Raw genomic sequence first — 57,671 nt, forward strand, 5'->3', positions numbered from 1 at the left:
ATTCCGCCCTAAAATTTTTTGCATAATGCATATTATAGAAAGCTAAAATCTAGCTTTCAATTCACTTCAAACAATTTGCTTCACTCAATTTAATTAAGCTTTTGCAGACTGCCCTGAACGGTAATCAATAGCTTGATGACGCCAGTATTCTCTCAGTTGAGGTGTGAGTTCAAAATTATCTTGATCGCAAACAACACCTTCAATTTCACGAGCAATTAGTCCTGCAGTACTCACCATTGTATCAAAGGCATTTTGTACATCACTATGCGGAAGTGCAAGGAATAATGCTAAACCTTTTACTTCTTCTGTAGAAAGTGTTTCCAAGTCAAAACCTTCTGTACTTGCGTCAGAATCTACAATTTTCAATGCAGAAAATAATAACTTAGTGCCATCTTCATTGTAACGGTGGAAACATTTCATTTCACCAAAACGTAAACCATATTTAAGCAATACTTTTAAAGTTTTTTCACCCGAAAGAGCTCGACCTTTTGCCAAAATATTTAATGCAATAAATGATTCTGCCGTCACTAAAGCACATTCATCATCTACCATTTTTTGTTCATATAAATGTGCATCTAAAATACTACTTTCTTCTGAAAATTCAGAAATTTCAGCTTTCTCAATATTGGTATTTAAGCTAAATGTAGGCTCTAATTTTGCATTGTTACTTACGGCATCTTCCGTTGTAGGAGCATTTTCAGTAATGGTCACATCTGCATTATTTTCAGCTTTTTTAGATGACTCTTCATCTACGTCAACCACTGTTTTTGCTTCTGTTGTAATTTCATCAGCAATAGTTTCAGGTGTTTTTTTCAGTTCTTCATTGAGTTTCGGTTCTTCTTTATCGAACTCGAACTCTGCCTGAACTTGTTGAGTATCTAAAGTTGGTTCAACACGAACTTTTTCTTCTGAATCTGTTGTTTGTAATTGATCGCGAACATGTCTTGGAATAATTGGCTTTTGACAATCTTCGTTAAATTGCAATTCACTTTCTAAAGATGGCGCTGTATCTCTTGGTTTTTTAAAAATAAGTTTTAAGCCGAACGCCATAATAACAACGGCAATTGCAATTCCGACAAGTGTTGTAATTTCCATTCTATGCCTCCGCGACTAAGCCGTATTCAGCTGCTTCTTCTAAATTTACGGTCACTAATTTTGATGTTCCTGGCTCTGGCATGGTTACCCCGAGTAAATCTGTTGCCATGGTCATTGCCAGTTTATTATGTGTAATGTAAATGAACTGAACCTGTTCGGATAGTTCTTTTACAAGATTACAAAAACGTCCTACATTTGCATCATCTAAAGGTGCATCTACTTCATCTAGCACGCAAAATGGCGCAGGATTTAATCTGAAAATTGCAAAAACCAATGCAAGTGCTGTTAACGCCTTTTCACCACCTGAAAGCAAGGCAAGCGAACTGTTCTTTTTACCTGGTGGGCGCGCCATCAATTTAACACCCGATTGCCAGTCATCTTCTAGACTTAAACTCGCTTCCCCACCATCAAATACTTTTGGAAATAAACTTTGAAGCTCCACATTCACTTGATCAAAAGTGGTCATAAATAATTTACGCGTTTCTTGATCAATACTTTTCATTGCTGCTTGTAACTGATCGACCGTTTTATTCAAATCATCAATTTGATGACTCAGTTCTGCATAACGCGCTGAAACTTCTTCATATTCTTCAGAAGCAGCTAAATTCACCGCACCAATTTTTTCAAATTGCTGTTGGGCTTTTTCAAGCTTCTGCTGATGTGAAACCAAGTCGATATTTAAGCCTGTTATTACTTCACTATTCAACTCTTTTAACTGATCTGAATAATGCTGTAAATCAGATTTTGCAGATTGCCAAGCCAAGCGCTTTGCTTCTAATTCTGTGCGTAACTTTTCATCTTGCTGTTGATGCTGATGACGTTGCTCAGTCAAACTTTGTTGTTTTTCTTGTACATTATTGAGTTCAACCTGCCACTCCCCCCAAGTTTTTTGCAGTTTCTCCGTTTGTTCGAGCTGTTCTGCATACTGATCTTGCAAAGCTGGGAGTTCTAACTGCACAGGATCTACAAACTTTTTCGCTTGTTCCATTTGCGCCAAAATTTGTTGATATTGAGCTTTTAAGAATGATGCATCTTTTTCTAACAGCTCAACTTGTTGTGTCGTTTGCACAGATTGACGGCGTACAAGCTCTAATTCTTGCTGAGATTGTTGTAAATTTTGTTGCGAATTTTCAACTCTTTCACTTAATTCATCCACTTGAAACTGCATGGTTTTATAATTTGGTAAAACCTGTTCAAGCTTTAAATTCAATGAATGCAAATCGATTTCCAAATCATCTTTTTGCATTGCATCTTCTTCCAACTGCTCATCGAGCTGTTGTAGCTGACTTTGCAATTGTTGTTTTTGAACACTAAATGCCTGTGCAGCACTTTGAATTTTCACCAAACTCAAATCTGCATTTTGCAATGATTTTTGTACTTGCTTAAGCTGTTCTTGCTGATCTTGAATACTTTTTTGCAAAACTTGAGCTTGCTGTAAAATTTCAGGCAATGCAGCTTCTGCTTGTTGAAGCAAATTTATTTTTTCAGTCAAAATCTGTTCAATTTCATCTAAACGGATACGATGACTTAATGCGCCTTGCCCCGCCTGAGATGCATCATCATAAAACAGACCAATTACCCAATCTAAACCAACATGATAACCATCTAAAGTCAAAATACTTTGACCATTTAAAAGTTGAGATTGAAGCTTCAAGGCTTGTTCTAAATTTTCTGAAACAGCAACCTGTTGCCACAATGAATGCTGAGGTGTTTCAATCCAATCAGCTAAACAAGGTAAATCATCTAACTGAATTTTTCCTTGTTTAGAAGATGGTTTTAACTGACGTGCAATGCTTTCTTGGAACGACGTTGATGTTTCCAAAACCTGTGCAGACAACCATTTAGATAAGAATTTTTCAACTAAATTGGCTTGCGCTTTACCACCTTCATTCAGCTTTAAACGCTGCATGAGTTGCTCGCCCTGCACATTTGTCTTAGGGCTATTTTTAATCATGAGCTGATTTAAATTTTTTTGCTCTGACTGTAAAACTTGAACTTCAGACTTCAACTGATTCACCGCATTTTTTTGCTGTGAATACAGTTCTTGTACTGTGTCTAATTCAGTTTTTTTGCTTTGTAACGCCAACTCTAAAACGTCTATTTCTTGGCTAAATTGCGCTTTGTCCTTTTCCAATTGATCAACATCATCTTGCTGATATTGATTTTGAATTTGCTGAGCTTGTTGTTGCAACGTCTCTTTTTGCTGTTCAATTCGAGCAATATTTTTCGTCAGCTGTTCACTTTGCGCAATCATCTGCATTTTTTGCTGTTGTTGCTTTTCGACTTGCGCTTTCACTTGCTCAAATTGTTGTACAGCCTGTTGCTGCTGTACTTTTAAATCATTAAAACCTTGCGATTGATTTTGACTTTGGCCTTCTTGTACTTGCAATTGCTCAGCTTGGCTTTCTTGCTGCTCTTGCAAAGTTTCCAATTGCAATTCAATTAGCTGCAAGCGCTCTTTGGTCTGAACTTTTTGTTCTTCTAATTGAGATAAAGTCGATGTATTTTGTTGCAATAAACTTTGCTTTTGCTCCAAAGTCATTTTCAACTCAGCCAGTTTTTTTTCTGCCTGTTGCCATTCATTTTGTAATGGTGTCGATTGCTGAATGAGACGTTGGAACAATTCACTTGTAGCTGTTAAATCATGTTCAAGCGTATTTAACTCAGAACGCACCAATTTAAAGGTATCACCCAAACCATTTAAATGAACCGTATATTCTTCCTGCAAACGTGTACTGTGTTCGCACTGGAAAGATAAAACCTCAATTTTAATGGTCCGAATTTGCGTTTCTAATTCTTTGTACTGAACCGCTGCTTCAGACTGACGTTTTAAAGTTTTTAATTGTGAGCGAAGTTCAGAAGCAATATCATCTAAACGAGATAAATTTTGCGTGGTATGTTCTAAATGCAACATCGTTTCACGACGACGTGCTTGATAACGCGAAACACCTGCCGCTTCTTCAATAAATACCCGCATTTCTTCGGGTTTTGCATCAATTAAACGGTTAATCATGCCCTGTTCAATAACCGCATAAGAACGAGGTCCTAAACCTGTTCCCAAGAAAATATCGGTAATATCCCGACGACGACACTTTGTGCCATTTATAAAATATTCAGACTTACCATCTCGGTTCACCTGACGGCGCACAGCAAGTTCATTATATGCGTTATACGTTCCACCTAATTTTCCATAAGTGTTATCAAAACGAAGCTCTACACTTGCCACCCCAACAGGTTTACGCTTTGCCGTTCCTGTAAAAATAACGTCTTGCATACTACCGCCACGTAATTGACGAGCGCTAGACTCTCCCATTACCCAACGAATGGCATCAATTACATTCGATTTACCACAGCCATTAGGCCCCACAACTGCAGTACGATTCGCTTTAAAGTTTAGTGTTGTGCTATCGGCAAATGATTTAAAGCCGGAAAGTTTTAAGCTGCTTAAACGCATAATGTCCTAATTAACGGCGCGAGCGTCTTGCCCACGCAAGTTCTATTTGTTTCATTCGTGTTAGAGATTCCAACACTAAATCACGTAAGTGTCGACAAAAATCTTCCATATTTATTGCTGCTTGTTGCGAATTTCTACTCACTATTGCAGCTACCACAAGTTTAAACAATTCTAGCGACTCTTGTAGCTCTCTTTTTGAAGTATTTAAAGTTAAAAAATAACTTCTACGTAACGATGGTAACAGCTCTTTATAATATTTCATTAAATACGGATTATTCACCTTGTCTTGATGCTTCCATAAACCTTGAAAAATTAAATCGTAAAATTTTTCTGTATGCCCCAAACGGCATTCTTCACTTAATTGTTCTAATAAACATTTTAAATGTTCAGCATCATGAGTAAAAAATACATCTGTAATTCGCTGAACAACCTGCCCCAACAGTAATCCAGTAATATCAAATAAAGCTGCGACTTGTTGCGCCGACATTTCCGACACAACAGCACCACGACGTGGATAAATTACAATTAAATGTGTACGTTCCAATATAAGTAAAGCTTCACGTATAGAACCACGGCTTACATCTAGTTCTTGTGCAAAGCGGATTTCTTGAATACGCTCACCTTCAACCAATTCACCATTAATAATTTGCTCAGCAATATGCTGAGCAATCTGCTCCGACAGGCTATCTGTGTCATGTTGTTGCATATTGTTCCTATTTTTTATATGGATACAAACGCTCGTTTTAATTTACCCTTCATTTATATTTAAAGATAAAAACAACTTTTAACTATGACATTGTTAGACAATTTCTTGTCTATACAGCCAATTTAAACTTTCCTCAAAAGAAACTTGTTAAGCCTTTCACAACAAAATATAGCCCAACTGTTGTAAGCAAACCTGCGAAGCATTTTTTTAGCATCGCTGGCGAAAGTAAATGTGCAACTTTTGCCCCAATTTTTGCAGTCATAAAACTCATTACACTAATACCAATAAAGGCATAAATATGGATATAGCCAATAGTGTTTGGCACATCTACTTTTGCTTCATGACCAAACCACATAAATCCTAAAGCACCAGCAAATGCGATAGGTAAACCACATGCTGCGGAAGTCGCAACAGATTTTTGCATCACCACACCACATTTATTTAAAAATGGAACAGTTAAACTTCCTCCCCCAATACCAAATATTGCAGATGCAACACCAATACCACCGCCTGCTAAAACCTGCATACCTGTCGATGGTAATTGTTTAGAAGGATCAATCACCGCATTGGCGCCTCTAAACATTTTAAATGCAACCCAAAGTGCAAAAAAACCAATCAAAAGTTGTAACCCTTGCCCTGAAAGTAAGTCTGCAATTCCTGCACCTAAAAAAGCTCCAACAACTAAACCAGGTGCCAAATTACGAACAACATTCCACAATACTGCACCTTTTTTATGATGTGCAGATACAGAACTAATTGAAGTCACAATAATGGTAGCAAGTGAAGTTCCTACAGCCATATGCATCACAACATTCAGATCATAATTTAAATGCGTAAATACGACATAGAGAATAGGTACAATAATTAATCCACCACCCACGCCAAACAAGCCTGCGGTAAATCCTGCAATTGCACCAATCAACAAATATATGATTAACTCCATGTCTTACTTTCCCATATTTAAAAATTCTGATGGATTTAGATACTCGCCTACTGCAACAAAAACTCACAGAAGTAAATCAACTTCCTGAAGTTTTAGTCCTAAAACCAATTACAGCATCGACCAATGACGATGTTCGAGAGGTTGCTTTAAAAGGAATTAGCAGTATTTTAATTTGCAGTCGAAAACAAACTCAAGGTCGTGGACAAAACCAACGATCATGGGTTTCGCCCGAAGGTAATATCTACCTAAGCACACTACTTAATGTTCAAACACCAATAGATGGACGTTTGGCTTTGGAAGTTGCACTTAATATTACTCAAATGCCAAGTTTAGAAAGGTTGAATCTTAACGTAAAATGGCCAAATGACTTATATTTTAATCATAAAAAATTAGGTGGAATTCTAATAGAACCCATTTCTGCGACCCAAGCTGTTGTTGGTATCGGTATTAATCTTGCGCCAATACAAGATGATGTAATTAAACATAACACCACATCTTTAGAAGAAATTGGCTTACATCATATTGATCGTATTTCTTTAATTGCGGAATTGTATGTCGCCATTCAACAAGCAGGACAATGGTTCGATCATCATTGTTATAATTTAGGCGCACGTTTTAATCATCATGCTGCTTTTATGAACCAACAGGTTATTCTTGAACATCAAAATGGGCAAATTAATGGTTTATTCTTGGGTATTCAAGACGATGGCTCAATTCAAATACAAACTAAAAATGGTTTAGAAATTTTTTATCAAGGTCGCTTACGCCTCAGTCAGTCAAGTGAAGAGTAAATACAATGAAAAATTTATGGTTAGATATTGGTAATACTCGCCTTAAATACTGGGTCACGAAAAATAATCAAATCATTGAACATGCAGCTGAATTGCATTTGCAGTCTCCTGCCGATTTACTATTAGGGCTTATTCAACATTTTAAAAACTTAGGTATTCATCAAGTCGGTGTATCTTCTGTTCAAGATCAACAAAGCAATGAACGTATTCGTAAAATTTTAAAACAACTAAATGTTCCTATCATTTGTGCCAAAGTTCATGCTGAATATGCAGGCTTAAGTTGTGGTTATGATGATACAACCCAGCTAGGTATTGACCGATGGCTACAAGTTCTTGCCGTTGCCAATAACACCAATGAAAAATACTGTGTAATTAGTTGTGGCACAGCATTAACCATAGATTTAGCAGATGGATTAAATCATTTAGGTGGTTATATTCTGCCAAACTTATATTTACAACGTGACTCACTGATTCAAAACACCAAAGGCATTAAAATTCCAGATGGAGCTTTTGATGAGCTTAGTCCTGGAAGAAACACCATAGATGCTGTTCATCATGGTATTTTATTAGGATTGGTCAGTATTATTAAAAATGTGCTTGAGCAAAGCCCAAGAAAACTGATTTTAACGGGGGGCGATGCACCGCTTTTTGCTAAATTTTTAGCAGAATATAACCCGATTATAGAAGCAGATTTACTCTTATGCGGGCTACAGCGTTATATTGAACACAATGCTTAATCATAAAAATCATGTATAAAAAAAGGCGCATTAAGCGCCTTTTTTTATAATATGAGTTTGATCATTATTTCTTATTACCAAATAATGGTCCCATACCACCACCACCACCGAATTGCTTTTGTAAGCCACCCAATGAACGCATCATTTTTGCCATACCAGATGGATTAGCAAATTTCTTCATCATTTTCGCCATTTGCGCATGTTGTTTAATCAGTTTGTTCACTTCAACAACATCCATACCACAACCTGCGGCAATACGCTTTTTACGGCTTGGATTCATAAGATCAGGGTTACGACGTTCTTTCAGTGTCATCGACTGAATAATCGCTTCCATTTTCTTCACTTGTTTTTCTGGGTTAGCTTGTGCAAGTGCGTCTTGTAGACCTGCATTGCTCATGCCAGGCAACTTATCTAAGAAGCCCATCATGCCACCCATTTTATTCATTTGTTCAAATTGCATGAGCATATCTTCAAAGTTGAAGCTTCCGCCTTTTTGCAATTTTTTCGCCATTTTTTCGGCTTTTTCTTTATCGACTTTACGTTCAAGCTCTTCGACTAAAGAAAGTACGTCACCCATACCCAAAATACGTTGTGCAACACGTTCAGGATGGAATGGCTCTAAGGCATCAAGCTTTTCGCCCATACCTAAGAATTTGATTGGCTTACCTGTGATTGCACGAACAGAAAGAGCAGCACCACCACGTGCATCACCATCTGTTTTCGTTAAAATTACACCTGTAAGTGGTAATGCATCATTAAAGGCTTTCGCTGTATTTGCAGCATCCTGACCTGTCATTGCATCGACTACAAACAATGTTTCAGTTGGATTAATTGCAGCATGAAGCTCTTTAATTTCGTCCATCATGTCATCATCGACATGTAAACGACCTGCTGTATCGACAATTAATACATCAGCAAATTGAATTTTTGCTTGTGCAATTGCACGATTCGCAATATCAATTGGTTTTTCATTGGCATCAGATTCAAAGAAAATTGCGCCAACTTCACCCGCAACTGTTTGAAGCTGTTTAATTGCCGCAGGACGGTATACATCGGCAGATACCATTGCGACTTTTTTCTTTTGACGTTCTTGTAAAAAACGTGCAAGTTTCGCAGCAGTTGTGGTTTTACCTGCACCTTGTAAACCCGCTAGTAGGATTACAACAGGTGGTTTTGCTGCTAGGTCTAGGCTTTCATTTGCCTCACCCATCATTTTAGTCAATTCGTTATGTACAATTTTAACGAAAGCTTGACCTGGTGATAACTGTGTCATCACCTCTTGACCCAACGCTTCTTCCTTAACTTTCGCGATGAATTCACGAGTTACAGGTAATGCAACATCGGCTTCAAGAAGTGCCATACGTACTTCACGTAACGTATCTTTAATATTATCTTCTGTTAGCTGTCCTGAGCCAGTAACATTTCTTAAACTCTGCGTGAGTCGTTCCGTTAAGGTATCAAACATTGCAAAATCCGCTTAAAATGGTTGTTGCAAAAAAATGTTTCTTTAAAATAGAAAATTTATGCATAGAATGCTATAGGATACTGTAGTTCGAGTAGAATTTATATAAATGAATATCCATCATCCTGAAAAAGGTTCGTCATGATTAGCCTGCCTCTGGTTTATACAGTCTTAGCTTTAGTCGCTTATGTGACAGCATTTTGGTATCTATTTAGTCACTTAATATCAAAAAATGATACAAACCAATGGTTTTTTGGTGTTGTTCTAGGTTTAGGCTTAGTTCTGCATGGTGCTGTTATATATAGCGATATGTTAACGCCTATTGGTATTAATTATGATGTATTTAATTTGGTTTCATTTACTTCGGGGTTAATGTTGTTGTTAAGTGCCCTTTTTAGCACTTATCGTCCTGTATCGGCTATGAATTTATTAGGAATTCCTGTCGCTGCTGGCGGTTTAATCTTAGGTTTTGTTTTTAGCAAACCAAAACAGTTTATTGAACAACACTCTCTAGCTTTAGATATTCATATTATTCTTTCTCTTTGTGCTTATGCCATTCTACTTATGGCAACGATTCAAGCCGTAATTTTATGGTTCCAAAACCGTGAATTAAAAAACAAGCAAAAACGTCGTATTTGGGTAGGTTTACTACCATCCTTCCAAGCAATGGAAACCCTACTATTTGATATGCTAATGGCTGGTTTTACTTTATTAACAGTCGCGCTAGCTTTTGGTTTTCTCACTATAGAAAACTTCTTTGGTCAGCATTTGGCACATAAAACGGCATTTAGTATTGTATCTTGGTTTATTTATGGCTCTTTACTCATTGGTCATTATAAATTTGGTTGGCGTGGTCAAAAAGCCATTCGCTTTACCATTATGGGTTTCTTCTTATTGGCTTTAGGTTTTATTGGTTCTAAATTTGTGTTGGAAATGATTTTAGGTAAATAATGCTGAGAGCCTATTATTAAAAATAAGGCTTCATTTTCAACATCCTTTTCTTGTGATTATTCAATTACACAAAAACTACACTGCATGCTAATTATTTTATTTCATTGCGTAACATAAAGCTGTTAAAGTCTATTGAAAAAATAGAGTAAGTACTTATGAACACACACAAAAAAATTATCTTCACGATGCTGACCTTGTGTAGTCCAACAATATTTGCAGAAAATAGCTTTACAAAATCATTTGAGGGAAAGCCGCAAATTAATGCGAATTTTTATGTTTTTGCAGCAGATGTAAACGGAACTTTAAGTGAAAAAAATATTAAATATGATGTAGACCAGCCCTTCAGTGATACGATAAAGCATCTCGATCAAGTCTATATGAGTTATCTTGATTTTAGTAAAGGTGATTGGGGATTTTATATCGATAAACAACTCGTCAAAACATCTAAAGATGAACAAGTTCTGAATATACCATTAGCATTAAAAACAAAATTAGATCAGACAAGCTATGGTATTTACTATCAAGCATATAAATCACCCACTGAAACCAAGCTCAAGAAACCCAAAGTTATTTTTGAACCAACTATTGGCGTGCATCACACTGAAGCAAAAGCCACATTAGCTGCCCTCGGACTTACGAAACAAGCAGATATACATTGGAATGAACTTTTCTGGGGCGCACGTTTTAGATATAACTTTGACTCTCCATGGAATTTCGCATCTGAAGTGACAATTGGTGCTGAAAATACACTCTCAACGCATGCCTATATTGGCTATAACATTCCTGTATTTAGTCGCACGATTAACCTCCGAGCTGGTTACCGCTACTTTAAGCAGGACTATCAATCTGGTGATTTCCACTGGGATATTAATCAAAAAGGCCCTGTGATTGGCTTCAATGTACCAATTTTCTAAAAAAGGAATCTAGCGAAATGAGACATAAGTTTAAAAAAACACTTTGCGCCATCTCTCTTTTATTAGCAGCTGATATCGCTATGGCTTGTACACGTGTTGTGTATCAAGGTGATAACAATAATATTATGACTGCCAGATCTATGGACTGGAAATCTGATGTACAAACAAATTTGTGGATTTTACCTAAAAATGTAAGCCGCACAGGTATGGCTGGACCACAATCTATAAAATGGACCTCTAAATACGGTAGTGTTGTCGCAACGGGTTATGATATTTCAACAACAGATGGCATGAATGAAAAAGGCTTGGTTGCAAACTTATTATGGTTAGTTGAATCAGAATATCCAGATCCGAAAACCTCAAAAAAACCACCTATAAGCATTTCTCTATGGGCACAATATGTACTAGATAATTTTGCTACGGTTGATGAAGCTATTAAAGCACTTGAAAAAGAACCGTTTATTGTTGTATCCGACTCTGTTCCTGGTGAGGAGCGTTTAACGACACTTCACCTTGCAATCTCTGATGCTAAAGGTGATAGCGCTGTTATTGAATATATTGCGGGCAAACAAGTTATTCACCATAACCGTAAATACCAAGTAGTCACTAACTCACCTACTTTTGATAAACAATTAGCGCTCAATAGTTATTGGCAGCAGATTGGCGGTACTGTCATGCTTCCAGGTACAAACCGTGCATCTGACCGTTTTGCTCGCGCATCTTTCTACATTAATGCCGTTCCTCAACATGGAAATCAAAAAGATACGCTAGCGAGTGTTTTTAGTGTTATTCGCAATACATCTGTACCATTTGGTCTAAACACAGAAGAAGAACCGAATATCTCTTCTACACGCTGGCGCACAGTATCCGATCAAAAAAATAGCTTATATTTCTTTGAATCTGCTGTTTCACCAAGTATCTTCTGGGTCGATTTAAAAGAAATTAACTTTAATGATGGTCAAACTAAAAAGTTAGATTTAGGTAAAGATCAATCGAATATTTACTCAGGAAAAGTAAATACATCTTTCAAAGTAACAAAACCTTTTCATTTCTTAGGTATTTCTTAATTTTTAATTAAGTAAAAATCTTTAAAGAATGGCTATACGTTGATATAGCCATTTTTTATTTTAAATCGACTTATTATTTCAACTAGACAAGCTTTCCAATTAGACGTATAACACCCTTTTTCATCATCAGGTAAAACACTTTGAAACTTGTGCTTGCACCCATGGAAGGCTTAACTGACCCAATTATGCGCGATGTACTGACATCCGTAGGCAGTTTCGATTGGTGTGTAACCGAATTCATTCGTGTCACCAACTCGGTTTTACCCGACCATATTTTTTATCAATACTGCCCAGAATTACTCAACGATGGTAAAACGGCAGCAGGAACACCTGTACATATCCAGTTTTTAGGCAATGATCCTGAAATGCTTGCAGCCAATGCAATTCGTGCAGCCAAGCTTGGCGCACCTGCTATTGATATGAACTTTGGTTGTCCCGCAAAAACAGTCAACAAACACCGTGGAGGTTCTGTTCTACTCGATGAACCTGACGTTGTATATGAGCTTGTAAAAGCCGTTCGTGATGCTGTTCCAAACCATATTCCGGTATCGGCAAAAATGCGCTTGGGCTATATGGATAGAAATTTCACACTAGAAAATGCACATGCAATTGAAGATGCTGGTGCAGCTTGGGTCACAGTCCATGCTCGAACAAAAGCAGATGGCTACACACCTCCTGCATTTTGGGATCAGTTAATCCCTATTCGTGAAGCATTAAAAATTAATGTCATTGCAAACGGTGAAATTTGGACAAATGCAGATGCTAAACAATGCCAATTAGAATCGGGCTGTGAAGATTTAATGATTGGTCGTGGTGCAGTAACAACACCCGATTTAACGCAATGTATCCGTCAAAACATAGATACTCCGCTTATCACTTGGAATGAATTACTTACTCTCCAAATTCGTTTTTTAAATGGTACATATAAAAAAGAAATGAATATGGTCGGACGTTATAAACAATGGTTAGGCATGATGTCTAAACACTATCCTGAAGCAAAAGCATTATGGGACGAAGTAAAGCGTATCAAAGCTCTTGACGAAGTTATTGAAAAATTGAAATCTTATTAAAACAAAAGCCGAATTCAACATTCGGCTTTTTACTTTTAAAAATTAACTTGGAGTATTTAAATCAAATAATCAATAAATAAAAAACCCACAGCGGTACCAATACATGAATAAAGCACAAGAATAAAAAACACAAAACTTGCTTTGTTTTTCTTTTTTAAAAAATTCATTGCCCCCTCCAAATAAAGACTCACTGTGCTTTATCATAGCGCATTACTACTCTAAGTAATTAATTTTAAATTATTAATATCAGTACCATAAATTCTGTTGAATATTTAAACTTAGCTATAATTTACATGCCAAATCTTATCGAGTGACATACACGACAACAGCACTAAGTGCAGTAAATAATTAATTTTTAGATCAAGATGCACATGCAATCTACAAAAAATAAAAAAACTGATATATTTAAAGAATAAATGATTAAAAACAATCAAAACATCAAGAAAAATGATATGAATCTAATCCACAACTTAATAAACTTAAATGTTTTGCATTAGATCTTAAAAGCAGCGCAGATTAGGAGGTAAATTCAGTACAAATAACTTTTTAACTTCGTACTCATTAAACACTTATATGTATAACCAGCAAAATTTTAGACTTACATCTATGCTAATCTTATTATTCTTGCTATAAAAAATTCTCTGTATGCGTATCCATGCTGACTTCTCAAAACCAGTAATCATCACACCTCAAGATTATCGATGGGTCAAATCCCCTAGTGGTGAAGTCAATCGTATGATGCTTGATCGAATAGGTAAGGAAAAAGCACGAGCAACAAGCCTCGTGAAATTTGCACCAAAATCTCAGTTTCCTAAACATCATCATCCTCTAGGCGAAGAAGTATTGGTGCTATCGGGTGTTTTCACTGAGGATGCAAAACATCATTATCCTGCTGGCTGGTACATGCGTAATCCACACCAATCAGCACACCAAGTATCTAGTGAAAGTGGTTGTAAAATTTTCGTTAAACTCATGCAAATGACAGAGAATGAATTAGAACCGACTCGCATCAATACATCCAATCCAAATAACTGGATATTGAACCAAGGTCGGCATATTTGTCCTTTGTTTGAGTCAAAATTTGAAAAAACTTTTTTAGAAAAGTTGGAGGCGCATCAGAAGTTTGCTGAGAGAAAAGAAAAAGGCATCGAAATATTAATTATTGATGGTGAATTATTTTCCGATTCAAATATCTATCCAACAGGAACATGGATACGCTTGCCACAAAACTGTGATTTACAATTATCTGCAACTACTGCCGCAACAATTTATGTCAAGTCGAAGCATTTACAACATGCTATTGATGTTTGGGAAAATAATGAGTCTCAAGAATAATTCTATCGAATTTGTACACATCAAGATATTCATATTGATGGTTAAAATAAAATAGCACTAACCCATTAAAATAGGTTTAGCGCTATTTCACTGTTATTATTGATTAAAATAATTTAATGGTAATTTCAAATAAGAAACTCCATTTTCCTCAGGTTCAGGAAATTGACCTGCTTTCATATTAATCTGAATTGATGGCAAAATTAGTTTTGGCATACTTAAAGTCGCATCACGTTGATTGCGCATTTGCACAAATTCAGCTTTTTTTGTGCCATTATGAATATGAATATTGAATGTTTTTTGATGCTGAATATCAGTTTGGCAGATATATTCATCACGCGTTTCAGGCAAATAATCATGACACAAAAATACACGGGTGTTTTCAGGCAATTTATACAACGTTTGTACCGAGTCAAATAATATGTCTGCACTACCACGAGGGAAATCACAACGTGCCGTACCATAATCTGGCATAAACAAAGTATCCCCCACAAACACTGCATCACCCACCACATAGCTTAAACATGCAGGTGTATGCCCCGGTGTTGGAATGTTATAGGCATCTAACGCACCAATTTTAAAATACTCATGATCATCAAATAAATAATCAAAAGGTTGTTGAGCATTAAATTGTTTAATGTCTAAGTTATAAATCGCACTAAAGGTTTCTTGTACCAAGGCAATTTTATGACTCATAGCAATTTTGCCACCGAGTTCTAACTTCAAATACTGCGCAGCAGTGAGATGATCTGCATGCACATGGGTTTCTAAAATCCACTCAACACTTAAACCTTGTGCTTTAACATAGGCAATAATCTGATCTGCATGTGTGGTCGATGTAGTTGCAGATGCCGAATCATAATCCAAAACACTGTCGATAATGGCGCAGTATTTCGTTACAGGATCACTCACCACATAACTAAAAGTATTGGTCGCTTGATCAAAAAAATCCTGAACTATTGCTTGTTGCATGATTTATGCTCCAGACCATTTACGATGAATCAAAACACCTGCAAGCATTGCCACAATAAAATACAACACTTGATAATGACCTAAGCCAATAAGAGTAAAACTTGGCGCTGGACAAATTCCTGCAATGCCCCAACCTACACCAAACATTAACGCACCTATGATGAGCTTTGGATCAATTTTATTGTTGCTTGGTAACTCAATCGGTTCATCAAATACTGTTTTGGGTGCGGCACTACGCACCGCTTTTTGGAATGGAATAAATGCCACCGCAATTGCACCCATCATCACAAAAGCAAGACTGGCATCCCAATTGCCAAACAAGTCTAAAAAGTCGATTACTTTTTGTGGATTCGACATGCCTGATACCATTAAGCCCACAGAAAAGAGCGAACCAAAAATAAAGGCTAAAATATTTTTCATCTTAGAATGCTCCGATCAAGTGACGAACCACATATACCGTGACAAAACCAGCAAACATAAAGGTCATAGTGGCAACAATTGAACGCTTTGATAAACGGCTGATGCCACAAATACCGTGACCACTGGTACAGCCTGAACCTAAACGTGTACCAAAACCAACCAAGAGACCAGCAATAATCATCATTAGTGGGCTTGCCGCTAATACAATTTCAGGTTGTACAAATAGACCGTAAACAAAAGGCGTAATGATTAAACCTGACAAAAACCAAACTGCAGGGGTTTTAAAGACGGTTTGAATATTTAGTACCTGACCAATTAAACCACTAATACCCGCAATGCGACCATGAACATAAAGATAGCCCACCACTGAAATTCCCAGTAGAGCACCGCCAATAAACGCAATCAAAAAATCATTCATGGGAAAATGCCATTAACAATATTCAAACTTATATTATATAATTAAATATATTAATCAAGTGATTTTATGTTATTATGCGTGAAATTTCACAGTTTTGCCTTTTAGGAATTCAGGACACTGTCTATGAACATCTCTATCGACAACTTAAAAATTGAATTTACCCAGGTAGATACCGTTTCAAATTGTTTAAAAGTTCTCTCAAACCCTGACCGTTTAAAAATTTTATGTGTGTTAATCAATGGTGAATTAAATGTCCAGCAAATAGAAGATTGTACAGACATTCATCAACCCTCTTTATCACAGCAACTTACGGTGCTTCGCAAAAATGAAATCGTCTCGACACGTCGTGAAGGTAAGCAAATTTTTTACCAATTAAGCGATCCAAAAGTACTGGGAATTATGCAAACCTTGTATCAATTGTACTGTCAGACCTAGATCTTTTACAGTCAATGACATTTTTAGAATGTCCTACAACAAAATAGCCAATAGGGAGACCAGCAGCTACGGTAAAAAAACATGAAGATAATTTACGAGTAATACTCTGAACTGAACAATTACTCGTCCTTTGATATTTGATATTATTTTTTTCATGATTCTAAGTCATAATGGCCTGCGCGAGCGCTGACCATTATTAAAGTTAAATTAAGATTTTTGCTTCTTAATAAACATATATTTACGCACAATCGGTAAAATCAGCAGTAAGGCAGACATGACCCAAAGTCCCATGCTGATATTACTGTGCCACAAAATACTAAGTTCACCCTGAGAAATAGATAAGGCACGACGTAAGTTCGATTCCATTAACTCACCCAATACAAAACCTAATATTAAAGGCGCAAGTGGGAAATCAAATTTCCTTAAAATATAACCAATGACTCCAAGCCCCATACACAATAGCAAATCAAATATGGTACTGTGGATTGCATATACACCAACAAAGCTCACTGTAGCAATGATTGGAATCAAGATATAACTTGGTATCGATAACATTCGTGCAAAAAAACCCACTAACGGTAAGTTAAGCACTAATAAGATAATGTTTCCGATCATTAAAGAAGCAATCAATGCCCAAACTAATGTTGGTTGCTCTGCAAACAGTTGTGGCCCTGGCGTAATGTTATACATGGTTAATGCACCCATCATCACCGCTGTTGTACCAGACCCAGGTACACCAAGTGTTAGCATTGGTACAAATGATCCGCAGGCAGCCGCATTATTTGCACTTTCAGGTGCTGCTAATCCACGTAAATCACCCTTACCAAATTTACTACTGTCACTCGCCATTTTACGCTCAGTAGTATAGGCCATCGCACTTGCAACACTTGCTCCTGCTCCAGGTAAAATCCCAGAAAAGAAACCAATCAACGAACCACGAATGATTGTTGCCAATGCACTGAAAAACTCTTTAAAGTTAAATAGTGATCTCTTACCTTGTTCAAGTACGACTTTACCGATCGTCGTACGTTCAAGTAATAATAAAATTTCACTAATACTGAATAAACCAATAACTATAGTTGTAAATGCAACTCCATCACTTAAACCTACACTATCAAAGGTAAAACGATATACACCTGTAATTGCATCCATACCTACAGTCGATAAACCTAAACCCATAAGCGCCATAATTAATGTTTTAAAAGGCTGCGTACTAACTAAACCAGTCAAACAAACTATCGCAAAAACCATTAAAGCAAAGTATTCTGCTGGCCCAAATGCCACAGCCCATTTCGCTAATAATGGCGCAAATAGAACGATACCAATAAATGCAATCGTACTACCGATAAAGGAGCTGATAGATGAAAGCGATAAGGCAATACCTGCTTTACCTTGTTGTGCTAATGGATAACCATCTAATGTAGTCATAATTGCACCAGCATCACCTGGTACATTCAACAAAATTGCAGAAATACGGCCACCATATTCACAACCTAAATAAACAGCAGCCAATAAAATCAATGCACTATCTACTGGTAAACCTAATGCATAAGCAAAAGGTAATAATATTGCTACACCATTAATCGGCCCTAATCCCGGTAACAATCCAACAATAGTCCCAATGAATGCACCAATAAAAGCAATCAACAAATTTTGTGGTTGTAAAGCAACCTCAAAACCAGCCATTAAAAAATTTAAAATGTCCATTTCATCGTTGTCCTTAACCAAAGAGCCCAAGAGGTAATGGCACGTCTAATACACGATCAAACATGTAATAAGTGCTTATACTCAATACCAACCCTGTAATCACAATTGGTATTGTTTTTCCGTTGAAAAGCTTCCCAAGTGCAACAGTCATCAATAACGTTGCAAGAATAAATCCAAGAAACTCAAAAGCTGCCGCATAAAATGTCAATGCAATCGTACAAAGTACGAGTTTGATTAAAAGTGGCTTTGTCCATCCTAATTCGACTGGCTCAAACATAATGGCTGGTCGTACAGTAAGATATATCGCACTGAAAGTAATCAAGCCCATTAATAAAATTGGAAATGCTTTCGGACCAACAGGATCGTACGAAATTGGTGCCTCAAAATTACATGCATAGATCAATAAAAATAATCCACAAGCTGCAATAATTCCTGTAAGAATACGTTCATACTTCATCATCTACCCTCAAAAAAAGCAGAATTAAATAACCTTAACTCTGCACTTTTATTATTTTGATAATTTATATTCTTCAGATAACTGACGTAGTTCAGCAGTTTGCTTAAATACATAATCCGTTAGTTCTTCACCAGTCATTTCAAAAGGAAGTAAATCCTGATTTTCTCGGATTACATCGAACTTTTTATTAGCCATCATTTTATCAAAAGCACTTTTCCACCAATTGTAAGCCTCATCACTTACTTTTGGTCCCATATAAAACCCTCGGATCACAGGCCATTCAAGATCGTACCCCTGCTCTTTTGCAGTCGGAAGATTTGCAAACTTACCCTCCAATCGTTTACCTGAAAACACAGCTAATACCCGAATATTTCCAGCCTTTAAATGAGACCCAACTTCACTGACATTACCAACCCCAACCTGAATGTGTTGACCGAGGAGAGAAGTCAACACCTCCCCCCCACCTTCAAGCGCCACAAAACTCATATCAGATGGGTTCACACCTGCTTTTTTAGCTAAAATTGCCGTTTGCATCCAATCTTGACCGCCTACACTCCCTGCACCACCAAAACTCACCTCTTTAGGATTCGCTTTTAGTTTTTTCATCAAATCATCTAAATTTTTTAGTGGAGAGTCTTTATGAACTGCGACTAGACCATAATCAACAGCCACTCCAGATAACCAACGCACATCTTTTACAGTAAAATTACCAAATTTACCTTGCGCAAGATTGAGTAAAGAACCTGTTGAAAATGCAACAACTGCATTATTATTTGATGGATCGTTATTTACAATTTTGTTGTAAGCAACAGCACCAACCCCACCAGGCATATAGGTTACACGCATTGGATCTGTCAAAACTTTCGTTTCTTTAAATCCAGACTGAATAAGCTTGCATGTCATATCAAAACCACCACCTGGTTTTGCAGGGGCAATACATTCTGCTCGTTTAGGTTGGCCTGCTTCACGTGATGCATTTCCTGAACCACAACCGACCATAACAGCACTCGCACAGGCAAGTACCAATAGATTATATTTATTCATTTTTAGAGTTCCTTTCCTTTAACTATCCATGCTTTGAGTATAAAAATTACCTAGTTCCATCATCGACCTCCTTGGTCTTAACTGTGGTTTGGGTGTTTATTTTGTCTTTTGTTTGGCAATACGCTCCTCCACCGAAAATTTCAGCAAGGCTGCGCTACGATAAAATCCGTGGGCGAACTTACCAAAAGGAATTGTGAGAAAGAAAGTCATGACTGTTGCTAAATGAATGATCAGTAGCAGTGCCATTGCAGATGAATCTCGATAGGCCAAAAGAACCAAACCAGTTACACTAATCAAGAGAAGCAAAAAGATAAAACCACGGTCCATTGGTTTTTGATTTACATCACCATGTAGAGGATGACGTTTATAATTTAAATACAGCAAGCCAATTGGACCAATAATTAGGCCTATCCCACCTAAAGTTCCTAAGATAACGGGCAAACTGGTATAAGCATAAGGTGCTTGTAAACCTAAAAAATAGTGGTACATGGTCGCAACACTGGTTGCCAAAAAGCACAGAAGAAAACCGTACATTGTAAAATGATGAAATACACGACGAATCTTCGTATATCGATCATCATCTTCATTGCAACCTTTTCCATGGCCACCATCAAGATATTTTAAAGTCAGAACATTTTTTGATGCTTGTAAAATATCAGGCTGAGCGACACCTTCTGGAATAATTTTTGAAGTTTGTTTCCAAAATTTTGCTATTCCTAGACCAAGTAAAACAAAAGATAGTATGAAAACAGATCCAAATAACCCTGCTAAAAAGTTATGAGGAAAAATGGCATAAAAATCGCCCTGATACTGACCGAATAAGTTAGTTCCATTTAACCAAACACCAATTAACATGATCACAAAGAATAAAACTGACATTCCACTCACTAAAGGAATCCCAGTTTTCTTATAAATTGCACCGAATGATGCTGGCACTGCGAATTGTTGATATGTTTCTAAACGAACTTGAGCCATTGCCTGCGGAATGTTCACTCCAAATTCATGTGGTGGTGCATATTGACAAGCATGTAAACAAGCACCACAGTTATGGCATAGATTCGCCATATAATGGATATCAGCTTGCGTAAATTCTAAGCGTTTTGTCATTGCAGGGAAGACAGCACAATATGTTTCACAATACCGACATGCATTACAAATTTGCAGTGCCTGTTTAACTTGTTGCTCGTTGTCTGTCAGCTGTACAACAGGAATCATTTTTTTTACTTCAGCATTCATTATCAAACTCCCTGCTTAAACCCAGCTTTCGCTGCATTTTTCCCTGCTATACGACCAAATGTTGTCCCTATCGACATCCCAACACCTGCTGTATAACCCTGACCCAATACGTTTCCTGCCATCATTTCACCTGCCACAAATAAATTTGGGCTTGCTTGATCGTTGAAACGAACGGCAGCATCATCTTCAACTTTTAATCCCAAATAAGTAAAAGTAATGCCAGGTCTAAGCGCATAAGCAAAAAAAGGAGGGTGATCTAATGGCACAGCCCAATGTGTTTTAGCTGGAGTAAGATTTTCAGTATGACAATTATCCAAAATAGTATGGTTGAATTCACCTTTTACACAGGCATTATTATAGTTTTGGACGGTCTGTTTTAAAGTTTCTACATCTAGCTTTAGTTTAAGTGCTAATTCCTCAATCGTATTTGCTTGAGTTCCTTCAAACACAGGAGGCATAAATTTACCCACTGACTTTGAGTCAATAATAGAATACGCAATTTGATTTGGTTGCTTAGCAACTAAACGCCCCCAAATGGCATAGCGCTTCGGCCAAAAATCCTCACCCTCATCATAAAAACGTTCGGCATTTTTATTAACAACAATGCCTAAAGATACACAGTCAATACGTGTACAAATACCTCCGTCATACAATGGCGCACGCGCATCAACAGCAACACAATGTGATTGAGATGGATCTCCAACAATATCGGCACCTTGATCAATCATGAGTTTTAAAAGATTACCTTGATTGAACCGCGTACCACGAATAATAAAGTTATCTGCAGGCCATTCACCATTTTCATTTTGGCCCCAAGCCTCTTTAAGCCATTCCAGATTAGACTCAAATCCACCAGCAGCCAAAACACAAGCCTCTCCCTCAAAGCGTGTTCCATCTTCAGCGATCGCAGCTTTAAAAGTATTATTTTGAATATCAAGATCAATAATTTTAGTGTTATAAAGAATTTCAATACCAAGATTTTTTGCGCTTCGAAAATAAGCATTTACTAATGCTTTACCGCCACCCATAAAAAAAGCATTTGTTCTTGCAACGTGAAGTGCACCTGAAAGTGGTGGTTGAAAATTGACACCGTGTGAGCGCATCCAATCACGACATGTTGCTGTCGTACGAATAACCAATCGTGCTAAATGTTCATTGGTTTTGCCAGCAGTAACTTTTAATAGGTCTTGCCAATATTCTTCTTCTGAATAAGCATCAACCAATACATCTTGAGGTTCATTATGCATACATCTCAAATTACGAGTATGTTGCGAATTTCCTCCACGCCATTCTTTTGGAGCTGCCTCAATCAATAAAACCGATGCTCCTGCTTCACTCGCTGTTAAAGCAGCACATAAGGCAGCATTACCACCGCCTATTACAATTACATCATGCATTCGATGTCATCCCTTTCGAATTTGATGCAATTTAAGACCAAAAACTAAGACACCGTAATGGCTTATTTATAAATAGGTATTTACTTTTACTAAATAGGCTAAAAGTCTAATAATTCAGCACTAGGCCATAATCCTTGATTAATTAAATCTTTAACACATGCTTTAATTGCAACTTTCGTGGCTAAACTTGCAGGTGAAAGTTCTTCTTCTGAAATACTAATTAAATAATTTATTCGATCTAATTCAGGCTCAATTACTTTTAATAAGCATAGCTCTGATTTGATATAGTCAAAAAAAGCACTGCCAGGTTGAATAGTCGCCATATTCAATTGGCTAACACAATGCATCAATAAATGAAGTCCATCTATTTCATAATCAACATTCAAAATTTCCACTTTTTGATCTAAAAACTTTCTCAGACCATGTCTCTGACTAGGCAATACCAAGGGAAGTTTATTGATTTTTTCTAGGTCAATTCTTCCATTTTCTATGCTCTCTGCTAATCCTTTTTCTAACAGTAGCTCTTTATTCGCCATTAAAAACATTTGTTCTTTTAATAGTGGCTGTACAGCCCAATTCGGATCAACGTCTTGTGTAAAAATAATGGCAATATCAAGTTGTCTCGCATTGATCAAATTCGCAAGATTCCCCGATAAACTTTCAACTAAATGTATTTTTATATCTGGATATCTTTCAAACATCAGCTTCATCAGTGGTACACCAAGTACTGAAGCAATGCTAGGTGAAAATCCAACACTGACATGACCTGTTAAACGTGAAGAGTGTGCTGCTTCAATAGCATACTGTACATGACGTAATGATAATTGTGCCTGTTTAAAAAAAGCTAAACCTGCTGGAGTAGGTGTAACCCCTGTAGAAGTCCGGCTTAAAAGGCGGGTAGATAGTTCATCTTCTAACTTTGCAATTTGTTGGCTTAAAGCAGACGTACCTACATCTAATTTTTGTGCAGCTTTACCTAGACTTCCAGATTCTACAATTGTGATAAAGTATTTTAGCTGTTTTAATTCCACTCATTTCTCTTGATATAATACGTTTTAATACAATATGTTAAATTTATACAATATGTAAAGATAATCAAGAAAATGATAACTAAAGGGGGAATTTTTGGATATATATTTTTGAGGTAGTGGCAGATTAATTGAGATCAAAAACCCATGATTAATAGAAAATATTTCGTATAACCTGATTATGTTTATTATAGAAAAATTATCCAATCACTATTTATAAACTTCAAACAAGACAAAATCTATACTAAAAAAGATCACATATGTGATCTTTTACTTTTCAAGAAAAATAAATATGTTTCTTTACCATTCAAAGTTTACACCAACATTAGGCTTTGTTGCATAAAGGTTTGAAAGGCTGAGTTTCCACCAAACTTCGACAGTGATAACCAGACCACTTTTTCCAAAGCGATCTGCCTAGACGTTTAACTGTCTTTTTTACAGAATTAGGGCGTCCTCACACCCAAGTTACCACTTAAATTTTAGTTACTTCGAGAAGTATTAACTTTTAAATCTGTGTGCAACAAAGCCTAACGTAACTACCAAGACTTATTACCATCAGCTTTGATAAAAATATAAGCCATTTCCATCAAGCTCTCGATATTCTTTTTATTCAGCCTCAAGGTTAGCAAGCACCGTATCAGACAAAGGACGGCGTTTTATTTCAGTTTTTTTTGATTAGCCTTGTATCCCTCGGATTCAATTTTTATTCAAGAATACACGGAGGGATACACGAAACCCAATACTATATGCTTTTATGTTTAGGCAATAAAAAAGGCTTAACCCCTTTAGGATCAAGCCTTTCCACTTTATGTTTCGTCATATTGAGTCATATAAAGTTAAGTATTTGGTGGGGATGGCGTCGATTGAACTCAGAACCTAACTCAATAATTTTAAATATTAATTTATATAATAGATAAATTTTGTACCCAATTTTTACCCAAATTAGATCTAGTGCATTGAATACTAAAACTAATTTTTGTTCAAATCCACCTTCAGGATTTGAACTTGGGTAAAAGTTTAACATGTGTGAATTCAATATAAAATGAAATGTTATATCATTACTCCTATATGTTTCTTTTTTTCATGTATCATTCAATAGTACAATTTCAGGGACAAAGTTATGTTTGAAAATATTGATACTTTAAAACAAAATTAGATCAGCATCGTCCTCTTTCCCCTGCAATTGTAAAAAATTTACAAGAAGATCTTATTGTACGTTGGACATATCACTCAAATGCAATTGAAGGCAATACACTCACATTGCTAAAGACTAAAGTCGGTTTAGAAGGCATAACTGTTGGTGGAAAAGCATTACAAGAACATTTCGAGGCAATCAACCATAGAAATGCTATTTACTACGTTGAAGATATTATTCGAAAAGAAGAACCGTTTTCTGAATGGCAGATTCGCAATATCCACCAACTTATTCTAAAAAATATTGATGATGACAATGCAGGACGTTATCGCCAGCAAAATGTATTAATTTCAGGTGCTACGACTAACCCACCCGACTATACATTATTGAATGACAAGATGACTCAATTAGTTGATTGGTATAATTCGGAGGCACACAAGCTTCATCCTATTGAGCGTGCTGCTAAAGTACATGCGGACTTTTAGGCATGGCAATGGACGTACATCTCGTCTCTTGATGAACCTTGAGTTGCTCAAAGTGGTTACCCACCTTGCGTTATTACAGTTGAAAATCGCTTAGCCTACTATGAAGCATTAGATCAATGGATGGCTTATGGAAAAACTGAGCCTTTCATTCAGTTGGTTGCCGAAGCTGTTCTAGAGGGGTTTAAACCATATCAGGTTGTATTAGGTATTTAGTAGCTTGTACAAAAATATAAAAAAATTGGGTTTAAACAAGTTCTCATCTAAATTTAATCCAAAAACTTTTTTAGATGCTTATGGCTTTGTTGCATAAAGCAATAAGTCTCTTATTCTATTGATTTTAAATCTAGATTAAAGAAGATAAATAAAACCCTTAAAATCAAATTGTTATTGAATGTTCATACAACAAAGCTACTCATATTCATAATGAAAAATTTAACTTTTAATCAACAAATTTTCGTTACTATCATCCAACGAATGTAATAAATCGCCCATTAAACGATTTTTAAGTTTTCAGGTGAAGTGATATCTACAACACGATCAACTGACATCATTCCTACACTGCCATGGTGATACTACCCTATCTCGGTATGGGAAATTTTAATTTTTATGCAACAAAGCCTTCTTTCCAACACATGCCTCTGAATTACTGAAATATTCGAGTTTTTATCTATTTTTATAATAAGTAAATAATTTTTACAAATAAAACTTACTAAAAAATTATTAAACCTTTCCACCGTATAAATTTTATATGGTTAATTTTTCCATCACACAGCCTATAAAATCAATTTATTCATAAATAGCATATAAATTTCTTCTTTCTTCATATAAGTAACTTCTCTTTTAGGTATATAAAATCCACTTTTTCATATTTTGCTTTATAAAAAACTCTCACTACTATCATCCAAAATTCAATAAAACTGGATATAGAAATGTCTGTTCAATCATTATTTACTATTAAAAATTTAGCATTGTCTTTAGGGATTTTGGGCTCAACACTTTTAGTAGGTTGTGGCAATAGTGAACAAAAAAACAATGAAAATAAAGCCGAATCATCAGCACCTGTAACAGCAGCAGAATTACCCAAAGAAGTTCGCTTCGCTTGGGGTGGTGGACCACGTGTTTGGGTATTAGGTAAAGCAGATGGTGACTTTGAAAAAGCACTCGGTACAAAAATTAAATGGGTTGAGTTTGCATCTGGTTCAGATGTTTTAAGCTACTTTGCTGCTAATGAAATTGATATTGCACGTTTTGGTTCAAGCCCTGCTGTTGCAGGTATTACACGTGGCTTACCTATTGAGATAATTGGCTTAGAAGGCCTTATTTCTACTGCTGAGCGCCTAATTGTAAAACCTGAAATTAAGTCAGTAAAAGACTTAGTCGGTAAACGTGTAGCTTTCCCACCAAATTCAACAGCACAATATGCTTTAGAACAAGTATTGGCTTTAGAAAATGTTGATAAATCAAAAATCAAACTTTTACCTTTAAAGCCTGCTGAAATTATATCTGCATGGACACGTGGTGATATTGATGCTGCTTATGTTTGGGGGCCATTTACACAGCAGATTGAACAGCAAGGTGGTCAAGAAATTTTTGCAACATCACAGCTAAATAATCAAGGAATCTTGGTTTATAACAACTTTGCTGTACGTAAAGAATTTGCAGAGAAACACCCTGACCTTGTTGTGAAATTCTTAAAAGAATACCAAGTTCAAGTAGATGAATATCAAAAAAATCCTAAAGCAGCTTCTGAAAAAGTGGCGAAATATTTAAGCCTCCCATATGAGCAAGTTTCAGCAACTTTAGCAGGTATTCAATACGTTCCATTGAAAGAACAAGGTACTGAAAAATACTTAGGTACAAAACCTGATGATGAAAATTCAGGTATTGCGAAAGCAGCACTCGATATCTCTAAATTCTTAGTGGGTATAGGTGAGTTAAAACAATCTGACTTACCAAAAAGCTATGCTCCAAATATTAATAGCACATACGTTATTGAGGCAGCTCAATAAGGTTTTATGATGGTTCAGCTCAGTTCGCTTAAAAGCAAGGCAATCAGCGTAATTTCGCTGATTGTTTTCATCTTCCTTTGGCAGTTAACCAGTACATTAAAACTGGTTTCTCCCATTCTTCTTCCATCTCCTTTACAGATTCTCGATACCGTTATTGATCTATTCAAAAATGGCTACCGAGATGCACCCTTCTACTTACATATTTTTGTCAGTACAGCACGTGCCGTATTTGCATTTTTGATTGCTACACTTATTGGAATTCCGCTTGGTTTACTGATGGGTCGTAGTCCAGTGTTGAATGCAATTTTAGATCCTTTTATTCAATTTCTTAGACCAATTCCAAAAATTGCCCTCATTCCACTTGTGGTTGTTTGGCTTGGTATTGGTGAAGAATCTAAATTCTTTCTTATTTTCATTGCTACTTTCCTCAGCATGATTGTAGGTGCAAGCTCTGCAAGCCATAACGTTCCAAACGGTTTAATTCAAGCTGGTCAAACAATGGGTTTAAGCAGTACAGCCATTTTATTCCGCATTATTTTGCCTTCGTCTTTACCTGAAATTTTTACCAGCATTCGTTTATCTATTGGTATTGGTTGGACTGCACTGATTGCAGCAGAAATGGTTGCAGCAACTTCAGGCTTAGGTTGGATGATCATTAATGCAGGCTCTTATTTAAGAACTGATGTGGTAATCGTCGGAATTATTTTACTTGGCAGTATTGGCTACATTTTGGATTGGCTGATTGTTAAAGCACAACAAAAATGGGCACCTTGGACAGGAAAAGCATAATGACTCAATCATTTATTCAGCTCAACAATGTTAAAAAAACATTTAAACAAAATAAAACTGAAAATACCGTTCTTGAAGATATCAATTTACAGATTTTTGAAGGTCAATTCGTTTGCTTACTTGGGCCATCTGGTTGCGGTAAATCGACTATTTTGAATTTACTGGCAGGTTTTGAACAACCGACAGAAGGCAATATTTTAGTCGATGGACAAGGAATTTCAGGACCCGGTATAGACCGTGCGGTGGTCTTCCAACAAGCACAACTTTTCCCTTGGTTAACGGTAAAAGAAAATATTCAATTCCCATTAAAACAATCCAAAGCCAATGCGCAATACATTGCGGAACAAACTGAATATTACCTTGAAAAAACAGGTTTAAAAAAGTTTGAAAATCATCGTATTTGGCAAATTTCAGGTGGTATGAAACAGCGTGTAGCACTTGCCCGCGCATGGATTACTAAACCTAAAATTTTACTCATGGATGAACCTTTTGGTGCACTAGATGCTCAAACGCGAATTTTGATGCAAGAAACCCTCACTAAACTTTGGCAAGACAATAAAACTACGGTTCTATTTGTTACTCACGATATTGATGAATCATTACTTTTGGCAGATCGCATTGTGCTCATGGCAGGACATCCGGGACGTATTGCAGAAGATATTGCTGTGCATTTACCACGTCATAGAACTATTGAAAACATTACGCCACAGCAAGAATTCATCGACACCAAAAAACATATTTTAGAAGTCATGCGCACAGAAGTAAGCCGCATGATCGATTTCGTACACTAAGACCACAGGACACAGCTATGTTATTAAGTCATTTACCGCGCGTTAAACTTGTTCACGCGCCAACTCCCCTTGAATTTTTACCTAACCTTACTAAAGCGTTAAACGGCCCTGAAATTTATATTAAACGTGATGATGCAACAGGTCTTGCGACAGGTGGTAACAAAACACGTAAATTAGAATTCTTAATTGGTGATGCAATTGCAAAAGGTGCAACACACGTACTGACTCAGGGTGCGACTCAGTCAAACCACGTACGTCAAACTATTGCTGCAGCAAACAAATTTGGCTTAAAAGCCTCTGTTATTTTAGAGCAACGTGTGGGCGATGGTGCAGTTGAATATTACAACAATGGTAACTTACTTCTTGATGAAATTTTAGGTGCAACATCAATTGAAGTTGTTCCGGGTAGCACAGATATGGCTGCTGCTTTAGAAGCCAAAGCCAAGGAGTTAGAAGCTCAAGGTGAACGCCCTTATATCATTCCGGGTGGTGGTTCAAATGCAATTGGTGCTTTAGGTTATGTATCAACTGCAATCGAGTTAATTAACCAACTTAACCAAATTCAATTAGCGCCTTCACATCTTGTTCATGCAACTGGCAGTACAGGTACTCAAGCTGGTTTATTAGCAGGTTTTGCTGCAACAAACTCAAACCTTCCCGTTTTAGGTATTTCAGTTCGTGCTGAAAAATCTAAACAAGAAGAAAATGTTTATAAACTTGCTCGTGCGACTTTAGAACACCTTGGTTTAAGAGCAGATTTAATCGCACGTGAAAAAGTTATTGCGAACAGCGACTACGTTGGTGATGGCTATGGTATTCCAACAGATAGTATGGTTGAGGCAGTTGAATTACTTGCACGTACTGAAGGTATTTTGCTTGACCCTGTTTACTCAGGTAAAGGCTTTGCAGGCTTAGTCGGTCTTATACGTCAAGGTCATTTCACTAAAGATGACAAAGTGATTTTCCTTCACACAGGTGGTTCTGTAGGTCTATTCGGCTACCGCTCTACATTCTCTGAAAAAGATGCATACCGTTTGTAAGATGACTAATTTTTCAGAACTTCCAACACTCGGAATTTTAGGAGGCATGGGACCAGGTGCTGCGGTTGATTTTCAACAGCGCCTGCTCGATGCAAGCCCTTCAAGTAAAGATCAGGAACATATTCCAACCATTGTATGGAATCACGGTGGAATTCCTGATAGACAACTTGCCCTTAAAAACCAAGGGGAAAGTCCCTTACATGCAATGTTACATGGCTTAAAAATTCTAGAATACAGTGGCGTTTCTAAAGTGGCTATTCCATGTAATACAGCGCATTTTTGGCATGCAAATTTACAGCAACACAGCTCGATTGAAATTTTAAATATGGTTGACGTTACCGTACAGCAGATTTTTAACCTCCATAAAACGGGCGATAAAGTTGGTATTTTAGCCACTAAAGGTGCACTTTCAACTGAGCTATATCAACGTGAACTTAGCAAATATGACATTCCTTTTGTCATCAACTCTGATCAAGAGATTGAAGAAGAATTTATGCCTGCTGTCTATGCGGTAAAACGCAATAAAATAGAAAAAGCAGGTGTAGTTTTTCAAGATTTAAGTCAGCGTTTAATTGACTCAGGTGCAGCTTCGATTATTTTAGCTTGTACAGAAATTCCTTTGGGCTTACATGCAATTCAATCGCCAATTTTAGATGTGAGTTTTGATACGACACAAATTTTGGCGAATGCCTGTGTTAACTGGTATTACTCTCAATAAATAGATCTCTTTTCATAATATTGTATGTTAATAAAATGAAAATTTTTCTTGGTAAACCGCTTTGTTGCATAAGGATTTTAAAGGTAAAGCTTACCCACATTGCTCAAATTTAAGTGGCAACTCGGGTATGAGGTCGGCCTAATTCTGTAGATTTATTTAATGTGGCTATACGTGCAGGGATTTCATTGACCTGACTGTCAAAATTCCTTGCACTGAGTTTATCGCCTAATAATTTGATGCAATGCATCTTAGTTTCAACCAAACTGCGCCAATGATAGCCAGACTACTTTTTCCAAAACGTTCCTCCTAGACATTTGACTGTTTTCAATAATTCATTTTTCTCTAAAGCTCCCAATTTCTTATTTTTCTATGGCCTTGCATTTTTTCTTGGAGAAATTACGGCATGTGCATCACGATCTAAAATGACTTGTCTACAGTACTTAGTATCATAAGCACCGTCGGTATAGACCGAATCAAATCGTTCATCTAACGGAATTTGAGCAAGTAAATCACCGAGTACTTGCGAATCACTCACATTATTTGTCGTGAGTTGTGCACGTATTTGAAGGGTTTCAGCATCGATCCCAATATGAAGTTTACGCCATTGGCGACGATATTCAGCCCCATGTTTCTTGCGTTTCCATTCACCTTCACCTAGAAACTTCATGCCTGTAGAGTCCATGAGTAGATGGAGCCCATCGCTACTTTTTTGGTATCTGATTGCAATATCAATATGCTTTTGTCTTCTACAAAGCGTACTGTACGAATATCGCTGATATTCGGAGCTGTCCAATTTAATCCGCAAAGTTTAATCAGACTTTGCACAAAGCCAGTGACCATACGTAAAGACAGACGGAATAGAGATTTGATCATTAAACAGCACTGAATAGCTGCATCAGAATAGGTTTGATTTCTTCCGTGTTTACCCTGTTGTTGAGCATACCATTGAGTAGAGGGATCAAACCAAATGGAAATATTTCCACGATTTATTAGAGCACGGTTATATGAGGACCAATTTGTTGTACGATAGTTTTTTGGAGCAGGCTTATTCATTTTGAAATGATATTACTAAATAAGCGTCTAAGGCTAGGTTTGTGCAACAAAGCCCTTCTTGGATTTGAATTTGGGTACTTAATTGTAGCACACGTGAATCCAATACAAAATGCAACATCATAACATTACAAATTGTTCGCCTTAATGCTCATTTTTTCAATTTATATTTCTGTTTTGGACTCTTTGGTTTATCAGGGAGCGTTCTTTCCAGTAAACCCGCCTCCAATGCAGGATTTAAATAGTTTTTTTGGAATGTTGCACGGTGTGATAAATTTAATAACGACATAAGTTCACTCAAGCTATATTCCTTATGCTCCATCTTTTCAATGAGACGCTTAACTTGATCGCTAGCTTGTACGGTATCTTGATCGCTAACTTGCTCGGTGTCTTGATCGCTTGAACTAGATGCTACGATAGCATCTAGAATCATTTGCAAAATAAACTCTATAAATGGTGCAGAGTCAGCACGATCTGTACTTGCCCGAAGGGCATCATAGTACGCTTTTTGGTTTTGATAGATTAAGCTCTCAACAGGAATATTTAGGAAAATAGGATTCCATTGACTCAAAATTAAAGTTTGCCATAAACGCCCCATACGCCCATTGCCATCTGCAAATGGATGTATGAACTCAAATTCATAATGAAAAATTGAGCTTTTAATCAAAGGGTGTTCATTCCCTTCAGCCAACCAATGTAATAAATCACCCATTAAACGATTAACTTGATTTGCAGGTGGAGCCATATGTACAACTCGATCACCTGACATCACACCTACACCACCATGGCGATACTGCCCTACCTCATCAATTAAGCCTGCCATTAAGGTTTGATGTGCTTGGAGTAAATCATGCTTAAACTCAGGATGCCAATTGTGAATTTCTTCATATGCTTTTAGTGCATTACGTACTTCTTGTACTTCTTTAGGCGGAGCAATTACAGGCTTACCATTTAGAATAGCGGTGATTTGTTCCGTACTAAGGGTATTTCCCTCAATCGCCAAAGAGCCTTGAATGGTTTGAATACGATTTGCTTTACGCAACTTCAGACTGTCTTCAATCTGAATTAATGCAGTCAAACGCCCTATTGATTCACTGATCTGTGATACCAAGTGAATAATTTTTGAAGTAATGGTATAAGGCGGTTGATATCGCATTAGATCCCTAAATAGCGTATAAAGTTTTGTTTAATTAAACTCTAAAAATACAAATTTTCAAAGTCGTGATGAATACACCGAGATTTTATATTTGTTTACCCTTATAGATGACCTTAAATATAGGCTAGATCAACGCAGACCTTTGTCAAGCTTTACATCAAGTAATATTGAAGAAGATCTTTTTCTACGCTTGATCTATAACTCGAATGCCATCTCAGGCAATAAACTCAGTCTACTTGAAACTAAAGTAGTTTTAGAGGGAATTGCTGTAGGGGGTAAAACCCTAGAGGATCATTTACATGTAATTAATCAAAAAAAAGCGATTAATTACATTCGAAGCATCATTCGTAAAAAAGAAAACTTTTCAACAGAACAAATTTTTAACATTCATCTAATCACTTCAAATAATCTCAACGATTTATACTATCAGAGTACTCTGTCTGACTATACATCTTTAAGTAACAAACTTGCACCGCTATTCGATTGGTACAACACAGAAGCACATAAACGTCATCCTGTTGAACGTGCAGCTAAAGTGCATGCAGATTTTGTTGGTATTCATCCATTTATTGATGGCAATGGATGTACATCGCGTCTCTTGATGAACCTTGAATTACTTAAAGCTGGTTATCCACCCTGTGTTATCACAGTTGAAAATAGGTTGGCTTATTATGAGGCTTTGGATCAATGGATGGCTTATGGAAAAACTGAAGCCTTTATTCAATTGGTTTCCGAGGCTGTACTAGAGGGATTTAAACCATATCGAGTTGTATTGAGTATATAAGATCAACTGTTTTTTCAGCATACATCAGATTTCGACCTTGCTTGCCTTCTGATTGTGCATACCATTGAGTCTTTGGATCAAACCAAATGGAAATATTACCTCGATTAATAAGAGCATGATTATAGGAAGACCTGTTAGTTGAGCCATAGATTTTAGGAGTAGGCTTATTCATTCTAAAATTATATTGCTGAATAAACCTTCTAAGCTAGGTTTGTGTAACAAAGCCTAATCAAAGTAGAAGTCAAAAAGGTCTGAATTTTAAGACACCGAATCAAATAGCAGATGACTTTTATCAGTTAGCTGCTTAGAAGCTCCTAAGTGAAAACCTCCTGTTATTAGCACACATAAACATTTTTATTGGTGAGAATATAGACACTTTAAATGGGTTATAACACTAAATTTAGACAATAAAAAGCCAGATATTCTGTCTGGCTTTTTCGTATAGGGTATATAGGTATAATGACAGCCATACCTCATATTCTAGTGCGTAAATTTACTATTGATATTTTTAGCAACAGAAGCCTTTAATTTTGTATAGCTTATTTGTTCCCAAGAAAAAAGAACGGCCATCTAAATTGATATGAAATTTCTCTCCCGATTCGATTTGAACCTGTTTCGATACTTCTACAAGAATTTTACCTAAAACTGTACTTTGTTCTTTTTCAAAAGGAATAATATTAATTCGAATGGTATCTCCATTCACTGCTTTTGCCGTAGTCCAACCATTAGACATATTCATTTTCATTCACTCATATTTGAGCTCATGTAAAAGTAGAAATAATATAAATATTTAAAAATCAGAGAGGATCTATACTGATATCAAAGAGGCATATGCCTACAATTCAAATTACAATTTTACATTAGCATTAATTTTTTAAAATAATTAAAAAAAGTCCACGGATAGCTGTGGACTTAGTCGATCGGTATGGTGCGAATTCATACTCTGCGTTAACTGTTTAGGACGAATCAACTATTAAAATATTTGATTCTAGAGAATACGCAATTCCGTTAACAACCTAAACACTTCCGTACCGCTCACGGATTCGATCTAGTGTAGATTAACAGCTTTTAAGATACATTAAACATTTGTTTTTGATATATTTTAAATTAGTTTAAAGATTTTACCAGAATCTATACTATGGAAATGTAAATCAAAACTAGGTTTGATTTCTTCATCATTTACAGTAATAAACTTAATATTTTCTTTAGACTTTGTTGCCTCTGTTATCTGGTGATGAAAAGTACCCTTTACAGAATACTTCTTATTAAATTGATCTTTAACTTCAACCAAAAAGGTATTCATTAGATAGCAACAATATTGCTAGCTTGCATGCCTTTTTGGCCTTGCTGCATATTAAACTCTACACGTTGACCTTCAGCTAAATTTTTGAAACCTGTTGCGCGAATCTCACTGAAATGTGCGAATACATCTTGGCCACTATCTGCAGCAATAAAACCAAAACCTTTAGTTTCGTTAAACCACTTTACAGTACCAGTTGTTAAATTAGACATAGTTTATTTCCTATATTATGTAATTAATAATTAGAAAATAATTTTGAAGCTAGACTTTGTAATAAAATGAAAGATTTGATTTAGATCTAAACAAAATAAAATTAGTAAACAATAAAATTATAATTCTAGGGTGAGTATAACAGATATTATTTAAATTAATATCAATTAAATAAAAAAGCCTAATCTGTATGTGTAGATTAGGCTGTAAACTCTGAATCTATTAGTGGTAGCGGGAGCTGGATTTGAACCAACGACCTTCGGGTTATGAGCCCGACGAGCTACCAGACTGCTCCATCCCGCATCAATGTATGTTGTTATACGCTTGCTTAAGCTATATAGCAAACTTTATTAAAAATAAGTTGATTTATTAAATAAATCGATTAATAAAGTAGCAAATTAATATTAAATGCACTGTTACCCACAGATATTGTGGATGTTTTTAACACATGGTTTATTGATAATTAACAGTAAAGCTTGATTTTGATTAAACTTTAATCATTGTTTCTGTTTGATTAAATATCCTTAGATTTTTAGAGAGCGACTTTCTTTAATTTTATTAAGAGCCTCTTCATGTGGAATATTGTAAAGATCATACAGTTTAGGATTGGCTTTAAAGCGTTTATAACTCCAATGATAATGTGCAGGATGGCGTTTAATAAGACTTTCTAGTTTTTGATGAATAATGGTAGTGCCATTATTAGCTGAATTTGTATATATGGCTTCATTTATCGTTTCGATATGTATATCAAATCCCCCCTCTTTGTTACGCATTGCATATAAAAACAATGCTTTGGCTTTTGTTTTTTGAATAAGCTTTGAACTAAGATTACTAGATGAAAGTGGTATGCCAAAATAAGGAATCAAAGTACTTAGATGGTGTGGACTATGATCTGGAAGAATTATAGTTGCACCATTATTTTTTAAAGCTTTAAAAATTTGTCGAACACCATTTTCATCTGTTGGAACTAAGTTTGCAGGTTCTCTGCTACGTGCTTGACGTAAAAAATGATCTGCTGTTTGATTTTTTACAGGTTGATACATGATTGTTAATTCAGTAAATTGAGAAATATAAGTGGTTAGAATTTCCCAAGTACCAAAGTGAGGTAGAAGAAGTACAAGCCCTTGTTTCTTTTTTAAAGCTTGTATTAGCAAGTTTTCTCCATATATATTTGAAATACGAGCTAGGTTTTTTTTAGAGTTGGCTCCCCAAATACTAAAAAACTCAAAATAAGAAGTTATTTCATTATGAATAGCTTTCTGAATAATTTTTTCACGTTCTGTTTTACTTAGTTCAGGAAAAGCAATATTTACATTTAATCTAATGGTTTGTGATGTTTTACTTATTTTTAATAAGTTAACTAATCTTGCTAAAAAATTAGAAAAAATACGTAAAACATAGATTGATTGGCTACTTATAAAAATTAATAAATAATAAAAAAGGCTTTTGCTTGGTGAGATTTTCATAAAAACCCATGTATATTTGTTATATAAATGATGACATATATGTCAGTCAGTTGTACATATGGCTCTACCTGCAAATCAGGTCAATCGTTTAATGAACGATTTATTGCATTGGTTGGCTGCTGATTACGAACACCCTTTGATTAAAAGTTCAATTTTTCATTATGAATTTGAGTTCATACATACATTTGCTGATGGAAATGGACGTATGGAGTGTTTATGGCAAACTTTGATTTTGAGTCAATGGAATCCTATTTTTCTGAATATTCCTATTGAAAGCTTAATCTACCAAAATTAAAAAGCGTACTATGATGCACTTCAAGCAAGCACAGACCGTACTGATTCTGCACCATTTATCGAATTTATTTTACAAATGATTCTAGATGCTATTGTGGCATCTAGTGCAAGCGACCAAGACACCGCTCAAGTTAGCGATTCAGTTAAGCGTCTTTTGAAAAGATGGAGCATAAAGAATATAGCTTGAGTGAACTCATGTCGTTATTAGATTTATCACACCGTGCAACATTTCAAAAAAATTATTTAAATCCCGCATTGGAAGCTGGTTTACTTGAACGGACTCTCCCTGATAAACCAAAGAGTCCAAAACAGAAATATAAATTGAAAAAATGAGCATTACGGTGAATAAAATATAATGTTATAATATTGCATTTTATATTTGATTCATGCGTGTTAAAAACAGTACCCAAGTTCAAATCCTAACGTTGGATGGCTGGCTTTGTTGCACAAAGACTTAAAAGACAGCACTCTGCTCATTTGAACAGAACTCAGGTGACAATTGGGTATGAGAGGACAACCTAATTCTGTAAATCTATTCAATACAGCTATGCGTGCATGAATCTCACTTGCCTGACTAGGAAAACTCCTTGCTATTAATTTATCGCCTAATAATTTGATGCAATGCATCTTAGTTTCAACCAAACTTCGACGATGATAACCAGACCATTTTTCCAAAACGTTCTTCCTAAACGTTTCACTGTTTTTAGTAATTCATTCCGCTCTATAGACCTTACTTGTTGATCTTTCCATGGTTTTGCATTTTTTCTTGGCGGAATGATCGCATGTGCATCTCGATCTAAAATGACTTGTTTACAGTACTTCGTATCATAAGCACCGTCGGTATAGACCGAATCAATTCGTTCATCTAACGGAATTTGAGCAAGTAAATCACCGAGTACTTGCGAATCACTCACATTATTTGTCGTGAGTTGTGCACGTATTTGAAGGGTTTCAGCATCGATCCCAATATGAAGCTTACGCCATTGACGACGATATTCAGGTCCATATTTCTTACGTTTCCATTCACCTTCATCTAGAAACTTCAAGCCAGTTGAGTCTACGAGTAGATGTAATCCATCACTATTTTTTTGATAGCTAATCGCGATATCAATATGTTTTTGTCTTCGACAAAGCCTACTGTACGAATATCGCTGATATTCGGAGTTGTCCAATTTAATCCACACAGTTTAATTAGACTTTGAACAAAACCTGTGACCATACGTAAAGAGAGTCTGAATAAAGATTTAATCATTAAACAGCATTGAATAGCAGTATCAGAGTAAGTTTGATTTCGACCTTGCTTGCCTTGTGGTTGTACATACCATTGATTGTTTGGATCAAACCAAATGGAAATATTACCTCGGTTAATGAGGGCACGATTATAGGAAGACCTGTTAGTTGAGCCATAGATTTTAGGAGTAGGTTTATTCATATTGAAATTATATGGCTAAATAAACCTTCTAGGCTTGGCTTGTGCAATAAAGCCTTCAATTTCTCATCTATAACTTCTATTTTCACATTCTTTTCACGGCATGCTGCCTAAAGTATAAACATAATCTTAATACGGACAGTAATCATGAGACTTGTAAAAACAATAATGGCAACAGCCTTATTCTTACCGCTCTTATTTTTAGCAGGATGTCAAAGTATTCCGAGTTACTCATCTGAGTATGCAAAAGCTAGAGCCAATATCCAAGGTGTAATGTTAAATGAAGCAAGCACATTAAATATAGGCACCCAATTTACTTCGACTTTTAATACTCTGGGTACGCCAGAATTTGTAGAAAAAGCCAGTCGTTTGTATTCAGAGCAACTCTTTATCAATGATACTTTGTCACAATTTTCATCGCGTAGTGACTTAGTTGAGCACTTCAAAGGCATGAATAAACGCGTTAGTAATGTAACGGTTAAGCTTCTTAACACTTCATATTATCAAGATTCAGCATACGTACATTGGTCTATGGTGTATGACTTCAATTTTTTTGGTACAACTCGCACTATGGCATCTCATGGTATTAGTGAAATGAAAATTAATGAAAATAATAAAATTATTTTCCAGCAAGATTTCTGGGATCCAGCTGATGGCTTATACCGTTCATTACCGTATGTAGGAGGTACTTACTCATGGCTACTCCCTTTCAAAAAATCACCTTAATTTCTAGCATACTGATAGCCTCCGCTATCAGTATGCCTAGCTTTGCAAAAACTGAAAAACAGTGTGGTAATGGTGAATTACTTGTGAGTAAAAAAATTGTAGGTACAGCAACTTACGCAGCTGAAAATTGCAATAAGCCTTGGTTAGGACAAAATATTCAGATGGAATTTAACTATACTGAAAATATTCCTGAATGGGCTTTTAAGCGTGCTGCAACGCATTTTCTGAAAAAAAATATGAATAACTTAAAAGATGATTCAGTACTTCACCAAGTTACGGCACTTTATCGTCCAGTAAAAAAAGGTGATGTATATAAATTATCTTACGTTCATACAAATCAAACATTAATATTATCTTTAAATAATCGTGTTTTGGGTAAAATTAAAGATCAACAAATCCAACAATATTTCGTAATTTGGCTCGGCAAAGCGCCATTTAGTGCTAAATTAAAACAACAATTGTTAAATTAAGTGCAGAAGCAAAATTTATGTCAAAGCATTTTATTCTTATGGTCGAAGATCATCACGAATTAGCATCTACATTATGTGAATTTTTAGAAGAACATGATTTTGTGGTCGATCATGCACGTAATTTAGATGCAGCACGTAATTTACTAAAACAACGTCCCTATCACATGCTCCTTCTAGACATTAACCTACCTGATGGTTCTGGCTATGATTTGTGTGAATGGTTGCGTAATCAAGAAAGTATGGATATTCCTGTATTAATGCTCACAGCACGTGACACTTTAGATGACAAACTGAAAGGTTTTAAATCTGGTACAGATGATTACTTAGTTAAGCCTTTTGACTTTAATGAATTAGTGATGCGTGTTAAAGCTTTAATTAAACGCTCATTAGGTGAAGTTTCAAATCGTGAACTTAGAATTTCAGATTTAATTTTAGACCCTGCGCGCCAATATGTAAATCGAGCTGGGCAAGTGATTGAGTTGCCACCTATTCAGTTCAAATTGCTTAAACTTCTTGTACGAAATGCACCAAATATCTTAACTAAACAAGAAATAATGATGGAACTTTGGGGCGATGAAGAACCTGAAAGTGATGCTTTACGAAGTCATATTTATAACCTTCGTAAAATGATTGATAAACCTTTTGAGCAAAAACTAATTCAGACAGTTTCAGGTGTTGGACTAAAAATTTCTACAGAAACTTAAATCTATAGCTGATTAAAACTGTAGATCACTTCAAATACTATCTTCTATTGATTCAAATACACAACCACAATTAAACCTGTGGTGTTTTCTAAATCTAAATCATGATGTGTATGTAAATAATATTGACGATCAAACAATTCAACACGCCAGCCTAATTGTTTACAAAGCTTTTGCACCAACTGTAAACCAATTCCATGACCTTTAACCTCTAATTGCAATTGAAGTCCAGACAACTCCTGCACTTTTGCATCATTTGGTAATGGAATACCAATGCCATTATCTGCAATAAGAACTTTATTCTTTTGTAAAATAAGGTCTATTTGTGAACCTTGAGAATAATTTAAGGCATTACGCAAAATATTTCCAAACACCATTTTGCTCATAGATGGATAAATTTTACGTAGCTTTTCATCTTCATCAATTTTCAAATTAATTTTAATGCCTTTTAGCTGACTTGAAGAATTTAAATCTTGAACTAGGTCATTTAAAAAGTCTGAAAGTCTTGCTTCTTCAGCCACCAATGTATTTGTTGTATTTCGTGCAATTGCTAAAAGTGTATCTACCAACAATTGCATATCTTCAATTGTATTATGCAACCGTGTAAACGATTTGCTTTCGCCATAACGCGTCTGACACAACTGCACATTACCTTTTAAAATTGTCAGTGGTGTTCTTAGCTCGTGACTTACATCTCCCGTAAATTCACGTTCACGGTTAATAAACTCACTTAAAACTTGATGATATTTTTCCAAAGCTTGTTTTAAATATTCAGCTTCCATATTGGAATCTGTACTAATGCCTTGAAATGGAGATGCTTCTTTATTTTGATGTTCCCAATCAATATTATCTAAAGCATTGGCTAAACGTGTAATTGGAGAAAAATAGCGTCTTGCTCTACGGTTCCACCACCAAAGCAAGCTATATAAAACAAATAAGCTAACCATAAGTGGTGCAAGACCAAATAACCAAACAAGCTTATTAACGTTGCTTTCACCAAAGACTAAAAAAACATGCTGACCATTACGCTCTCCATACACAGTCATACGGTCTTTACCATCAATAAAATAACGACTTACACCATAATTTAAATGCATGTTTTGAAACTTAGCGGGTACGTCTTTTTCCCAACGATACCCGTATAAGTTTTTCGTATCGGGTAAATCTGCATTCGGATTCCGCTCCAAACGCTCCCAATAATGCGCCATTTCCTGTTCTAAGGCAGTTTTTAGCAATGTTCCTTTAATCACCCACGCACTACACGCAATACCAATCACAACTGAAAGTGCAATAAATCCTATTTGTAACCAGTAATATCTATTAAAAACCTCACCTAAGGGATGAGCACGTTTTTTGCGAAATAGCTTCAACATAAACTCATCTCTCCATTGATTTTTAATAAAAATATTTAATGATTATACCGCTTTATTCTTAAACAAGAAGTGACCAATTACCCATTCGCGACCTTGATCTAAACCGAATAATTCAGCACATGCCATAAAGAAAATACGCCAACGCTGCCACCAAGCTTGAGCATCTTTACCGTAAGTCTTTTCAAATAGCGGTTTAAGACTTTGTTCTTGCTTATCCATATTATCTAACCAAGCATTTGCTGTTCGCTCATATGCCTGACCTGACCATTGCCAGTGCTGTTCAAGCTGTAAATGATTTTGAAAATGCAAGAAGGTAGATGTTGATGGCATTAGACCTCCACTAAAGAAGTACTTAGACATCCAATCATATTCATTTTTAATTTCAAATGGATAATGTAAAAAACGATGACAGAAAATATGACACCAAAGTAAACCATCGGGTTTTAGCCAAGTGCTAATCTTTTCAAATAACTTTTGATAATTACGCACATGCTCAAACATTTCAACCGATACAACACGATCAAAAGATGCTTTTTCAAGTTCTAAAACATTTACATCGCAAGTAATTACCATCAAATTATTAAAGTTCTTCAGGCGTGCCTGTTCTTGAATATGAGTACGCTGTGTTGAAGAGTTTGAAACGACGGTGATCTTCGCATTAGGATAATGCTCCGCCATCCATAAACTGAGCGAACCCCATCCACAACCAATTTCTAAAATCGCTTGTCCATCTTGTAATTGTGCACGTTCACAATACGTTGCTAAAGCAAACTCTTCTGCTTCATCTAAGGTCGTAGATGCCTTATTAAATAAACTTGCGCTATATTTTAAACGCTTACCCAGAACTGCTTGGAAAAATTCAGTTGGCAATTCGTAGTGCTGTTCATTGGCTTTATCTGTTTCTATGGCAATTTCACTGCTTTCAAGCATGTGTAAAACTTCCATATATCGCTTTGCAGCCAGTTCAGGATCATAACGACCTTCTTGAGTAAGACGCTTTTTACTTAATGTACGAATTGCAGCACGAATTGCTTGATCTGGAATTTTTCCACTTTCAATTAGCTTTAAAATTTGTTGAATCATAAAATCCATTTGTTTACCTACTCTTTGGGTTGCCACGGAATAAAAATAGAAGTGCGTCTTTGATAATCTTTGTAATTGTCACCACGATGTTTCAAGGCTTGTTGTTCACTAAATGGAATGCCTGTCAAATAATATAAAAACAACAACATTAGAATTGGATAGATCCAAAGACTATATACACCAGCCGCTAAACCAATAACTGGATAAGCAAACCAATGTAACCATTCAAAAAAATAATTAGGATGACGCGAATAATGCCATAATCCTTGATCCATTGTTTTCGCTTTATTTTCAGGATTTTGTTTAAAGCGATACAATTGTTCATCTGCCAAACTTTCACCCCAAAATGCCACCGACATAATGATTGCAGCAATTACAAGGTAAATTGTGGTTGATGAATTCCACTGCTCTATTGGTATATTTAACAATGCCAACATTGGATAAGAAAAAAGAACAATTAGCCCTGCTTGGAATAAAAAGAAAGCTAAAAAACCAAGATGTTGATATTTACCCATTGCACGGCGCATGTTGGCATAACGGGTGTCTTCTTCAGCTTCATAAAAATAACGACGTAATAAATGCCAAGCTAATCGAAGAAACCATATTCCGCTTGCAACAGCTAAAAATACTCGAACAATAAGCGGTGCTGTTTCAAATATTAGCGATGCTAAAATTACATTAAGTGCAATACCAAATGCCCAAATTACATCAACTAAACCTGCACGTTTGTTATAGCTCACCCATAACCAAGCACAAAGCATCAGAAAAATATTGAGCCATATAAAATTAATGAACATGCGCTACTCCCGATTCATCTGATTTAGCCAATGCATTAATAAGAACTTGCCTCAAACAGCAAGTGAACATCACTAATCACACCTTCTTTAAAACCACCTTCGCAGTAACACAGGTAAAAATCCCACATGCGAATAAAGTCTTCATCAAAACCGAGAGCTAAAACTTGTTCACGTTGTGCAAGGAATGCATCACGCCAATAATGCAATGTTTGTGCATAACTTTGACCAATATCTTCTAAATGTTTTAAACGTAATTTTTGTTCAGATGCTGCTTGAGTCATCATGCTAATGCATGGAATAAAACTACCTGGAAAAATATAACGCTTAATATAATCAATGGTTTTTAGCGCTTTTTCATAACGGGCATCTTCAATGGTAATAGCTTGAATAAGTGCAAGACCATTTGGTTTGAGCAGTTGACGACACTGTTTGAAATAGATTGATAAATACTGTTCTCCAACGGCTTCAATCATTTCAATTGAAACTAGTTTGTCGTATTTACCTTCTAACAAACGATAATCTTTAAGCTGAATTTCAACACGATGTGAAAGACCTGCTTCTTCTACACGTTTAACAGCTTCGTCGTATTGTGCTTGCGAAATTGTAATAGTCGTCACTTTGCAGCCATAATGCTGTGCCGCATAAATTGCAAAGCCGCCCCAACCACTACCAATTTCAACTAAATGATCGAGTGGTTTTAGTTGAAGTTTCTGACAAATAAGTTCTTTTTTATAATCTGAAGCCTGCTCTAAAGTCATCTCTGGATCTTTAAAAACAGCGCTTGAATACATCATGCTTGGATCTAAAAATAATTTGAAAAATTCATTACTTAAATCATAATGATCTGCGATATTTTTACGACTTCCCTCAATTGAGTTTTTACGACTGCTGTACCAAGCCTTCAAAAACAATTGGCTTGCTTTAGAAAATACATTTTGATTCATTCGATCAAGCACATCTCTATTGCGTGCCAAAATCTGAACCACTTCAACTAAGTTTTCGCTTGTCCAATATCCCGAAATAAAACCTTCTGTTGCACCTAACACACCATTACGAAACAACAATTCAATCAATTTTTTATCGTGAACATGAATAACAGCCTTTAAATCACTTTGTTCACCAACCTTGCCATTCCAAACCCCTTTAAATATGATTTGACCATGACGTAATTTAAGTAAATGACGTAAAACAACTGGTAGTGAATCTGATTCACTCATAACAAGTGTCTTCATAGTTTAATCTTTCCATTGTCTTTTTTAGGGTGCCGATAAAAAGGAATTTTCTTCTTCCATAAACGAAAGGCATTTGTATAAATTCCTATCACCATTTTGAATGGCTCCAGCACACTTGAAATAGCATAATGCGTCTGTTGTGAAGGAAGTGTGATGGGCTGTAATGAAAACTGCATGGTTGCGTCAAACTGTAAAACACCCGTTTGAAACAACTGCATATGAATGATGGTCTGCTCTTCAGAAAAGCTAAATTGCCAGCGGTAATCTAAATCCATCGGCATAAATGGTGAAACATGAAACTCTTTTTTAAATTCGAATTGATGACTTTGATATGAGGAATTCTGCACTGCATTTTCACGACAGTCATGAATATAAACTTTGCGTTCATTCCAAGGTGTATTGGTAATTTCACTTAATACAAAGCAAGGTGTTTTGGCATTATCAAAGACCACATAAAACACAACAGAATTAAAGCGAAAACCGAGTGTTCGAGGTAACGCTACAACTCGAATTTCCATATCTGGCTTAACAATAAAATCATTGTTTTTAAGTAAAATTCGTTGAACTTTCTGACGAATATTCCCCGATTCAATATTTAAAAAATCATGTTCATTTATGGTCAAAACATTCCATCGCTTTATTGACCATAACCATGATTTTTGACTAAATTCCTCAATTTTATCTGGGTCAAAGCATAGATATTTGAGCTGCGCAGAAAACTCATGTGACTTTGGCAAATAACGTCTATGCCGAATATGACTTTGTGCAATTGCCAGACTATATCTATGCATGTGATGCTACTACTTGTGTAGTTTTAAGAATGTCATCTACCACCCAAGAAGCACTACGTGCACCATCTTCATGAAAACCCCAACCCCAATATGCACCACAAAATGAACTTCGATTTTGCCCATTAATTTCCATCCAACGTGACTGAGCATCAATAGCTTTTGCATCAAATACAGGATGTCGATAATGTCTTTCTACAAAAATATATTTCGTATCTATATCGAAGTTTGGGTTTAGCGTTGAGAAGATTTGTGTTTTGCACTTTAAATTCTGCAACTTATTCATCCAATAACTAAAACCGTAATGGATATTCGAGTTTTGGAATGGCGTTTGCTCTGACGACTTACTTTGAGTCACATGAACATGCCAACTTGCCCACTGTCGCTTCGATTTCGGCATAATATTCGTATCACAATGCACAACCATGCGATTATTCTGATATTTGAAATGCCTAAGCACATCTTGTTCTAGTTCTGTCGCATCTTGCATTAAAGCAAGCGTGTCATCTGCATGACTGGCAAAAACAACCCAATCAAATTGTTCCGTTGCATCATCTGTTTGTATTAACACTTCATCTTTTAAACGTGTAACAGAAGTCACACCAACTTGTTTAAATTGAATATTTTTACATTGTGCTTGTATTGCACGAACATAGGTCGCAGAACCACCTTTCACAGTTTGCCATAATGGTCGATCTTTAAGTTGAAGCATTCTATGGTGCTGAAAAAAGCTCACAACAAATTTATATGGAATTTCTCCTGCTTGCTCTGGCGGGCAAGACCAAAGCGCACCACACATTGGATACAGATGTTCTTGACGAAATGCTTCGCTATAAGCATTTTTATTTAAATATTCTTCAATGCTTAAATCTGCATCGCAACTACTTAAATCAAGGTCTTTATTCGCTGCATAAAATTTAAATAAATCCGACAGCATATTGCGGAAATTGGCATTGAGAAAATTTTGTGGACGACACAATAAAGAAAACTTTTTTGAAGGATTATATTGCAAACCCGTCACTTGATTATTTACAGAAAATCCCATATTACTGCTTTGGGCTTCTACGCCAAGCTCCGCAATCATTTGGCTAAACAGCGGATAATTATGATCATTAAAAACAATAAATCCGCTATCTACGGAAACTTTTTCACCGTTAATATTGAGTTTATGCGTATCTGTATGCCCACCAAAATATGAGTTTTTTTCAAACACCGTGACTTTATGAGTTTTGCTTAATTTCAAAGCGGCATACAATCCAGAAATTCCTGAACCAATAATGGCAATTTTCATCATACTTCCCCAGATTCATTGTTTTTGATGCTTGTCGTGTCTTTGTTAAGTATTCTCTTTTGAGAAATCTTACTTACTTCGTAAATTCGTACAGGAATTGGTTTCATTCCCCAAACTAGACCAAACCAAGACATAATTTTTAAAATGTAATAAGTCACATCAATTTGCCACCAATAAAAACCTTGGCGTGTACTTCCAGCATAAAAATGATGATTGTTATGCCAACCTTCACCTAAAGTAATAATGGATAAAAATAAATTGTTTCTGCTCTGATCTTGAGTATCAAAATCACGGCGACCATAAAGATGTGCCAAAGAATTAATACATAAAGTTGCATGAATTAGCAAAACTGTAGATACAACAAAACCCCAAACCAGAAGTTGTAAGCCCGATGTTCCAAGATGAGGATGTGCAATAGCCAACCACTCACCCAATAGATAAATTGAGCCCGCAGTCAGTAACACCACAAGCATACTAAACCGATCTAGCCAAATAAGTTCTGGATATTTCAACCAATCTTTAATTACTTCTTTACGCGTGGCAAAGTTATAGTCATTTAAGAACCACCCCACATGGCTGTACCAAAAACCATATGTCGATGAGTGTGGATCCTGCTCTGTGTCTGTAAAACGATGATGATAGCGATGATGTGCTGCCCACCACAAAGGTCCACGCTGTGCGCTCATTGTTCCAATTAAGACAAATATAAATTGAATAACTCGAGAAGTTTGAAATGTTTTATGCGATAAATATCGGTGGAAAAATGCAGTAATTGAAAACATGCGAATGATGTAAAACGCTAGCATAAAACACAGCGCAAACCACGACACACCCACCCAAAACACAGCCAAACAAGCTAAATGCAGTAAAATAAATGGAATAATTCGAACCCATTGAATTTTTGCATTTCCAGCTGAAATGGTTTGTATAGATGTAGGCATCGACCAACTATCTATCCATCGCATCAGACTATTCAACATGAATCATTCCTAGTTCAAATTGTTGTGTTCATTTTCATAAGTTTAGTGATGAAAAGATGAATTTTATGTGAAGCGAAAGTCTGAAATAAAAAAACCGAACTAAAAAAACATGAGTTCGGCCTATAAAAGAGAAAATTATACAAATTAAGGTTGTTGTGGAGTTTTAATCAATTTCTCAACATCATAACCATATTGCTTTGCAGTATTTAAATAAGACTGATATGTCACATCATCAATTTGAGCATCACGCGACAAAATCCATAAATATTTATCGCTTGGTCCACCTACAAGTGCAACTTTATATTCAGGGTCTATACGAAGAACCCAGTAATGACCTTTCGTAAATGGCATCCATCTTAAGCCTTTAGGTAAAAAACTCACTTTCAGTTTGCTATTCCCTTCATTTTGAGAATAAGCCACACCTTCCGAGTTAATTTTTCCACCATCTTTAGTACTACAACTGTTTAATACAGTCATAGTTTTGTCAGGATTAACTGTATATTGTGCTTTGGTGTTTGCAACACATTTACGTTGAAAATACATAGGTAAATGGGCAATTTCATGCCATTGACCTGCATAACGCTGAATATCAACTTTGTTTACTGCTTGGGGCGCACTTGTTTCTGCTTGAGCAGCAGTTGATAGACTTAAGCTAATCCCTAATGCTGTACCCGCAATTACCTTTGATAGAATATTCATTTTAAAGCCTTCTTTAATTATGTATCTAAGATAACGTAGGTAGATGTGAACAAAACGTGAAGATTACATAATTTGATTCAGTAGTATTGGATTAGAAATACGCTAGGCTGACTTCTCGCTTAAAATCACCTTATGCATCATTTACAACTGTTATTCCATACGTCGCTGACTAAATAATAAAATCTGAATACTGTATTCAATGAATTGAACAACTTTAAAGTAAGCAATATCCACCTTCCATCATCAGTATCATCTCAGTTGGGTTAACAAGTGATAAATGATGAAGCAATAACGTCTATCAAAAAATATCTGAATGAGCTACTTTCGCACATTGAGCTGTTGAAACAAATGGCTATGCTGCTGCAAGGAAGTGGGATATTTTCCTTAACGATGTAATAACCAAACTCAACAACACTTAAAATCAAATATTTAAAACCGTTTATACTGTCTTGAGCAATAAGCCCGAATTACATCTGGCGAACGTAACTGCAAATGTTTAGTTTTACGTCCAGCAACCCTTTTACGCCATATTATAAAACTCGACGTTTTCAAGTTTTTCCGCATTAAGCTGATTACTGTCGTTTCATTTAAACCATATTCACGGTGGATGGCTTCAAAAGGGGTTCTATCTTCCCAAGCCATTTCTATAATTCTTGATAAGTCTTGTTCAGAAAATTGATTCACTTCATTCTCATCTTTAGTCACAAAAATAGTAAAAGCTGATTTTATGCGCCCCTTAAGCTGCAATAAATTTCATCAACTCACTTATAAAATTTGAATCGATTTAGATTCGCTGAAAGCATACAAATATCGGCATGAATTTTTTGTGATTATTTTTAATATTTACTTATTTTAAACGGCTTTGTTGCACAAAGATTTGAAAGGCAATACTCCACTAATTGAGCCAAACTCAAGTGACAACTTAGGTATAAGAACGACCTAATTCTGTAAATTTGTTCAATACGGCTATACGTGCATGGATCTCATTCACCTGACTCGGAAAGCTCCTTGCTGCTCATTTATCGCCTAATAATTTGATGCAATGCATCTTGATTTTCACTAAATTTCGACATTTAAGTTAATTTATTTGAAATTTTTACATATCACTTAACTTAAGTTTATCTTATATTTTTTGAGGTGGTGACAATTGAACTCACCCAAATTCTTTAATGAAATCTAGTTGTTAAAAAAATTTAAACTTTAGAATATTACCCAATATTACCCACACAATAGAGAAGACTATGGCATTAGCCATAGTCTTCTCTATTTATTTTTAATTCGCCGATAATTTACTAGCTTAGACTGCTCAGGATCAAAAAATACTGTTTTAATTACTTATCCCTTTACATGTTCCATAACTTCATTAATTAAATCAATTAAAAGTAACAGCCATTCTTTTGTCTAACCGGTTTTTCAAATCAGTGAATATTCGACACAATTAAAATCATACTAAAAATAACTATGCGAAATTTTAGTAACCTATTCCTGTAAAAATTATTCCGAATACCATACTACCCATTTAAGTAAAAGATATTGAAAATTAATCTGCTTTGAAATTAATTATTCCATTTGCTTTACATTTGTCTCAATAAAATCAATTTCATCTTGCGAAAGACCATATTTCACATAAAGCTGTTGATCAATTTCAGGAATAGACTGATTCCAATCAATATCAGAACTTTCAGTAAAATCTTGCAATGGAATATGAGCCCATTTTAAGGGAGGATTATCTTGTGTGATCTTTAAAATACTAAGCAGTGCTCTTAAAAACTTAGACTTTAAATATTTAATTAAATTAATAGCTTCGATTTCTGTATCAAATGCCCCAATAGAAATAAAGGTCGGAGTTGCCGATTCGGATGGTTTTCCAACCACAGGAGTACTTAGTGTCTCACCTATCACACCACTTCCATTTGCTTTAGGTACAAAAACTTTAAACTTTTCTAAATTATTTTCTAATGGATATCTAGCTGTCATATATTTTTTAAGAATCCAACGATAAGTCCTTTCCCCTTTATATAAACCTAGTATTTTCCAGTAACTTTGCGACTGAATAGGTTCCTTCTCTAAAAAAACGTAATCTAAAGAATCGAAAGTTGATGACTTTAATTCATATTCTTCATTTGCACCTAAAACCAATACTTCAGGATGTTTACGTTGTATTTGTAGAAGACGTCTTTTAGGTGAGTCTGGATAGTCCTTTAGAAACAACACATTAAATTTTAAATCCGAACGACCACCAAACATAATTGAGGGTAAGTTTTTTTCCGGACTAGCTTCAAATTTAGAAGCTAATTTCCTTAAATTTTCATTAGGAATAAAATGTTTTATCGCTCCAAATTCATAAGCTATATCCCTATAAAGAACAACTACACCGCCTTTAATATCAGTGCTAGGGAATACTTTGGCCGAATCTTGTTCGTAATATACAACTTTAAGATGCATATCAGAAAGCATTTTCTGATTCCACTCTTTTGCTGTTAAACCAGCATTAAATAAAAAACGAGCTGGTGAAATTAAACAATATTTTGAGCTTACTTTTGCAGCTAAATCATAAAAGTAATTATAAACAGCATCCTGTTTATTATTAACGGATGATAATGCTTGATATGGAGGATTTCCCACAACAACATCAAATTTCATTATTTTTTCTCTCCAAACAATTCATCACATTTAGCTGCAAAATCACCTTCCCCTTTTGCAAAAGGCGTCGTGTCTAAACAAACAATATGTGAATCACTGATATTTTTAGCCTGTTCATCAAAACCAAAGATAAAGTTACGGGCAATACGATAAATAATTTCTGTTGGGGCAAAACCATAAATTTGGTTTTCCAAGATATGCTTTAAACGTTGCTCTGAATTTGGAATTTCATTTTCCAACCCCACATATAACCGTTTTACAATTTCTGTTAAATATAAACCTGATTTCACATACAAATCAGCAAAGGTTTTATCAGAACTTTTAAATAAATCTGGAGATTCTGCCTGCAATTGATCCACCATCATTTTCACCACCTTTTTAGGCGTAAAAATTTGGTTGTTCTTTTGTGGTGGGATATAGTCAAAAATATCTTCATCTTGCGTTTCATCAAAATAATTTGCCAATTCACAACGTTTCTTCAAAAACTCTTGCACCGACTGATTAAACACCATAGCATCAAAGAACTGATATGTATCCCTTAAGGTTCTAAATTGCTCTAAGGTAATTCCTGTTACTTCTTTAAATACATTGTCTTTGATAGTACTATCAAAGTTTTCTAAGGTAGTGTCCTCCTCTCCATACGCCATTAAAAATGAAGGAATTGTTCGAGCAAATCCACGTAAACGAGCACGAACATCATCTTCAACATAGTTTTTCTTTTTCTCTTCCGCTTTTTCAAGAATTACCTGTGTTGTTTGTTGTGCTAATTCCTGTGTCTTGGTTGCAACAGTTTGTTGAATCTCCTGTTTAAATGTCTCTTCGATTTTTTGTTTCTTCTCTTCATATTTAGCTTTTGCAGCTTCAACTTGAGAAAAATTATTTTGAGATTGAGACACTACTTTTGTGTACTCAACTTCAGCTTCTTTCAGCTTAATCTCTGCATGTTTTTGTACAACTTCAACTTCACGAGCAATAGCATTGGCTGATTGTTGAACCACTGCTTCAGCAACTTTTGCAGATAATCCCTGTTCTTTGGCAAGTTCTTTGACAGCATCTTGTGCATTATCTTTAAAAGAATTTGCGACTGCACTAGCTAAATTCGGACTTGCTGTATTAGTAATATTTTCGACACTCGCTGTAACGTCAGCATAAACTTTTTCACCAAAATGTGCTTCCGTTTTTGCAACCACGATCTCATGTGAAACAACAACATCACCTTCTTCATCTACTTGAACATTTTGTGTATTAATAGGTTCATCAGTTTGACGTGGCATAACCTTGCCTGTATCTACAGGATTGAGTTGCTCTAAAATTTCTCGTACTTCATGTGAAGCAAAAATACCCGACACATTTTGGAATAAGAGATTAGACATAAAGCCACGTTTAACGACCTCTTGTGCTTTTAGAGTTTCAGGTATCGTTAAAACTTGCTCAACATCTAACTCAACCATTTTCCCTTCATGATCTTCTGCGATAACAGGGAAGAAGTTTAGTAAAATTTTGATGTTATTCTTACGATCATCACTTGTACCACCACCGTTCGTGGTTTGATTCGATAAATTATTTGCAAACTCATCGTAAATAATCAAAGTACGTTCAGGTGCAAAGTCAAATACATAAGCATTTTCTTTTTGTCTTACTTCTCCATCTACTGTATATGTCCATGGATTTTGTGCCCGAAATGCAGCTTGCATATATAAGCTAGGTGATTTCATATTGGATAACATAAGCACAGCTGTCCACTCCGGAACAGTTACGCCTGTGGTTAATTGCCCAACAGATAAGGTAATCGTTTTTTCTTTAGTCTTGATTGCTTCACGCACACGGTGAAGTGAATTTTGGTTGATGGTTTGGTCATCTTCATCACTAGTACGCCCATCACCAGCAGCCAATATAATTTCGTAGTTCTCAAAGACTGGATGTTGCTTAAGTAACTTTTGTAAAGCTTTAGCACTTGCAACTCGATTTAACAACCAAAAGGTATGTTTTAATTCATCTCTTAATGCTTTAGTTGAAAATGGATACTTTTCATTGCGGGTAAGTGAATCTAACCATTTATTCACATCAGCTTCATGAACAAATTTACCTTTTTCATCCGTTTCAAAGAACTCTTTAAGATCAAATGCAAAATCTATATTCTGACCATCGATATCAGCGCCTTTATTGACTGTATCGCTAATCATTTGACTCATTTGGTATGAGAACAAATTTAAACGAGGTAATTTTTCGTAAGGGTTATTTTCTTCAGGATCATCCCATAGAGCCTTAGCTTGCTGCTCGTCACTATATGTCCAGTTATAGATTTCCTCCTCGATAAATTTACCCGAGGCAACCGCTTTAAATGGTGTGCCTGAAAGATGCAATGTAAAATTACGATTGATGTTGTCAAATGCGATATCCGTTTTAAATGTATCAACACCTTCATGTGATTCATCAATAACCAATATATTCCACTCGTAATCTTTTACCCATGATAATTTATCGTAACACCCACCAAATGAGATCGCCCCTTTTAAATCTTGCAAAGAAATAAAAGCAATAATACGTTTCTTGCCACTAGCTGTTTGGGCAAGAAATTCTTCACGAGTCAATACAGGTCTATCTTTCAAAGAATCACTTGTTGAGACAAAAGCAAAATCAGTTTGCCATTCAATAAAAGCTTCAAAATCATCAAACCATGAATTGGCAATTGTAGGACGATTCGTAACGATTAATACTTTATGAGCATCGAATTGACGCACAAAATCATACGTAGTTAGCGTCTTGCCAAAACGAGGCTTCGCATTCCAAAGAAATTTTCCTTGTGGATTATTTTTAGCATAAGCAAGGGTGTGCTCAACGGCTGCCTGCTGCTCTGCTCGCAATTTATACGTTAATTTTTGATGACTTTGATCATATTTTCTACTTTTAAAGCCTTTAAGATCTTCAAGTGCTTTTCCTGGTGAACCATTATAAAAAAACCATTCAGTAGACTCACGCTGTTCAATCTTTTTAAATGTACGCAGATAAGCATGAAATTGCTTATCTTTAAACCATTCATCTGAAATATTAAATTTTGCAGCTTCACTCCATAAAACTTCGTAATCTAGACTAGCTGTTTGAGTTTGTTGTTTAATACGGTCATCTACATTTTGTTTTTCCGTATAACCAATTTTTATCCACCCGTCATTTTTAGCGTAGTTAGGGGTGATATAAGCATAAATTTGCGGATAAACTGTTTTAGTTGTTTTAATTTCCACTGATAGATTTGATTTCATTTTAACCCCTTATCAAAAAATTCCATCTTTTGTTTATCCCAATTCATAATCTTTACACGCTTACCTGAATGCTTAATCCATTCTTCTTGTTCTCCTCCAAGAGGGAGATTCAATTGCTTAATTAGCTCAAATTTCTCTGATAAAGGAACAATATATTTTAGACCATCCATTTGAAATATATTATAACTGATTATTTCTGCGACATTTTTTAATAACCCTAAAGTCGGTTCATACCCCCATTTAGAAAAATAGTAATCTTTATAAGTATAAAGTAAATTTTCACGTGCTAATAACAGTGAGTCTCCATTCCACTCAAACCCATAACTCGATTTATAAGCTTCTTCAACAAGTCTCTGCCATTCTGCTTTATCATCTATTTCCCTATTAATTCGTTGCAATTTACGATCAACAAAACCTACACGCTCATGAAGTGAAATTTCTCTCCCTGTTTCCATGTCATAACGTGTAGCTATATAAGGGGCTTCACCGCAAGCGATTTCTAACCATTTGCGCTTCACATACGTTTCAATATCATCGTTTAAGTAATTTTGCTCAACCACATCATTTTGCTTTTTAACAACCCATAAAGGCGTAAAAACTTCTGCTTTTGACTTAGTACGCAACTTCTGAAGCTCACGTGTTTTTAAAGCACGTGGTTTAATAATACCTCCCTTTTCACCCGTAATGAGTTCTGGTTTAATTTGGGCAGAAGGAACATAATTTTGACCATAGCTATTGTAATTTTCATTCGCCCAAATAATATTTTTCTTCGATCTAAGCGTTGATAATGTTCGATCAATTAAGAGTATATCGAGAATTTCAGGGAGCTGGCGGCTCATTTCATTTTCTGAAATATCAGCCATGAACTTGTAATTATGATTGGAATTATCTGGACTTAATTTTTGCATAGAAATCAATCAAACGGGGGCAACTTAAAATATTGAATTGCATCACATTTTTTAATAATATGAAAAGCAATCTAAACGAATTGTATCAGCAAATAAGGGATAAATTATTGAGCTACTCTTCTATCCCTGTGCTTTTCGACATACTACCATAACGCGAATGATCCGCTATCTTAAAATCATGGTCAGCTGTTTTAAACTAATGGCGGCCTCAAATCAAACCAAAACTCTGAGAACTGTTCAATTTCTTGCTAATCATCCTGAAATCTTACTATCAGATCTCCTTGTCGAGGCTGACCAAATGCTATGCTAAAAATCAAACTTTGTTTACTAAAAAACAAAAAAAATAAGGGAGCGAAAGCTCCCCCTTATCCTTCCCTATTCTTTAACTTATCTTCAATCCACTGATGGATTTCCCAAGCTGACCAACCAATGCGGTTTTGTGTGATTTTAACTTTCTTCGGAAAAGTCGGATCATAATACGGGGAATTTTCATCCATCATCTCGTAGATTGTAGAACGTGCTACGCCTACAATTTCTACAACCTGCTTAATATTGATGAGTTGATTCATTTGAAATGTTTGACCGATAAGCGCATTCATGAGCTTTTCTCCTAATCATTGATGCGAGCGGTTGTTCGCTCAAATGAATAGGAACTTCCGTAAAAAATTAGTGCCCTTAACTCACCTGCTGAACCGATTGTTTCAGTTGTTGTGATAAACCTACATGTACGGTTTCAGTTGTGGATTGATCCTGTTGTTCAGCTGGATAAAACTCATCAAATACCTCCATCGACTCTTGTATAAATTGTGCATTGGCCAATCCTTCTCGTGCCACCTGATCTAAGGCAAGTTGGTTAAAGCCAGCTTGTTGACTTTGTTTATTGATCTCTTGTGCTGTGTGAATCGCAGACTGTAAGTCTGTTCCATCCCGTAAAGTCAGATCGACGTAATACACAGGTTGGCGATAACTTTGTGTGGTACTTTTGCCTCGTAATGTGAGTTGCAGTGGCAAGCATGAAAGAAGACCATTTGAAGCTGCATGGTAGTAACGTAGGCGTGCTGCCAAAGTGCGAATACTGTTAAATCCAGTCGTCCTAAAAATAAAGCTCCCCATCTCATCCGACTCATCTAAATTGGCATATAAACGTCCATAAGGTTTGCAATGCCCACCTTGTGCTAAAGCACACAGATCAGGAGATGGACATGGATGTTGCTCTGTTCCTTGATTTGTTAAACGTTGGCAAGTTTCTCCATTTCCCACACAGACAGGACGCCCTGTCTGACGGTCAAACATTGTGTACGCTGCTCGCAAGTTCAAATCAGGATCATTAAATAGCATTCGCACTGGGATACTGCGAAGTTTTTGATTCGGTGCTTGTACACGAAGTTGTTCATCTAAGGGATGTTTCACCCAGCCCTCTTTATTTTGGATCTGACTGGTAATGGTAAATTGATCATCCTTTTCAGGGAGTCGTTTTCCATTTTTCTCGACTACTCGACCAATACTGATACGCCCTAAAATTGGTGGTGTAATGGCTAGACCTTTAATCATGAATATGTCCTCGTATTAATTTTTTATTCATTTCAGATATGTTTTGACAACATGACTCTTTTGCCTTGCAACCAGATCGTTTCTTTTGGGATGTCACATCCTAAAAGACGAAAAAGTTCTGCATTTCTTTCTTTTTGAGGCATGTTGAAGAAGCAAAGCTGTTCCTCGTCCTTCCTCCGTGATGGAGGAAGGACACAACGGGATGGCTTTGCTGTGTGTTTAAGGTTGGCGAGCTCTTGAGCTGAATCAATCAAGATAGATATTGAAGCGACGACTACCTGTCTTATGCAGTGGGTACTGGGTTAATAATTCAGGCTGTGCTTTGAGGAGTGCTTTACTGTCTAAACGTGTACTGTCTTTGGCACGTTTCCACACCACAGAACCAGCTTGAAACACAGCTCGCTCGGCATCTTTCATCAGCATTTGAATCTGATGTTTACTTTGCTCAAAGATCTCTTGTTGAGCGTCAATCTGTTGCTTACTTTGAAGCAACTGTTCAAATAGTTGATTGGCTTCAGATTGTGCAGATAGATCTTCTACTGAAAGTGGGATATGCACGGGATACAGATGTTGAATGGCTTTGGCAGCAGAGGTACTTGCATCCACAGCAGGTGGAGTATCCCATTCAACACATTCCCAGAAATAACGCTCTGCTTGAATGATCTGTTCAATCACCGCTTCATCACGTGAGACTTTAAAGATTTTGGTTTCATGACCACACAGCAGTACACAGACATGTGCGGCTTGTTTTCCTGTGACAGCCAATTGATGTTGTACCTGACACAATACATATAAGGGAACACCATCTCGCCAGAGTTTAGCCCCGTGTTCTCCTGCGGTTTTACATTCTAGGATTTGTACCTCATCACTGCCCACCACA

52 protein-coding genes, 1 tRNA gene and 7 pseudogenes (1 of these 60 cut by a window edge) are annotated in these 57,671 nt (G+C 36.0%); 19 read left to right on the plus strand and 41 right to left on the minus strand.

Translation table 11 applies throughout. From position 1 onward, the window contains the following. Window positions 1-93: 93 nt before the first annotated feature. The 4 genes from AC5YC8_RS05530 to AC5YC8_RS05545 all read right to left on the minus strand — a co-directional run bounded on the left by AC5YC8_RS05530 (window position 94) and on the right by AC5YC8_RS05545 (window position 6,198). Window positions 94-1,095 (minus strand): cell division protein ZipA C-terminal FtsZ-binding domain-containing protein, encoded by a 1,002-nt coding sequence (locus tag AC5YC8_RS05530; protein WP_496163823.1) that lies wholly within the window; start codon window positions 1,093-1,095, stop codon window positions 94-96. Window position 1,096: 1 nt separating this feature from the next. Next, window positions 1,097-4,549 carry a chromosome segregation protein SMC gene (gene smc, locus AC5YC8_RS05535; RefSeq protein ID WP_496163824.1) on the minus strand — a complete coding sequence of 1,151 codons (3,453 nt, stop codon included), beginning with the start codon at window positions 4,547-4,549 and terminating at the stop codon, window positions 1,097-1,099. 10 nt (window positions 4,550-4,559) lie between these two features. Continuing rightward, complete coding sequence (locus AC5YC8_RS05540) at window positions 4,560-5,255, minus strand: GntR family transcriptional regulator (RefSeq protein ID WP_496116578.1); 696 nt, start codon at window positions 5,253-5,255, stop codon at window positions 4,560-4,562. Between the two features lie 133 nt (window positions 5,256-5,388). Further along, entirely contained in the window at window positions 5,389-6,198 is an 810-nt protein-coding gene (locus tag AC5YC8_RS05545; RefSeq protein WP_496163825.1) for a sulfite exporter TauE/SafE family protein, read from the minus strand. Between the two features lie 29 nt (window positions 6,199-6,227). Between AC5YC8_RS05545 and AC5YC8_RS05550 the strand changes: the two genes are divergently transcribed. Both AC5YC8_RS05550 and AC5YC8_RS05555 read left to right on the plus strand, forming a co-directional pair. Beyond that, entirely contained in the window at window positions 6,228-6,989 is a 762-nt protein-coding gene (locus tag AC5YC8_RS05550) for a biotin--[acetyl-CoA-carboxylase] ligase (protein WP_496163826.1), read from the plus strand. 5 nt (window positions 6,990-6,994) lie between these two features. After that, window positions 6,995-7,726 carry a type III pantothenate kinase gene (locus AC5YC8_RS05555; RefSeq protein WP_496163827.1) on the plus strand — a complete coding sequence of 244 codons (732 nt, stop codon included), beginning with the start codon at window positions 6,995-6,997 and terminating at the stop codon, window positions 7,724-7,726. Between the two features lie 64 nt (window positions 7,727-7,790). Here the strand turns inward: AC5YC8_RS05555 and ffh are convergent, their stop codons facing one another. Beyond that, window positions 7,791-9,191: a signal recognition particle protein gene (gene ffh / locus AC5YC8_RS05560; RefSeq protein ID WP_496116582.1), complete on the minus strand. Its 1,401-nt coding sequence runs from the start codon at window positions 9,189-9,191 to the stop codon at window positions 7,791-7,793. 138 nt (window positions 9,192-9,329) lie between these two features. On the opposite strand from ffh, the gene AC5YC8_RS05565 reads away from it, so the two are divergent. From AC5YC8_RS05565 to AC5YC8_RS05580, 4 genes are all read left to right on the plus strand, one after another. Continuing rightward, window positions 9,330-10,139, plus strand: a complete 810-nt coding sequence (locus AC5YC8_RS05565; protein WP_496163828.1) for a cytochrome C assembly family protein — start codon at window positions 9,330-9,332, stop codon at window positions 10,137-10,139. 155 nt (window positions 10,140-10,294) lie between these two features. Further along, window positions 10,295-11,053, plus strand: a complete 759-nt coding sequence (locus AC5YC8_RS05570; protein ID WP_496163829.1) for a hypothetical protein — start codon at window positions 10,295-10,297, stop codon at window positions 11,051-11,053. A gap of 17 nt (window positions 11,054-11,070) precedes the next feature. After that, on the plus strand, window positions 11,071-12,120 hold the full coding sequence (locus tag AC5YC8_RS05575) for a linear amide C-N hydrolase (protein ID WP_496163830.1): 1,050 nt from the start codon (window positions 11,071-11,073) through the stop codon (window positions 12,118-12,120). A 140-nt stretch (window positions 12,121-12,260) separates the two neighbouring features. Beyond that, window positions 12,261-13,190 (plus strand): tRNA dihydrouridine synthase, encoded by a 930-nt coding sequence (locus AC5YC8_RS05580; protein WP_496163831.1) that lies wholly within the window; start codon window positions 12,261-12,263, stop codon window positions 13,188-13,190. A gap of 56 nt (window positions 13,191-13,246) precedes the next feature. Here AC5YC8_RS05580 and AC5YC8_RS05585 read toward each other — a convergent pair whose 3' ends face one another. Beyond that, window positions 13,247-13,357 (minus strand): hypothetical protein, encoded by a 111-nt coding sequence (locus AC5YC8_RS05585; RefSeq protein WP_496116588.1) that lies wholly within the window; start codon window positions 13,355-13,357, stop codon window positions 13,247-13,249. 478 nt (window positions 13,358-13,835) lie between these two features. Between AC5YC8_RS05585 and AC5YC8_RS05590 the strand changes: the two genes are divergently transcribed. Next, a complete protein-coding gene (locus AC5YC8_RS05590; protein ID WP_496163832.1) occupies window positions 13,836-14,525 on the plus strand; it encodes a cupin domain-containing protein in 690 nt (229 codons plus the stop codon). A gap of 96 nt (window positions 14,526-14,621) precedes the next feature. Here AC5YC8_RS05590 and AC5YC8_RS05595 read toward each other — a convergent pair whose 3' ends face one another. Genes AC5YC8_RS05595 through AC5YC8_RS05605 form a run of 3 tightly spaced genes read right to left on the minus strand, consistent with a single transcriptional unit; the run spans window position 14,622 to window position 16,332 of the window. Further along, window positions 14,622-15,494, minus strand: a complete 873-nt coding sequence (locus tag AC5YC8_RS05595; protein ID WP_496163833.1) for an MBL fold metallo-hydrolase — start codon at window positions 15,492-15,494, stop codon at window positions 14,622-14,624. Window positions 15,495-15,497: 3 nt separating this feature from the next. After that, window positions 15,498-15,914 carry a DUF6691 family protein gene (locus AC5YC8_RS05600; RefSeq protein WP_496120469.1) on the minus strand — a complete coding sequence of 139 codons (417 nt, stop codon included), beginning with the start codon at window positions 15,912-15,914 and terminating at the stop codon, window positions 15,498-15,500. Between the two features lies 1 nt (window position 15,915). Further along, on the minus strand, window positions 15,916-16,332 hold the full coding sequence (locus AC5YC8_RS05605) for a YeeE/YedE family protein (protein WP_496163834.1): 417 nt from the start codon (window positions 16,330-16,332) through the stop codon (window positions 15,916-15,918). Between the two features lie 123 nt (window positions 16,333-16,455). On the opposite strand from AC5YC8_RS05605, the gene AC5YC8_RS05610 reads away from it, so the two are divergent. Further along, on the plus strand, window positions 16,456-16,767 hold the full coding sequence (locus AC5YC8_RS05610; protein ID WP_496163835.1) for a metalloregulator ArsR/SmtB family transcription factor: 312 nt from the start codon (window positions 16,456-16,458) through the stop codon (window positions 16,765-16,767). Between the two features lie 207 nt (window positions 16,768-16,974). Here AC5YC8_RS05610 and AC5YC8_RS05615 read toward each other — a convergent pair whose 3' ends face one another. The 7 genes and pseudogenes from AC5YC8_RS05615 to AC5YC8_RS05645 form a co-directional block, all read right to left on the minus strand. Continuing rightward, entirely contained in the window at window positions 16,975-18,474 is a 1,500-nt protein-coding gene (locus AC5YC8_RS05615) for a tripartite tricarboxylate transporter permease (RefSeq protein WP_496163836.1), read from the minus strand. Window positions 18,475-18,487: 13 nt separating this feature from the next. Beyond that, window positions 18,488-18,934: a tripartite tricarboxylate transporter TctB family protein gene (locus AC5YC8_RS05620; RefSeq protein WP_496163837.1), complete on the minus strand. Its 447-nt coding sequence runs from the start codon at window positions 18,932-18,934 to the stop codon at window positions 18,488-18,490. 48 nt (window positions 18,935-18,982) lie between these two features. Next, window positions 18,983-19,975, minus strand: a complete 993-nt coding sequence (locus AC5YC8_RS05625; protein ID WP_496163838.1) for a Bug family tripartite tricarboxylate transporter substrate binding protein — start codon at window positions 19,973-19,975, stop codon at window positions 18,983-18,985. A gap of 96 nt (window positions 19,976-20,071) precedes the next feature. After that, a complete protein-coding gene (gene tcuB, locus AC5YC8_RS05630; RefSeq protein WP_496163839.1) occupies window positions 20,072-21,211 on the minus strand; it encodes a tricarballylate utilization 4Fe-4S protein TcuB in 1,140 nt (379 codons plus the stop codon). A 2-nt stretch (window positions 21,212-21,213) separates the two neighbouring features. Next, window positions 21,214-22,608: an FAD-dependent tricarballylate dehydrogenase TcuA gene (gene tcuA / locus AC5YC8_RS05635; protein ID WP_496163840.1), complete on the minus strand. Its 1,395-nt coding sequence runs from the start codon at window positions 22,606-22,608 to the stop codon at window positions 21,214-21,216. 98 nt (window positions 22,609-22,706) lie between these two features. Then, a complete protein-coding gene (locus AC5YC8_RS05640; RefSeq protein WP_496163841.1) occupies window positions 22,707-23,639 on the minus strand; it encodes a LysR family transcriptional regulator in 933 nt (310 codons plus the stop codon). Window positions 23,640-24,175: 536 nt separating this feature from the next. Beyond that, window positions 24,176-24,296, minus strand: a pseudogene (locus AC5YC8_RS05645) (tyrosine-type recombinase/integrase); the annotation flags it as partial. Window positions 24,297-24,756: 460 nt separating this feature from the next. Here AC5YC8_RS05645 and AC5YC8_RS05650 point away from each other — a divergent pair. The 6 genes and pseudogenes from AC5YC8_RS05650 (at window position 24,757) to cuyB (ending at window position 30,603) form a co-directional block, all read left to right on the plus strand. After that, window positions 24,757-25,469: pseudogene (locus AC5YC8_RS05650) on the plus strand (Fic family protein). 716 nt (window positions 25,470-26,185) lie between these two features. After that, window positions 26,186-27,265, plus strand: coding sequence for a taurine ABC transporter substrate-binding protein (locus AC5YC8_RS05655; RefSeq protein ID WP_496163842.1), 1,080 nt, complete (start codon window positions 26,186-26,188; stop codon window positions 27,263-27,265). Between the two features lie 9 nt (window positions 27,266-27,274). After that, a complete protein-coding gene (locus tag AC5YC8_RS05660) occupies window positions 27,275-28,054 on the plus strand; it encodes an ABC transporter permease (RefSeq protein WP_496163915.1) in 780 nt (259 codons plus the stop codon). After that, window positions 28,054-28,845 (plus strand): ABC transporter ATP-binding protein, encoded by a 792-nt coding sequence (locus AC5YC8_RS05665; RefSeq protein ID WP_496163843.1) that lies wholly within the window; start codon window positions 28,054-28,056, stop codon window positions 28,843-28,845. The genes AC5YC8_RS05660 and AC5YC8_RS05665 overlap by 1 nt, the downstream gene beginning before the upstream one ends. A gap of 17 nt (window positions 28,846-28,862) precedes the next feature. After that, window positions 28,863-29,885, plus strand: coding sequence for a D-cysteate sulfo-lyase (cuyA, locus tag AC5YC8_RS05670; RefSeq protein WP_496163844.1), 1,023 nt, complete (start codon window positions 28,863-28,865; stop codon window positions 29,883-29,885). Window position 29,886: 1 nt separating this feature from the next. After that, a complete protein-coding gene (gene cuyB / locus AC5YC8_RS05675) occupies window positions 29,887-30,603 on the plus strand; it encodes a cysteate racemase (protein WP_496163845.1) in 717 nt (238 codons plus the stop codon). Window positions 30,604-30,712: 109 nt separating this feature from the next. Here cuyB and AC5YC8_RS05680 read toward each other — a convergent pair. Together AC5YC8_RS05680 and AC5YC8_RS05685 are read right to left on the minus strand one after the other, a co-directional pair. Next, window positions 30,713-31,656: pseudogene (locus tag AC5YC8_RS05680) on the minus strand (IS5 family transposase). Window positions 31,657-31,804: 148 nt separating this feature from the next. Next, window positions 31,805-32,809, minus strand: coding sequence for a Fic family protein (locus AC5YC8_RS05685; protein WP_496163846.1), 1,005 nt, complete (start codon window positions 32,807-32,809; stop codon window positions 31,805-31,807). Between the two features lie 91 nt (window positions 32,810-32,900). On the opposite strand from AC5YC8_RS05685, the gene AC5YC8_RS05690 reads away from it, so the two are divergent. Further along, window positions 32,901-33,593: a Fic family protein gene (locus AC5YC8_RS05690; RefSeq protein ID WP_496163847.1), complete on the plus strand. Its 693-nt coding sequence runs from the start codon at window positions 32,901-32,903 to the stop codon at window positions 33,591-33,593. Here the strand turns inward: AC5YC8_RS05690 and AC5YC8_RS05695 are convergent. The 6 genes and pseudogenes from AC5YC8_RS05695 to AC5YC8_RS05720 form a co-directional block, all read right to left on the minus strand. Further along, a pseudogene (locus AC5YC8_RS05695) lies at window positions 33,577-33,765 on the minus strand (IS5/IS1182 family transposase); the annotation flags it as partial. The gene AC5YC8_RS05690 and the pseudogene AC5YC8_RS05695 sit on opposite strands and share 17 nt — an antisense overlap. A 336-nt stretch (window positions 33,766-34,101) precedes the next feature. Then, the gene (locus tag AC5YC8_RS05700; protein WP_496120186.1) at window positions 34,102-34,332 is read right to left on the minus strand and encodes a transposase; all 231 of its coding nucleotides are present in this window, start codon (window positions 34,330-34,332) and stop codon (window positions 34,102-34,104) included. A gap of 363 nt (window positions 34,333-34,695) precedes the next feature. Next, the gene (locus tag AC5YC8_RS05705) at window positions 34,696-34,896 is read right to left on the minus strand and encodes a hypothetical protein (RefSeq protein ID WP_496163848.1); all 201 of its coding nucleotides are present in this window, start codon (window positions 34,894-34,896) and stop codon (window positions 34,696-34,698) included. Next, window positions 34,896-35,105 carry a cold-shock protein gene (locus tag AC5YC8_RS05710; protein ID WP_496120184.1) on the minus strand — a complete coding sequence of 70 codons (210 nt, stop codon included), beginning with the start codon at window positions 35,103-35,105 and terminating at the stop codon, window positions 34,896-34,898. Before AC5YC8_RS05710 ends, AC5YC8_RS05705 begins: the two co-directional genes overlap by 1 nt. 224 nt (window positions 35,106-35,329) lie before the next feature. Continuing rightward, window positions 35,330-35,406: transfer RNA gene (locus tag AC5YC8_RS05715), tRNA-Met, on the minus strand. A gap of 221 nt (window positions 35,407-35,627) precedes the next feature. Then, window positions 35,628-36,569 (minus strand): lysophospholipid acyltransferase family protein, encoded by a 942-nt coding sequence (locus AC5YC8_RS05720; protein WP_496163849.1) that lies wholly within the window; start codon window positions 36,567-36,569, stop codon window positions 35,628-35,630. A 49-nt stretch (window positions 36,570-36,618) separates the two neighbouring features. Here AC5YC8_RS05720 and AC5YC8_RS05725 point away from each other — a divergent pair. Next, window positions 36,619-37,196: pseudogene (locus tag AC5YC8_RS05725) on the plus strand (Fic family protein); the annotation flags it as partial. Between the two features lie 121 nt (window positions 37,197-37,317). Here AC5YC8_RS05725 and AC5YC8_RS05730 read toward each other — a convergent pair. Then, window positions 37,318-38,295, minus strand: a pseudogene (locus tag AC5YC8_RS05730) (IS5 family transposase). A gap of 144 nt (window positions 38,296-38,439) precedes the next feature. Here AC5YC8_RS05730 and AC5YC8_RS05735 point away from each other — a divergent pair. From AC5YC8_RS05735 to AC5YC8_RS05745, 3 genes are read left to right on the plus strand one after another with little or no spacing between them, the layout of a single operon-like run. Further along, window positions 38,440-39,018 carry a nuclear transport factor 2 family protein gene (locus tag AC5YC8_RS05735; protein WP_496163850.1) on the plus strand — a complete coding sequence of 193 codons (579 nt, stop codon included), beginning with the start codon at window positions 38,440-38,442 and terminating at the stop codon, window positions 39,016-39,018. Then, the gene (locus AC5YC8_RS05740) at window positions 38,988-39,488 is read left to right on the plus strand and encodes a chalcone isomerase family protein (RefSeq protein ID WP_496120178.1); all 501 of its coding nucleotides are present in this window, start codon (window positions 38,988-38,990) and stop codon (window positions 39,486-39,488) included. The genes AC5YC8_RS05735 and AC5YC8_RS05740 overlap by 31 nt, the downstream gene beginning before the upstream one ends. A gap of 17 nt (window positions 39,489-39,505) precedes the next feature. After that, window positions 39,506-40,192: a response regulator transcription factor gene (locus AC5YC8_RS05745; protein ID WP_496120176.1), complete on the plus strand. Its 687-nt coding sequence runs from the start codon at window positions 39,506-39,508 to the stop codon at window positions 40,190-40,192. Window positions 40,193-40,236: 44 nt separating this feature from the next. Here the strand turns inward: AC5YC8_RS05745 and AC5YC8_RS05750 are convergent, their stop codons facing one another. From AC5YC8_RS05750 to AC5YC8_RS05825, 16 genes and pseudogenes are all read right to left on the minus strand, one after another. Further along, entirely contained in the window at window positions 40,237-41,562 is a 1,326-nt protein-coding gene (locus AC5YC8_RS05750) for a sensor histidine kinase (protein ID WP_496163851.1), read from the minus strand. A 42-nt stretch (window positions 41,563-41,604) separates the two neighbouring features. Next, window positions 41,605-42,654 carry an SAM-dependent methyltransferase gene (locus AC5YC8_RS05755; protein WP_496163852.1) on the minus strand — a complete coding sequence of 350 codons (1,050 nt, stop codon included), beginning with the start codon at window positions 42,652-42,654 and terminating at the stop codon, window positions 41,605-41,607. 8 nt (window positions 42,655-42,662) lie between these two features. Then, window positions 42,663-43,442 (minus strand): DUF1295 domain-containing protein, encoded by a 780-nt coding sequence (locus AC5YC8_RS05760; RefSeq protein ID WP_496163853.1) that lies wholly within the window; start codon window positions 43,440-43,442, stop codon window positions 42,663-42,665. A 35-nt stretch (window positions 43,443-43,477) separates the two neighbouring features. After that, window positions 43,478-44,674 carry a class I SAM-dependent methyltransferase gene (locus tag AC5YC8_RS05765; RefSeq protein ID WP_496163854.1) on the minus strand — a complete coding sequence of 399 codons (1,197 nt, stop codon included), beginning with the start codon at window positions 44,672-44,674 and terminating at the stop codon, window positions 43,478-43,480. After that, on the minus strand, window positions 44,671-45,465 hold the full coding sequence (locus AC5YC8_RS05770; protein ID WP_496120168.1) for a DUF1365 domain-containing protein: 795 nt from the start codon (window positions 45,463-45,465) through the stop codon (window positions 44,671-44,673). Before AC5YC8_RS05770 ends, AC5YC8_RS05765 begins: the two co-directional genes overlap by 4 nt. Continuing rightward, on the minus strand, window positions 45,458-46,753 hold the full coding sequence (locus AC5YC8_RS05775; RefSeq protein WP_496163916.1) for an NAD(P)/FAD-dependent oxidoreductase: 1,296 nt from the start codon (window positions 46,751-46,753) through the stop codon (window positions 45,458-45,460). The genes AC5YC8_RS05770 and AC5YC8_RS05775 overlap by 8 nt, the downstream gene beginning before the upstream one ends. Beyond that, complete coding sequence (locus tag AC5YC8_RS05780) at window positions 46,753-47,733, minus strand: acyl-CoA desaturase (RefSeq protein WP_496163855.1); 981 nt, start codon at window positions 47,731-47,733, stop codon at window positions 46,753-46,755. Before AC5YC8_RS05780 ends, AC5YC8_RS05775 begins: the two co-directional genes overlap by 1 nt. A 144-nt stretch (window positions 47,734-47,877) precedes the next feature. After that, window positions 47,878-48,432, minus strand: coding sequence for a lipocalin family protein (locus AC5YC8_RS05785; RefSeq protein WP_496163856.1), 555 nt, complete (start codon window positions 48,430-48,432; stop codon window positions 47,878-47,880). 429 nt (window positions 48,433-48,861) lie between these two features. Beyond that, window positions 48,862-49,116, minus strand: a complete 255-nt coding sequence (locus AC5YC8_RS05790) for a TIGR03643 family protein (RefSeq protein WP_496163857.1) — start codon at window positions 49,114-49,116, stop codon at window positions 48,862-48,864. Between the two features lie 238 nt (window positions 49,117-49,354). Continuing rightward, window positions 49,355-49,501 (minus strand): annotated as a pseudogene (locus AC5YC8_RS05795) (IS5/IS1182 family transposase); the annotation flags it as partial. 491 nt (window positions 49,502-49,992) lie between these two features. Continuing rightward, window positions 49,993-51,075, minus strand: coding sequence for an Eco57I restriction-modification methylase domain-containing protein (locus AC5YC8_RS05800; protein WP_496163858.1), 1,083 nt, complete (start codon window positions 51,073-51,075; stop codon window positions 49,993-49,995). Then, window positions 51,075-54,332, minus strand: coding sequence for a DEAD/DEAH box helicase family protein (locus AC5YC8_RS05805; RefSeq protein WP_496163859.1), 3,258 nt, complete (start codon window positions 54,330-54,332; stop codon window positions 51,075-51,077). Before AC5YC8_RS05805 ends, AC5YC8_RS05800 begins: the two co-directional genes overlap by 1 nt. Next, entirely contained in the window at window positions 54,329-55,195 is an 867-nt protein-coding gene (locus AC5YC8_RS05810) for a restriction endonuclease (protein WP_496163860.1), read from the minus strand. The genes AC5YC8_RS05805 and AC5YC8_RS05810 overlap by 4 nt, the downstream gene beginning before the upstream one ends. 410 nt (window positions 55,196-55,605) lie before the next feature. Next, window positions 55,606-55,839, minus strand: coding sequence for a helix-turn-helix transcriptional regulator (locus AC5YC8_RS05815; RefSeq protein WP_496163861.1), 234 nt, complete (start codon window positions 55,837-55,839; stop codon window positions 55,606-55,608). Between the two features lie 76 nt (window positions 55,840-55,915). Continuing rightward, window positions 55,916-56,791 carry a recombination directionality factor gene (locus AC5YC8_RS05820; RefSeq protein WP_496163862.1) on the minus strand — a complete coding sequence of 292 codons (876 nt, stop codon included), beginning with the start codon at window positions 56,789-56,791 and terminating at the stop codon, window positions 55,916-55,918. A gap of 246 nt (window positions 56,792-57,037) precedes the next feature. Beyond that, window positions 57,038-57,671, minus strand: the 3' portion of a protein-coding gene (locus tag AC5YC8_RS05825) for a YqaJ viral recombinase family nuclease (RefSeq protein WP_496163917.1). Its footprint extends 386 nt past the window's final position; only the last 634 of its 1,020 coding nucleotides appear in the window; its start codon lies beyond the right edge, outside the window — the gene reads right to left on this strand; its stop codon occupies window positions 57,038-57,040.

Source organism: Acinetobacter sp. FY731 (assembly GCF_059515905.1).

Bases quoted from the DNA above. Each gene is read 5' to 3' on its own strand.
- AC5YC8_RS05570 (WP_496163829.1), top strand. From the start codon at position 10,295: ATGAACACACACAAAAAAATTATCTTCACGATGCTGACCTTGTGTAGT.
- AC5YC8_RS05665 (WP_496163843.1), top strand. From the start codon at position 28,054: ATGACTCAATCATTTATTCAGCTCAACAATGTTAAAAAAACATTTAAA.
- AC5YC8_RS05595 (WP_496163833.1), bottom strand. From the start codon at position 15,494: ATGCAACAAGCAATAGTTCAGGATTTTTTTGATCAAGCGACCAATACT.
- AC5YC8_RS05550 (WP_496163826.1), top strand. From the start codon at position 6,228: ATGGATTTAGATACTCGCCTACTGCAACAAAAACTCACAGAAGTAAAT.
- AC5YC8_RS05805 (WP_496163859.1), bottom strand. From the start codon at position 54,332: ATGAAATCAAATCTATCAGTGGAAATTAAAACAACTAAAACAGTTTAT.
- AC5YC8_RS05735 (WP_496163850.1), top strand. From the start codon at position 38,440: ATGAGACTTGTAAAAACAATAATGGCAACAGCCTTATTCTTACCGCTC.
- AC5YC8_RS05760 (WP_496163853.1), bottom strand. From the start codon at position 43,442: ATGTTCATTAATTTTATATGGCTCAATATTTTTCTGATGCTTTGTGCT.
- AC5YC8_RS05700 (WP_496120186.1), bottom strand. From the start codon at position 34,332: ATGAATATGTCTAATGGTTGGACTACGGCAAAAGCAGTGAATGGAGAT.
- AC5YC8_RS05655 (WP_496163842.1), top strand. From the start codon at position 26,186: ATGTCTGTTCAATCATTATTTACTATTAAAAATTTAGCATTGTCTTTA.
- ffh (WP_496116582.1), bottom strand. From the start codon at position 9,191: ATGTTTGATACCTTAACGGAACGACTCACGCAGAGTTTAAGAAATGTT.
- AC5YC8_RS05585 (WP_496116588.1), bottom strand. From the start codon at position 13,357: ATGAATTTTTTAAAAAAGAAAAACAAAGCAAGTTTTGTGTTTTTTATT.
- smc (WP_496163824.1), bottom strand. From the start codon at position 4,549: ATGCGTTTAAGCAGCTTAAAACTTTCCGGCTTTAAATCATTTGCCGAT.
- AC5YC8_RS05710 (WP_496120184.1), bottom strand. From the start codon at position 35,105: ATGTCTAATTTAACAACTGGTACTGTAAAGTGGTTTAACGAAACTAAA.
- AC5YC8_RS05610 (WP_496163835.1), top strand. From the start codon at position 16,456: ATGAACATCTCTATCGACAACTTAAAAATTGAATTTACCCAGGTAGAT.
- AC5YC8_RS05775 (WP_496163916.1), bottom strand. From the start codon at position 46,753: ATGAAAATTGCCATTATTGGTTCAGGAATTTCTGGATTGTATGCCGCT.
- AC5YC8_RS05540 (WP_496116578.1), bottom strand. From the start codon at position 5,255: ATGCAACAACATGACACAGATAGCCTGTCGGAGCAGATTGCTCAGCAT.
- AC5YC8_RS05740 (WP_496120178.1), top strand. From the start codon at position 38,988: ATGGCTACTCCCTTTCAAAAAATCACCTTAATTTCTAGCATACTGATA.
- AC5YC8_RS05605 (WP_496163834.1), bottom strand. From the start codon at position 16,332: ATGAATGATTTTTTGATTGCGTTTATTGGCGGTGCTCTACTGGGAATT.
- AC5YC8_RS05590 (WP_496163832.1), top strand. From the start codon at position 13,836: ATGCGTATCCATGCTGACTTCTCAAAACCAGTAATCATCACACCTCAA.
- tcuA (WP_496163840.1), bottom strand. From the start codon at position 22,608: ATGCATGATGTAATTGTAATAGGCGGTGGTAATGCTGCCTTATGTGCT.
- AC5YC8_RS05820 (WP_496163862.1), bottom strand. From the start codon at position 56,791: ATGATTAAAGGTCTAGCCATTACACCACCAATTTTAGGGCGTATCAGT.
- AC5YC8_RS05625 (WP_496163838.1), bottom strand. From the start codon at position 19,975: ATGAATAAATATAATCTATTGGTACTTGCCTGTGCGAGTGCTGTTATG.
- AC5YC8_RS05600 (WP_496120469.1), bottom strand. From the start codon at position 15,914: ATGAAAAATATTTTAGCCTTTATTTTTGGTTCGCTCTTTTCTGTGGGC.
- AC5YC8_RS05565 (WP_496163828.1), top strand. From the start codon at position 9,330: ATGATTAGCCTGCCTCTGGTTTATACAGTCTTAGCTTTAGTCGCTTAT.
- cuyB (WP_496163845.1), top strand. From the start codon at position 29,887: ATGACTAATTTTTCAGAACTTCCAACACTCGGAATTTTAGGAGGCATG.
- AC5YC8_RS05810 (WP_496163860.1), bottom strand. From the start codon at position 55,195: ATGGCTGATATTTCAGAAAATGAAATGAGCCGCCAGCTCCCTGAAATT.
- tcuB (WP_496163839.1), bottom strand. From the start codon at position 21,211: ATGAATGCTGAAGTAAAAAAAATGATTCCTGTTGTACAGCTGACAGAC.
- AC5YC8_RS05660 (WP_496163915.1), top strand. From the start codon at position 27,275: ATGGTTCAGCTCAGTTCGCTTAAAAGCAAGGCAATCAGCGTAATTTCG.
- AC5YC8_RS05545 (WP_496163825.1), bottom strand. From the start codon at position 6,198: ATGGAGTTAATCATATATTTGTTGATTGGTGCAATTGCAGGATTTACC.
- AC5YC8_RS05755 (WP_496163852.1), bottom strand. From the start codon at position 42,654: ATGGATTTTATGATTCAACAAATTTTAAAGCTAATTGAAAGTGGAAAA.
- AC5YC8_RS05815 (WP_496163861.1), bottom strand. From the start codon at position 55,839: ATGAATGCGCTTATCGGTCAAACATTTCAAATGAATCAACTCATCAAT.
- AC5YC8_RS05615 (WP_496163836.1), bottom strand. From the start codon at position 18,474: ATGGACATTTTAAATTTTTTAATGGCTGGTTTTGAGGTTGCTTTACAA.
- AC5YC8_RS05770 (WP_496120168.1), bottom strand. From the start codon at position 45,465: ATGCATAGATATAGTCTGGCAATTGCACAAAGTCATATTCGGCATAGA.
- AC5YC8_RS05685 (WP_496163846.1), bottom strand. From the start codon at position 32,809: ATGCGATATCAACCGCCTTATACCATTACTTCAAAAATTATTCACTTG.
- AC5YC8_RS05785 (WP_496163856.1), bottom strand. From the start codon at position 48,432: ATGAATATTCTATCAAAGGTAATTGCGGGTACAGCATTAGGGATTAGC.
- AC5YC8_RS05800 (WP_496163858.1), bottom strand. From the start codon at position 51,075: ATGAAATTTGATGTTGTTGTGGGAAATCCTCCATATCAAGCATTATCA.
- AC5YC8_RS05745 (WP_496120176.1), top strand. From the start codon at position 39,506: ATGTCAAAGCATTTTATTCTTATGGTCGAAGATCATCACGAATTAGCA.
- AC5YC8_RS05705 (WP_496163848.1), bottom strand. From the start codon at position 34,896: ATGAATACCTTTTTGGTTGAAGTTAAAGATCAATTTAATAAGAAGTAT.
- AC5YC8_RS05765 (WP_496163854.1), bottom strand. From the start codon at position 44,674: ATGAAGACACTTGTTATGAGTGAATCAGATTCACTACCAGTTGTTTTA.
- AC5YC8_RS05720 (WP_496163849.1), bottom strand. From the start codon at position 36,569: ATGAAAATCTCACCAAGCAAAAGCCTTTTTTATTATTTATTAATTTTT.
- cuyA (WP_496163844.1), top strand. From the start codon at position 28,863: ATGTTATTAAGTCATTTACCGCGCGTTAAACTTGTTCACGCGCCAACT.
- AC5YC8_RS05750 (WP_496163851.1), bottom strand. From the start codon at position 41,562: ATGTTGAAGCTATTTCGCAAAAAACGTGCTCATCCCTTAGGTGAGGTT.
- AC5YC8_RS05555 (WP_496163827.1), top strand. From the start codon at position 6,995: ATGAAAAATTTATGGTTAGATATTGGTAATACTCGCCTTAAATACTGG.
- AC5YC8_RS05530 (WP_496163823.1), bottom strand. From the start codon at position 1,095: ATGGAAATTACAACACTTGTCGGAATTGCAATTGCCGTTGTTATTATG.
- AC5YC8_RS05780 (WP_496163855.1), bottom strand. From the start codon at position 47,733: ATGTTGAATAGTCTGATGCGATGGATAGATAGTTGGTCGATGCCTACA.
- AC5YC8_RS05575 (WP_496163830.1), top strand. From the start codon at position 11,071: ATGAGACATAAGTTTAAAAAAACACTTTGCGCCATCTCTCTTTTATTA.
- AC5YC8_RS05620 (WP_496163837.1), bottom strand. From the start codon at position 18,934: ATGATGAAGTATGAACGTATTCTTACAGGAATTATTGCAGCTTGTGGA.